At 57.2% G+C, this 57,671-nt stretch carries 52 protein-coding genes (1 of these 52 running past the window's edge); 28 read left to right on the top strand and 24 right to left on the bottom strand.

The window, feature by feature from the left end:
* From hrpA to GTU76_RS17455, 4 genes are all read left to right on the top strand, one after another.
* Nucleotides 1-3,691, top strand: the 3' portion of a protein-coding gene (hrpA, locus tag GTU76_RS17470; RefSeq protein WP_180699188.1) for an ATP-dependent RNA helicase HrpA. The gene continues 221 nt to the left of window position 1, outside the view; only the last 3,691 of its 3,912 coding nucleotides appear in the window; its start codon lies beyond the left edge, outside the window; its stop codon occupies nt 3,689-3,691.
* A gap of 328 nt (nt 3,692-4,019) precedes the next feature.
* The gene (locus GTU76_RS17465; protein WP_016986790.1) at nt 4,020-5,141 is read left to right on the top strand and encodes a beta-ketoacyl-ACP synthase III; all 1,122 of its coding nucleotides are present in this window, start codon (nt 4,020-4,022) and stop codon (nt 5,139-5,141) included.
* A 135-nt stretch (nt 5,142-5,276) separates the two neighbouring features.
* Nucleotides 5,277-5,888: an RNA polymerase sigma factor gene (locus GTU76_RS17460; RefSeq protein WP_016986789.1), complete on the top strand. Its 612-nt coding sequence runs from the start codon at nt 5,277-5,279 to the stop codon at nt 5,886-5,888.
* Nucleotides 5,882-6,121 carry an anti-sigma factor family protein gene (locus GTU76_RS17455; protein WP_175555068.1) on the top strand — a complete coding sequence of 80 codons (240 nt, stop codon included), beginning with the start codon at nt 5,882-5,884 and terminating at the stop codon, nt 6,119-6,121. Before GTU76_RS17460 ends, GTU76_RS17455 begins: the two co-directional genes overlap by 7 nt.
* A 153-nt stretch (nt 6,122-6,274) precedes the next feature.
* Here the strand turns inward: GTU76_RS17455 and GTU76_RS17450 are convergent, their stop codons facing one another.
* On the bottom strand, nt 6,275-7,597 hold the full coding sequence (locus GTU76_RS17450; RefSeq protein WP_180699187.1) for a putative porin: 1,323 nt from the start codon (nt 7,595-7,597) through the stop codon (nt 6,275-6,277).
* Between the two features lie 280 nt (nt 7,598-7,877).
* On the opposite strand from GTU76_RS17450, the gene GTU76_RS17445 reads away from it, so the two are divergent.
* On the top strand, nt 7,878-9,002 hold the full coding sequence (locus GTU76_RS17445; RefSeq protein WP_180699186.1) for a GNAT family N-acetyltransferase: 1,125 nt from the start codon (nt 7,878-7,880) through the stop codon (nt 9,000-9,002).
* Between the two features lie 117 nt (nt 9,003-9,119).
* Here GTU76_RS17445 and aqpZ read toward each other — a convergent pair whose 3' ends face one another.
* The 5 genes from aqpZ to GTU76_RS17420 form a co-directional block, all read right to left on the bottom strand.
* Nucleotides 9,120-9,812: an aquaporin Z gene (aqpZ, locus tag GTU76_RS17440; RefSeq protein WP_016985960.1), complete on the bottom strand. Its 693-nt coding sequence runs from the start codon at nt 9,810-9,812 to the stop codon at nt 9,120-9,122.
* Nucleotides 9,813-10,107: 295 nt separating this feature from the next.
* Entirely contained in the window at nt 10,108-11,940 is a 1,833-nt protein-coding gene (locus GTU76_RS17435; RefSeq protein WP_180699185.1) for an ABC transporter ATP-binding protein, read from the bottom strand.
* 88 nt (nt 11,941-12,028) lie between these two features.
* Nucleotides 12,029-12,592 carry a peptidylprolyl isomerase A gene (locus tag GTU76_RS17430; protein WP_016985958.1) on the bottom strand — a complete coding sequence of 188 codons (564 nt, stop codon included), beginning with the start codon at nt 12,590-12,592 and terminating at the stop codon, nt 12,029-12,031.
* Nucleotides 12,593-12,595: 3 nt separating this feature from the next.
* Nucleotides 12,596-13,399, bottom strand: coding sequence for an alpha/beta fold hydrolase (locus GTU76_RS17425; protein ID WP_180699184.1), 804 nt, complete (start codon nt 13,397-13,399; stop codon nt 12,596-12,598).
* 14 nt (nt 13,400-13,413) lie between these two features.
* Nucleotides 13,414-14,337 carry a PA3225 family LysR-type transcriptional regulator gene (locus GTU76_RS17420; RefSeq protein ID WP_007914443.1) on the bottom strand — a complete coding sequence of 308 codons (924 nt, stop codon included), beginning with the start codon at nt 14,335-14,337 and terminating at the stop codon, nt 13,414-13,416.
* 49 nt (nt 14,338-14,386) lie between these two features.
* Between GTU76_RS17420 and GTU76_RS17415 the strand changes: the two genes are divergently transcribed.
* The 11 genes from GTU76_RS17415 to GTU76_RS17365 all read left to right on the top strand — a co-directional run bounded on the left by GTU76_RS17415 (nt 14,387) and on the right by GTU76_RS17365 (nt 26,844).
* Nucleotides 14,387-14,701 (top strand): 3-phosphoglycerate kinase, encoded by a 315-nt coding sequence (locus GTU76_RS17415; RefSeq protein WP_180699183.1) that lies wholly within the window; start codon nt 14,387-14,389, stop codon nt 14,699-14,701.
* Between the two features lie 230 nt (nt 14,702-14,931).
* Entirely contained in the window at nt 14,932-15,531 is a 600-nt protein-coding gene (locus GTU76_RS17410) for an FMN-dependent NADH-azoreductase (protein WP_016985955.1), read from the top strand.
* Nucleotides 15,532-15,876: 345 nt separating this feature from the next.
* Nucleotides 15,877-16,743 (top strand): carboxylate/amino acid/amine transporter, encoded by an 867-nt coding sequence (locus GTU76_RS17405; RefSeq protein ID WP_016985954.1) that lies wholly within the window; start codon nt 15,877-15,879, stop codon nt 16,741-16,743.
* A gap of 108 nt (nt 16,744-16,851) precedes the next feature.
* Nucleotides 16,852-17,703 carry a GIN domain-containing protein gene (locus GTU76_RS17400; protein WP_175555064.1) on the top strand — a complete coding sequence of 284 codons (852 nt, stop codon included), beginning with the start codon at nt 16,852-16,854 and terminating at the stop codon, nt 17,701-17,703.
* 406 nt (nt 17,704-18,109) lie between these two features.
* Nucleotides 18,110-18,331 (top strand): hypothetical protein, encoded by a 222-nt coding sequence (locus GTU76_RS17395; protein WP_175555063.1) that lies wholly within the window; start codon nt 18,110-18,112, stop codon nt 18,329-18,331.
* Between the two features lie 65 nt (nt 18,332-18,396).
* On the top strand, nt 18,397-19,392 hold the full coding sequence (locus tag GTU76_RS17390; protein WP_180699182.1) for a radical SAM protein: 996 nt from the start codon (nt 18,397-18,399) through the stop codon (nt 19,390-19,392).
* Between the two features lie 37 nt (nt 19,393-19,429).
* Complete coding sequence (locus GTU76_RS17385) at nt 19,430-20,578, top strand: JmjC domain-containing protein (protein WP_175555062.1); 1,149 nt, start codon at nt 19,430-19,432, stop codon at nt 20,576-20,578.
* Between the two features lie 18 nt (nt 20,579-20,596).
* Nucleotides 20,597-21,847 carry an HlyD family secretion protein gene (locus GTU76_RS17380; RefSeq protein WP_180699181.1) on the top strand — a complete coding sequence of 417 codons (1,251 nt, stop codon included), beginning with the start codon at nt 20,597-20,599 and terminating at the stop codon, nt 21,845-21,847.
* Between the two features lie 12 nt (nt 21,848-21,859).
* Nucleotides 21,860-23,950 carry a peptidase domain-containing ABC transporter gene (locus GTU76_RS17375; RefSeq protein ID WP_180699180.1) on the top strand — a complete coding sequence of 697 codons (2,091 nt, stop codon included), beginning with the start codon at nt 21,860-21,862 and terminating at the stop codon, nt 23,948-23,950.
* Nucleotide 23,951: 1 nt separating this feature from the next.
* On the top strand, nt 23,952-25,352 hold the full coding sequence (locus tag GTU76_RS17370) for a TolC family protein (protein ID WP_180699179.1): 1,401 nt from the start codon (nt 23,952-23,954) through the stop codon (nt 25,350-25,352).
* A gap of 28 nt (nt 25,353-25,380) precedes the next feature.
* Nucleotides 25,381-26,844, top strand: coding sequence for a S41 family peptidase (locus GTU76_RS17365; protein WP_180699178.1), 1,464 nt, complete (start codon nt 25,381-25,383; stop codon nt 26,842-26,844).
* A 67-nt stretch (nt 26,845-26,911) separates the two neighbouring features.
* Here the strand turns inward: GTU76_RS17365 and GTU76_RS17360 are convergent, their stop codons facing one another.
* A complete protein-coding gene (locus GTU76_RS17360) occupies nt 26,912-28,210 on the bottom strand; it encodes a mechanosensitive ion channel family protein (protein WP_180699177.1) in 1,299 nt (432 codons plus the stop codon).
* A 191-nt stretch (nt 28,211-28,401) separates the two neighbouring features.
* Here GTU76_RS17360 and GTU76_RS17355 point away from each other — a divergent pair, with 191 nt between their 5' ends.
* Nucleotides 28,402-29,742 carry a DEAD/DEAH box helicase gene (locus tag GTU76_RS17355; protein WP_007914470.1) on the top strand — a complete coding sequence of 447 codons (1,341 nt, stop codon included), beginning with the start codon at nt 28,402-28,404 and terminating at the stop codon, nt 29,740-29,742.
* 51 nt (nt 29,743-29,793) lie between these two features.
* On the opposite strand, the gene GTU76_RS17350 is transcribed toward GTU76_RS17355, so the two are convergent.
* The 3 genes from GTU76_RS17350 to GTU76_RS17340 form a co-directional block, all read right to left on the bottom strand.
* Entirely contained in the window at nt 29,794-30,393 is a 600-nt protein-coding gene (locus GTU76_RS17350) for a hypothetical protein (protein ID WP_180699176.1), read from the bottom strand.
* A gap of 12 nt (nt 30,394-30,405) precedes the next feature.
* Nucleotides 30,406-30,990 (bottom strand): papain-like cysteine protease family protein, encoded by a 585-nt coding sequence (locus GTU76_RS17345; protein WP_180699175.1) that lies wholly within the window; start codon nt 30,988-30,990, stop codon nt 30,406-30,408.
* Between the two features lie 260 nt (nt 30,991-31,250).
* Complete coding sequence (locus tag GTU76_RS17340) at nt 31,251-31,526, bottom strand: hypothetical protein (RefSeq protein WP_016985949.1); 276 nt, start codon at nt 31,524-31,526, stop codon at nt 31,251-31,253.
* A 366-nt stretch (nt 31,527-31,892) separates the two neighbouring features.
* Here GTU76_RS17340 and GTU76_RS17335 point away from each other — a divergent pair, with 366 nt between their 5' ends.
* Nucleotides 31,893-32,231: a hypothetical protein gene (locus tag GTU76_RS17335; RefSeq protein WP_157786318.1), complete on the top strand. Its 339-nt coding sequence runs from the start codon at nt 31,893-31,895 to the stop codon at nt 32,229-32,231.
* Between the two features lie 13 nt (nt 32,232-32,244).
* Complete coding sequence (locus GTU76_RS17330) at nt 32,245-32,673, top strand: hypothetical protein (protein ID WP_016985947.1); 429 nt, start codon at nt 32,245-32,247, stop codon at nt 32,671-32,673.
* Nucleotides 32,674-32,758: 85 nt separating this feature from the next.
* On the opposite strand, the gene GTU76_RS17325 is transcribed toward GTU76_RS17330, so the two are convergent.
* Nucleotides 32,759-33,493, bottom strand: coding sequence for a DUF899 domain-containing protein (locus tag GTU76_RS17325; protein WP_180699174.1), 735 nt, complete (start codon nt 33,491-33,493; stop codon nt 32,759-32,761).
* A gap of 175 nt (nt 33,494-33,668) precedes the next feature.
* Here GTU76_RS17325 and GTU76_RS17320 point away from each other — a divergent pair, with 175 nt between their 5' ends.
* Nucleotides 33,669-34,061, top strand: coding sequence for a hypothetical protein (locus GTU76_RS17320; RefSeq protein WP_007914475.1), 393 nt, complete (start codon nt 33,669-33,671; stop codon nt 34,059-34,061).
* A gap of 122 nt (nt 34,062-34,183) precedes the next feature.
* On the opposite strand, the gene GTU76_RS17315 is transcribed toward GTU76_RS17320, so the two are convergent.
* From GTU76_RS17315 to GTU76_RS17305, 3 genes are all read right to left on the bottom strand, one after another.
* Nucleotides 34,184-35,053 (bottom strand): DUF6279 family lipoprotein, encoded by an 870-nt coding sequence (locus GTU76_RS17315; protein ID WP_180699173.1) that lies wholly within the window; start codon nt 35,051-35,053, stop codon nt 34,184-34,186.
* Between the two features lie 78 nt (nt 35,054-35,131).
* Nucleotides 35,132-35,848: a TorF family putative porin gene (locus GTU76_RS17310; protein ID WP_175555053.1), complete on the bottom strand. Its 717-nt coding sequence runs from the start codon at nt 35,846-35,848 to the stop codon at nt 35,132-35,134.
* A gap of 204 nt (nt 35,849-36,052) precedes the next feature.
* Nucleotides 36,053-36,241, bottom strand: a complete 189-nt coding sequence (locus tag GTU76_RS17305; protein WP_016985943.1) for a hypothetical protein — start codon at nt 36,239-36,241, stop codon at nt 36,053-36,055.
* 340 nt (nt 36,242-36,581) lie between these two features.
* Here GTU76_RS17305 and GTU76_RS17300 point away from each other — a divergent pair, with 340 nt between their 5' ends.
* The 3 genes from GTU76_RS17300 to GTU76_RS17290 all read left to right on the top strand — a co-directional run bounded on the left by GTU76_RS17300 (nt 36,582) and on the right by GTU76_RS17290 (nt 39,043).
* The gene (locus tag GTU76_RS17300) at nt 36,582-37,418 is read left to right on the top strand and encodes a CvfB family protein (RefSeq protein WP_016985942.1); all 837 of its coding nucleotides are present in this window, start codon (nt 36,582-36,584) and stop codon (nt 37,416-37,418) included.
* Between the two features lie 45 nt (nt 37,419-37,463).
* Nucleotides 37,464-37,862, top strand: coding sequence for a DUF2177 family protein (locus GTU76_RS17295; protein ID WP_180699172.1), 399 nt, complete (start codon nt 37,464-37,466; stop codon nt 37,860-37,862).
* A gap of 212 nt (nt 37,863-38,074) precedes the next feature.
* Complete coding sequence (locus GTU76_RS17290; protein WP_219342185.1) at nt 38,075-39,043, top strand: DMT family transporter; 969 nt, start codon at nt 38,075-38,077, stop codon at nt 39,041-39,043.
* On the opposite strand, the gene GTU76_RS17285 is transcribed toward GTU76_RS17290, so the two are convergent.
* Nucleotides 38,988-40,169, bottom strand: coding sequence for an MFS transporter (locus GTU76_RS17285; protein WP_180699171.1), 1,182 nt, complete (start codon nt 40,167-40,169; stop codon nt 38,988-38,990). The genes GTU76_RS17290 and GTU76_RS17285 overlap by 56 nt on opposite strands.
* Before the next feature lie 104 nt (nt 40,170-40,273).
* Here GTU76_RS17285 and ptrR point away from each other — a divergent pair, with 104 nt between their 5' ends.
* On the top strand, nt 40,274-41,167 hold the full coding sequence (ptrR, locus tag GTU76_RS17280; protein WP_016985938.1) for a putrescine utilization regulator PtrR: 894 nt from the start codon (nt 40,274-40,276) through the stop codon (nt 41,165-41,167).
* A gap of 142 nt (nt 41,168-41,309) precedes the next feature.
* Complete coding sequence (locus GTU76_RS30280) at nt 41,310-41,438, top strand: PA1414 family protein (RefSeq protein ID WP_007914492.1); 129 nt, start codon at nt 41,310-41,312, stop codon at nt 41,436-41,438.
* 105 nt (nt 41,439-41,543) lie between these two features.
* Here the strand turns inward: GTU76_RS30280 and GTU76_RS17275 are convergent, their stop codons facing one another.
* From GTU76_RS17275 to speB, 6 genes are all read right to left on the bottom strand, one after another.
* Complete coding sequence (locus GTU76_RS17275; protein WP_016985936.1) at nt 41,544-41,792, bottom strand: phosphopantetheine-containing protein; 249 nt, start codon at nt 41,790-41,792, stop codon at nt 41,544-41,546.
* A gap of 43 nt (nt 41,793-41,835) precedes the next feature.
* On the bottom strand, nt 41,836-42,561 hold the full coding sequence (locus GTU76_RS17270; RefSeq protein WP_180699170.1) for an MBL fold metallo-hydrolase: 726 nt from the start codon (nt 42,559-42,561) through the stop codon (nt 41,836-41,838).
* Between the two features lie 86 nt (nt 42,562-42,647).
* Complete coding sequence (locus tag GTU76_RS17265; RefSeq protein WP_180699169.1) at nt 42,648-44,027, bottom strand: sodium:solute symporter family protein; 1,380 nt, start codon at nt 44,025-44,027, stop codon at nt 42,648-42,650.
* A 151-nt stretch (nt 44,028-44,178) separates the two neighbouring features.
* Nucleotides 44,179-45,681: a purine-cytosine permease family protein gene (locus GTU76_RS17260; protein ID WP_180699168.1), complete on the bottom strand. Its 1,503-nt coding sequence runs from the start codon at nt 45,679-45,681 to the stop codon at nt 44,179-44,181.
* A gap of 55 nt (nt 45,682-45,736) precedes the next feature.
* Nucleotides 45,737-46,159, bottom strand: a complete 423-nt coding sequence (locus GTU76_RS17255; protein WP_180699167.1) for a YybH family protein — start codon at nt 46,157-46,159, stop codon at nt 45,737-45,739.
* Nucleotides 46,160-46,169: 10 nt separating this feature from the next.
* Nucleotides 46,170-47,120 (bottom strand): agmatinase, encoded by a 951-nt coding sequence (gene speB, locus GTU76_RS17250; RefSeq protein WP_175555046.1) that lies wholly within the window; start codon nt 47,118-47,120, stop codon nt 46,170-46,172.
* Nucleotides 47,121-47,516: 396 nt separating this feature from the next.
* On the opposite strand from speB, the gene GTU76_RS17245 reads away from it, so the two are divergent.
* Together GTU76_RS17245 and GTU76_RS17240 are read left to right on the top strand one after the other, a co-directional pair.
* The gene (locus GTU76_RS17245) at nt 47,517-48,410 is read left to right on the top strand and encodes a LysR family transcriptional regulator (RefSeq protein WP_007914510.1); all 894 of its coding nucleotides are present in this window, start codon (nt 47,517-47,519) and stop codon (nt 48,408-48,410) included.
* Nucleotides 48,411-48,415: 5 nt separating this feature from the next.
* Nucleotides 48,416-49,012 (top strand): tRNA-uridine aminocarboxypropyltransferase, encoded by a 597-nt coding sequence (locus GTU76_RS17240; protein ID WP_180699166.1) that lies wholly within the window; start codon nt 48,416-48,418, stop codon nt 49,010-49,012.
* Between the two features lie 121 nt (nt 49,013-49,133).
* Here GTU76_RS17240 and GTU76_RS17235 read toward each other — a convergent pair whose 3' ends face one another.
* The 3 genes from GTU76_RS17235 to GTU76_RS17225 form a co-directional block, all read right to left on the bottom strand.
* Complete coding sequence (locus tag GTU76_RS17235) at nt 49,134-50,495, bottom strand: HlyD family type I secretion periplasmic adaptor subunit (protein WP_016985930.1); 1,362 nt, start codon at nt 50,493-50,495, stop codon at nt 49,134-49,136.
* A gap of 10 nt (nt 50,496-50,505) precedes the next feature.
* Entirely contained in the window at nt 50,506-52,665 is a 2,160-nt protein-coding gene (locus tag GTU76_RS17230; RefSeq protein ID WP_175555044.1) for a type I secretion system permease/ATPase, read from the bottom strand.
* A gap of 85 nt (nt 52,666-52,750) precedes the next feature.
* Complete coding sequence (locus GTU76_RS17225; RefSeq protein ID WP_175555043.1) at nt 52,751-54,109, bottom strand: TolC family outer membrane protein; 1,359 nt, start codon at nt 54,107-54,109, stop codon at nt 52,751-52,753.
* 532 nt (nt 54,110-54,641) lie between these two features.
* Here GTU76_RS17225 and GTU76_RS17220 point away from each other — a divergent pair.
* Nucleotides 54,642-57,671 (top strand): retention module-containing protein (locus GTU76_RS17220; protein WP_180699165.1); only part of this gene is annotated, 3,030 nt, incomplete at its 3' end.

Below are 57,671 nucleotides of genomic sequence, written 5' to 3'. Positions count from 1 at the left end.
TGCCGCCAAGCGCGACGAAATCAAGAAGGCGCTGGAGCAGCATCAGGTGCTGATCATCGCCGGCGAAACCGGCTCGGGTAAAACCACCCAGTTGCCGAAAATCTGTCTGGAAATCGGTCGCGGCCAGCATGGTCTGATCGGCCACACCCAACCGCGTCGAATCGCTGCACGCAGCGTCGCCAGCCGGGTCGCCGAAGAGCTCGGCACGCCACTCGGTTCGCTGGTCGGCTATCAGGTGCGTTTCGAGGATCAAAGCGATTCCAACACCCTGATCAAACTGATGACCGACGGCATCCTGCTCGCGGAAACCCAGAACGATCGCTACCTCGAACGCTACGACACGATCATCGTCGACGAAGCCCACGAACGCAGTCTCAATATCGACTTCCTGCTCGGTTACCTGAAAACCCTGCTGCCGCGTCGCCCGGATCTGAAAGTCATCATCACCTCGGCGACCATCGATCTGGAGCGTTTCTCCAAGCACTTCGATGACGCGCCGATTGTTGAAGTCTCCGGTCGTACCTTCCCGGTGGACACCTGGTATCGCCCGCTGACGCTGGAGCAGGACGAAGAGGGCAACCGCGTTGAAGACGACCTGACGGTGGATCAGGCGATCCTCGCGACCCTCGACGAAATCGCTGCTTATGAACGCAGCGAACGCCGCAGTCCTGGCGATGTGCTGGTGTTTCTGCCCGGCGAGCGCGAGATTCGCGACGCCGCCGACATGTTGCGCAAGGCGCAAATCAAACACACTGAAATCCTGCCGTTGTACGCGCGCCTGTCGCCGGCCGAGCAGCAGCGGATTTTCCAGTCGCACCCGGGCCGTCGCGTGGTGCTGGCGACCAACGTCGCCGAGACCTCGCTGACCGTGCCGGGCATCCGTTATGTGATTGATAGCGGCACCGCGCGCATCAGCCGCTACAGCTATCGCGCCAAGGTGCAGCGCCTGCCGATCGAAGCGATTTCCCAGGCCAGCGCCAATCAGCGTAAAGGTCGCTGCGGCCGGGTCGAGCCGGGCATCTGCATTCGCTTGTACAGCGAAGAAGATTTCCTCGGTCGCCCGGAATTTACCGATCCGGAGATTCTGCGCACCAACCTCGCCGCGGTTATTTTGCAGATGCTGCATCTGCGTCTCGGCGAGATCACCGCGTTCCCGTTTATCGAGCCACCGGATGGCAAGGCGATCAGCGACGGTTTCAACCTGCTGCAAGAGCTCTCGGCGGTGGATCGCAACAGTCAGTTGACCCCGCTCGGTCGGCAATTGGCGCGCTTGCCGGTCGACCCGCGCATGGGCCGTATGCTGCTTGAAGCAGCCAAGCTCGGCAGTTTGCAGGAAGTGCTGATCGTCGCCAGTGCAATGTCGATTCAGGACCCGCGCGAGCGTCCGCCGGAGCGTCAGCAAGCTGCCGATCAGGCGCATGCACAATGGAAAGACGTTGATTCCGACTTCGCCGGGTTGGTTAATCTGTGGCGGGGTTTTGAAGAGCAGCGCCAAGCATTGACGGCCAGCCCGTTGCGCAACTGGTGCCGGAAGAATTTCCTCAACTATTTGCGTCTGCGCGAGTGGCGCGATTCCCATCGCCAGTTGAGCCTGATCTGCCGCGACATGCAGTTGAGCCTGAATAAAGAGCCTGCGGATTATCCGAAACTGCACAAAGCGGTGCTGGTCGGTTTGCTTAGCCAGATCGGTCAGAAAACCGAGGACGGCGATTACCTCGGCGCGCGTCAGCGGCGTTTCTGGATTCATCCGTCGTCGGGCATCGGCAAGAAGCGTCCGCAATGGCTGATGACCGCCGAACTGGTGGAAACCACCAAGCTCTACGCGCGCATGGTCGCCAAGATCGACGCCGACTGGATCGAGCCGCTGGCCGGGCACCTGATCAAGAAAAATCACTTCGAACCGCACTGGGAGAAGAAGCGCGGCCAAGTCGTGGCGTTTGAACAGATCACCCTGTTCGGGCTGATCGTGGTCGGCCGCCGCCCGGTGCATTACGGCCCGGTGGATCCGGTGGTTTCCCGAGAGCTGTTTATTCGCGAAGGTCTGGTGCGTGGCGAGATTCAATCCAGAGCCAAGTGCCTGACGGCCAACCAGCAACTGCTGGAACAGCTCGACGAACTGGAAGCCAAGGCTCGTCGCCGCGACATTCTCGCCGACGAAGAAACCTTGTACGCGTTCTACGATGCGCGGCTGCCGGCGGAGATTCACCAGACCGCAACCTTCGACAGTTGGTATCGCATCAACAGCCAGAAGAACCCGCAGCTGTTGATCATGCGCGAGGAAGACGTGTTGGCCCGCGAGGCCAGTGAAGTCACTGCGCGCGATTATCCGGACACGTTGCACATCGGCGATCTGGAGCTGGCGCTGACCTATCACTTCGAGCCCAATCACCCGCGCGACGGCGTGACCCTGCGCGTGCCGGCGCCGCTGCTGCCGATGTTGCCGCCGGAGCGTCTGGAATGGCTGGTGCCGGGCCTGATCGAGGCCAAGTGCATCGCCCTTGTGCGCAACCTGCCGAAAGCGCTGCGCAAGAATTTTGTGCCGGTGCCGGACTTCATCAAGGCTGCCTTGCAACGCATGACCTTTGCTGAAGGATCATTGCCGCAAGCACTGGGCCGTGAGCTGTTGCGCATGACCGGCGCGCGGGTTAGCGATGAGGCGTGGGCGGAGGCTGAGCAAGGGGTTGAAGGGCATCTGCGGATGAACCTGGAAATCGTCGACGGCCAGGGCAAGTTCCTCGGTGAGGGGCGCGATCTGGCCGAGCTGACCGCGCGGTTTGCCGAAGCCAGCCAGGCCGCGTTGGCCGTGCCGCAAACTGCGAAAAGCCAGCAGCCGGTCGAGGCGAAAGTCTTTGCGCCGGTGGCGGAAAAGACTCAACAGAAGATCGCCGGGCTGTCGATGACGGTGTATCCAGCGTTGGTCGAAGAAGGCGGTACGGTCAAGGAAGGGCGTTTCTCGACCCCGGCCGAGGCTGAATTCCAGCATCGTCGCGCCTTGCAGCGGTTGTTGATGCAGCAACTGGCCGAGCCGGCCAAATTCCTGCGCGGCAAGTTGCCGGGGCAGACTGAATTGGGCTTGCTTTATCGCGAGCTGGGCCGGGTCGATGCGCTGGTCGAAGACATTCTGCTGGCCAGCCTCGACAGCTGCATTCTTGAGGGTGAAGACCCGCTGCCGCGTGATGGCGCCGGGTTGGCGGCACTGGCCGAGCGCAAACGTGGCAGCTGGACTGAGCATGCCGAACGGGTGGCGCGGCTGACGCTGGAGATCCTCAAGGTCTGGCACGGTCTGCAAAAGCGCTTCAAGGGCAAGATTGATCTGGCCCAGGCTGTGGCGCTGAATGACATCAAGCAGCAGATCAACAATCTGGTTTACCCGGGTTTTGTCCGCGAGACGCCGATGCAGTGGCTCAAGGAACTGCCGCGTTACCTGAAAGCCATCGAGCAGCGTTTCGAGAAACTCGGCGCGCAAGTGCAGAAGGATCGCGTCTGGAGCGGCGAACTCGCCGGTCTCTGGGCGCAATACCAGACTCGCGCAGCGAAACATGCGCAGGAAGGCAAACGCGATCCGCAGCTTGAGTTGTACCGCTGGTGGCTCGAGGAATATCGGGTGTCGCTGTTCGCCCAGCAGTTGGGCACCAAGGTCCCGATCTCCGATAAACGTCTGAACAAACAGTGGACCCAGGTCGAACCCTGACCTTGAGCCATGCGCTATCCCCTGTGGGAGCGAGCTTGCTCGCGAAAGCAGAGTGTCAGTCAACTCAATAGCGACTGATACGACGCAATCGCGAGCAGGCTCGCTCCCACATTGGGATTTGGGTTGTGCTTGAGAAAGGCGCCAAAAGTCCACGTTTATGGCAAACTTCGCGACCATAAACGCCGGTTTCGCGACCCAGAGCCTTCGGCCGTGGTGCGAGACGGAATAAAGCGATGCCAGGTTTGCGTCCCCGGGACGGGAATAGACCCTTTGTGTGTTGGTACGACGGTTCCAGCACTTTCTGCCTGAACAGATTAGAGAAACGACCATGCATAATGTCGTCATCAGCGGCACCGGCCTGTACACCCCGGCCAACAGCATCTCCAACGAAGAGCTGGTGCAGTCTTTCAATACCTACGTCGCCCAGTTCAACGCCGACAACGCCGACGCGATCGCCAGCGGCGAAGTCCAGGCCCTGACCGAATCCAGCGCCGCGTTTATCGAAAAGGCTTCCGGCATCAAGAGCCGCTTTGTCATGGACAAGGACGGCATCCTCGATCCACAACGCATGGCTCCGCGCCTGCCAGAGCGTTCCAACGACGAATGGTCGGTGCTCTGCCAGATGGCCATCGGCGCCGCCGAACAGGCCCTGCAACGCGCTGGCAAAACCGCCGCTGACATCGACGGCGTGATCGTCGCCTGCTCCAACCTGCAGCGTGCCTACCCGGCCATCGCCATCGAAGTCCAGGAAGCTCTGGGCATTCAGGGTTTCGGTTTCGACATGAACGTGGCCTGTTCCTCGGCGACTTTCGGTATTCAAGCCGCAGCCAACAGCGTGCAGCTGGGCCAGGCCCGGGCGATCCTGATGGTCAACCCGGAAGTCTGCACCGGTCACCTGAACTTCCGTGACCGCGACAGCCACTTCATCTTCGGCGATGCCGCAACTGCGGTGATCATCGAGCGCGCTGACACCGCAACGTCCAAGCACCAGTTCGATGTAGTCAGCACCAAACTGCTGACCAAGTTCTCCAACAACATCCGCAATAACTTCGGCTTCCTCAACCGCGCAGCGGAAGAGGGTATCGGTACCCGCGACAAGCTGTTCGTGCAGGAAGGCCGCAAGGTTTTCAAGGATGTCTGCCCGATGGTTGCCGAGCTGATCGGCGAGCATCTGCAAGAGAACCAGCTCAACGTCGGCGACGTGAAACGCTTCTGGTTGCACCAGGCCAATCTGAGCATGAACCACCTGATAGTGCGCAAACTGCTCGGCCGCGAGGCTACCGAAGAAGAAGCGCCGGTGATTCTCGACACCTACGCCAACACCAGCTCCGCAGGTTCGGTGATTGCTTTCCACAAATATCAGGACGATCTGGCTGCCGGTTCGCTGGCGGTGTTGAGTTCGTTCGGTGCTGGCTATTCGATCGGCAGCGTGATTCTGCGCAAGCGTTGAAAAGGGTTTAATTTCCCCTTAATTGCGCCGACCTTTCCTACATCCGAATCGGCTCAAACGCTGTAATTTTCGGAAATGGCGGCAGGTGAAGACCTGCCGCTGTCATTTTCGGAATCGGGAACAGGAGATTGATGGATGGCGGCTGACGACACCCAACTGCTTGCGCGCCTGCTGGCCGGTGAGCAACAGGCTTTCAAGGAACTGGTGACGACGTATCAGAGCGCCATGCGCGCGGTGGCGTATGCGATTGTCGGGCAGCGCCATGTCGAAGAAGTGGTGCAGGACGCCTGGCTGTCAGTGGTACGTCACATCGGCAGCTTCGAAGGTCGCTCCAGTCTCAAGACCTGGCTTCTGACCATCACCGCCAACTCAGCGAAAAGCCGTTATAAACACAATCGCCGCGAAGTGTTGATGGATGATTTGCCATCGCCCCACGGCACCATTGATGACGACCGCTTTTCTCCCGGTGACGGCCATTGGCTGGTCGCCCCGTTCGCCTGGCACCAGGACACACCGGAAGCGCTGTTGACCGAGAGCGAATTGCGCGAATGTCTGGAGCACACCCTGCTGAACCTGTCGGAACTGCAAAGCAGCGTTTTGTTGTTGCGCGAACGCCAAGGGCTGGAGCTGGAGGAAATCTGTAATCTTCTGGAGATCTCGCTCTCCAATGTCCGCGTGCTGCTGCATCGGGCACGTTTGAAGGTCTTCGCGACCGTGGAGCATTTTGAGGAGACCGGGGAATGCTGACCTGCAAGGAACAAGTGGCGCGCTCCAGCGATTATCTCGATGGCCAATTGAGCTTTCGCGAAAAGCTGATGGTGCGTCATCACCTGATGTTTTGCCCGAACTGTCGGCGTTTCATTCGTCAGATGCGGTTGATGCAAGCCACCTTGAAGGCGATGCCGGAGAAACCGGAGGACGGGGTGGATGCGCTGGCTGAGCGTCTGGCCGAGCAACGACGAAAAGATAATCCCCTGTAGGAGCTGCCGAAGGCTGCGATCTTTTGATCTTTGAAAACAAGATCAAAAGATCGCAGCCTTCGGCAGCTCCTACATAGGAAATAGCCCAGCGCGGGTGAAACGAACGGATGATGGGGATCGTCCCGCCCGCACCGGGCTATAGGGTGAAGCGTTTTAGAACTTGGCTTCCGCGTCCAGCTGCAGGGTGTTGGCGTCAGCATCACGCTGAGTACGGCTGGCGAAATCGGCCTTGGTCAGGAAGTACGTAGCGCCGATGGCGAAGTTCTTGTCGATGTCGTAACCGACCTTGAACTTGTGGCCACGGGAACCGGTGGTGCCGTTGGCGAAGTCGGAGTCGGTGAAGGCGCCGACCACGGCGTTGCGCTGCACGTCACGATAGTTGTAATCGAGGTTCAGGCCGAAGACTTTCGACTTGGCACCCAACAGCCATGCAGTGTCCTGATCGGTCACGGCATCGTTGTTCTTCACGTACTGACCGTAGAACGACAGGGGCATCGGCAGACCGCCGATGTCGACCTGGCTGAACCCTTCATACAGACGGAATTCGTTGTTGGCCGAGTTGCCGTTGACCGCCAGCGCGCACGGCGTGGAAGTACCGGTGCAACGGCTGTCTTCGTCGTTCTGGTAGGCGTAGACACTGCCGCCCAAGGTGACTTTCAGGTTGTCGGTGATGTTGAAGCGGCTACCCAACTGGCCGGCGGTCAGACGCAAGTCGTGACGGAATTGCACGCCATCGCCGTCGACGTTGTCCTTGAGGTTGTAGTTACCCAGGCTGCCGAACAGTTCGGCGCTGCCGCCCAGAGGGTATTTGTAAGTAACGGCCAGACCTTCCGGGTTGATGTCGCTATCCCAGATCACGTCGCCCATGCTGACCCACGGCTGAAGCATCTTGCCGCCGATGATGTGCAGGTTCTTGATCTGATCGGGGTGGTAGTCGATGTAGCCGAGGTCAAGCCAGATCTGCTTCTTGTCGAAGTAGTTGTCCTGGTCCTGGTTGGTCGAACGGGCATCGTCGCCGCCGCCGGTGGCGATACGGATGCCGGTGTCGACTTGCGGGTTGATCTCGGTGTAGGCACCCAGACGGGCACGGATGCGCTGACGATCCTTGTCGCGGCCGCCGTTGTTCGGCTCGCCGTCGATCTTGATGGTTTCCTGACGGATACGTACGTCGCCCTTGAACTGGGTCTTGGCCGCCCAGGCCAGTTTCTGGTCGAAGATGCTTTGTTCGTTGGTTTTCTTCGCAACGGCGGCGACTTGTTCGTTGGTCTCTTGCTGCGCCTGCTGCGCGATTTGCTGAGCCTTCTGATCCTTGGCCAGTTCAGTTTGCAGTTCGATGTACTGCGCCTGGGAAATGGAACCGTTAGCCTTGAGCATGTCGAGCAGTTTGGCGTCGACTGCAGCACTGGCCGGAACACTCATGGCCAGCAACAAGCCACCGCACAGGGCCGCCGCAGTTTTCGTGGAAGCAAGACGCATAGCAATCTCCGAAGATGAGAGGGATGGCTGAACCATCCCGGGCACAACCGACGCATACGGTCGGAAAACAGTGTCCGGGTAGAACCCGGCGCTCTAAAAACAGGCGCCAGTATCGCGATGGTTTATGACAGAGCAGTGGCACAGTGATGGCAGGATGATGACGATATCGATTCGCCCTGAACTATTGATCTAGAGCGCTGTCGGCCGATTGCGGGTGTGCAATGTCGCGCAATCGGCGATACTCGCCGGGCGCTGAAGTCCTGTTGTGGAGAGCTTGTTGATGCCGTTGCAACGCCTGCAAAACCTGTCGCAAATCGCCTCGGCAAGCTGGGATGCACTGGTGCCTGAAAGCCAGCCATTTTTGCGCCATGCCTTCCTCAGTGCGCTGGAAGACAGTGGCAGCGTTGGCCCCCACAGTGGCTGGCAGCCGGAGCATTTGCTGCACATCGAAGATGACCGTCTGATCGCCGCGTTACCCAGTTACCGCAAGTGGCATTCCTACGGCGAGTACGTGTTCGATCATGGCTGGGCCGACGCTTGTGCCCGCGCCGGCATCGATTACTACCCCAAGCTGTTGAGCGCTGTGCCGTTCAGTCCGGTCAGCGGCCCACGCTTGCTCGCGGCCAATGTCGAAGACGGTTTTGAGCTGCTCAAGAGTCTGCCCGGCTATCTGGAAATCGAAGGGCTTTCCAGCGCCCACATCAATTTCACCGACGCTTTCACCGACGCGGCGATGGCCGAACAGCCGGGCTGGCTGCAACGCATTGGCTGTCAATATCACTGGCAGAATCGCGGTTATCGCGACTTTCAGGATTTCCTCGACGCGCTCAGTTCGCGCAAGCGCAAACAGATGCGCAAGGAACGCGAGCAAGTGGCGGGGCAGGGCTTTGAGTTTGAATGGCTGGAAGGGCGTGAGCTGGACGAGGCGCAGTGGGATTTTGTCTACGCCTGTTACGCCAATACCTATGCGGTGCGGCGTCAGACGCCATACCTGACGCGGGAATTTTTCAGTCTGCTGGCCGAGCGCATGCCCGAAGCGATCCGCGTGGTACTGGCCAAACAGGGCTCACGGCCGGTGGCAATGGCCTTCAGTCTGGTCGGTGGCGACAGTTTCTATGGGCGTTACTGGGGATGTCTGGCGGAGTTCGATCGGCTGCACTTCGAGACCTGTTTTTATCAGGGGATGGAGTATGCAATTGCCCAGGGCTATCAGCGTTTCGATGCCGGGGCTCAGGGCGAACACAAGTTGATTCGCGGATTCGAACCGGTGATCACCCATTCGTGGCATTACCTGCGGCATCCGGGGCTGAAAGCGGCGGTAAAAGATTTCCTGCAACAGGAGCGCGCCGGCATTCTGGCGTATGCCGAAGAAGCTAAAACAGCCTTGCCTTATCGCCAGACATAGATCTCCTTGTGGGAGCGAGCTTGCTCGCGAAAGCGGTGTTTCAGTGACATTGATATCAGCTGACACACCGCCTTCGCGAGCAAGCTCGCTCCCACATTTGATGTGTATATGCCTTGTCTAGTCTTCCTTGCCCAGCCATCGATAAATCCCGCCACCGACCACCGCACCCATCAACGGCGCGACCCAGAACATCCACAACTGCGCAATCGCCCAGCCGCCGACCATCAGCGCCGGCCCCGTGCTGCGGGCTGGATTCACCGAGGTGTTGGTCACCGGAATCGAGATCAGGTGAATCAGCGTCAGGCCCAGGCCGATGGCGATCGGTGCCAGTCCCGGCGGTGCGCGTTTATCGGTGGCGCCGAGGATGATGATCACAAACATTGCGGTCATCACGAGCTCAGTGACAAACCCCGCCGCCATTGAGTACTTGCCCGGTGAATGCTCACCATAACCGTTGGACGCCAGGCCAGCGGCGATGTCGAAACCTTCCTTGCCGCTGGCGATGTGGGCGATCAGCGCCGCCGCGAGAATCGCGCCGAGTACTTGGGCAATGATGTAAGCGGGTAGCTCTTTGGCCGGAAACCGGCCGCCGACGAACAGACCGACCGACACGGCCGGGTTGAGATGACAGCCGCTGATGTGGCCGATGGCAAACGCCATGGTCAGCACCGTCAGACCAAACGCCAGGGCCACCCCCAGCACGCCGATTCCCAGCGGTGAAGACGCGGCGATCACCGCGCTGCCGCATCCACCCAATACCAACCAGAACGTACCCAACAACTCAGTGACTGAACGTTTGAACAGAGACATGAGAGCGTCCTTGATAGCTTCGCTATCGAGACTGCATCGAGTTGTGCGTCCTTGCAGACTTACGACAGGCTCCATTCCGGAACCTTGGCTGAGTACAGCAGGGTTTTGGTGGATTTCCAGCAGCCACAAAAAAACCGCCAGCGCCCGTGGTTAAAGGGCTGTGGCGGTTTTTGGAGTTGTCGCATGTCCACTGTGGGAGCGAGCTTGCTCGCGAAAGCGGTGGATCAGCAACGCAATTATCGACTGACACGGCGCCTTCGCGAGCAAGCTCGCTCCCACAGGGAAATCCAGTGCATCAATCGATGCCGACAAATCCCCCGGTCTGATGCGCCCACAACCGCGCATACAACCCGCGATGGGCGAGCAGTTCAGCATGGGTACCGCTCTCGGCAATCTTGCCGTTCTCCAGCACCACCAGCCGATCCATCCGCGCAATGGTCGAGAGCCGGTGCGCAATGGCGATCACGGTTTTGCCCTGCATCAGGGTTTCCAGGCTTTCCTGAATCGCCGCTTCGACTTCCGAATCCAGTGCCGAGGTGGCTTCGTCCATGATCAGGATCGGCGCGTCCTTGAGCAGCACGCGTGCAATAGCGATGCGCTGGCGCTGGCCGCCGGAGAGCTTGACCCCGCGCTCACCGACATGCGCATCAAAGCCTGTGCGGCCCTCAGCGTCAGACAGCAGCGGAATGAACTCATCGGCACGCGCCTTGTGCACTGCATCCCACAACTCGGCGTCGGTCGCATCCGGTTTGCCGTACAACAAATTGTCGCGGATCGAACGGTGCAGTAGCGAGGTGTCCTGGGTGATCATGCCGATGCGCGCACGCAGGCTTTCCTGGCCGACTTCGGCGATGTTCTGGCCGTCGATCATAATCCGTCCGCCCTCGACGTCGTACAGGCGCAGCAACAGGTTGACCAGCGTCGATTTACCCGCGCCGGACGGCCCGATCAAGCCGATTTTCTCGCCCGGTTTGATGTTCAGATTGAGGTCGCCAATGATGCCGCGCTTCTTGCCGTAGTGAAAATCCACGTGCTCGAAACGCACTTCGCCACGAGCCACTTCCAGCGGTTTGGCCTGCTCGTGATCGGTGACGCTGACCGGTTGCGAGATGGTGCGCAGACCGTCCTGGACCATGCCGATGTTTTCGAAGATGCCGGTGACCACCCACATGATCCAGCCGGACATGTTGACGATGCGAATCACCAGGCCGGTAGCCAAGGCGATCGCACCGACGGTGATCAGCGACTGCGTCCACAACCACAGAGCCAACGCTGTGGTCCCGACGATCAACAAGCCGTTCATGGCGGTGATTACCACGTCCATGCTGGTGACGACGCGGCCGGCCATTTGTGCTTTGACGGTCTGTTCCTCGATGGCTTCCTTGGCGTAATGCTGTTCGAAGTTGGTATGGGCGAACAGCTTCAGCGTGGCGATATTGGTGTAACCGTCGACGATGCGCCCCATCAGCTTCGAGCGCGCGTCGGAGGCTTCCACGGAACGGTCTTTCACCCGCGGTACGAAGTAATACAGCGCACCGATGTAGGCGACGATCCACGTCAACAGCGGGATCATCAGGCGCCAGTCGGCCTCGGCGAACAACACCAGCGAGCTGATCGCATAGATCACCACGTGCCAAAGCGCATCCACCGCTTGCACTGCCGAGTCACGCAGAGAGTTGCCGGTCTGCATGATGCGCTGGGCGATGCGTCCGGCGAAGTCGTTCTGGAAGAAATTCAGGCTCTGCTTGAGCACGTAGCTGTGGTTCTGCCAGCGGATCATGCTGGTCATGCCGGGACTCAACGTCTGGTGCACCAGCAAGTCATGCAGGCCGAAGAAGATCGGTCGCAGCACGAGGGCAACCACCAGCATCCACGTCAGTTCGAGGGCGTGGTCGCTGAAGAAATTCGGGTTGGGTGTGCCTTGGGCCAGGTCGATGATGCGGCTCAGATAACTGAACAGCGCCACTTCGATCAGCGCGGCAAACAGGCCAACGACGAGCAGGGCGGCAAAACTCGGCCAGACCTGCTTGAGGTAATAGGTGTAGAAGGGGAGAACGCGGTCCGGCGGAGACGCCGTCGGGGCGTCACGGAATATGTCGATCAGTTGTTCGAAACGGCGATAGAGCATCAGATAACCGCCCGGAGTACGGGCTCTCCTTTTATCGGTGTGAGCGGCGTGAGGTTGAATTCACGCCGCTCGATACGCCCTGTGCAGCTTAGTCGATGACTTTGGCCGACTTGATGATCACAGGGTCGACAGGCACGTTTTGCATGCCGCTTTTGGTGGTGGTTTGCGAGTTGACGATGATGTCGACCACGTCCATGCCCTTGACCACTTTGGCGAACACCGCGTAACCGGCGTCACGGCCCGGATCAAGGAACGCGTTGTCAGCCACGTTGATGAAGAACTGGCTGGTGGCCGAATCCGGGTTGGAGGTGCGTGCCATCGACAAGGTGCCGCGAACGTTGTGCAGGCCGTTGCTGGCTTCGTTCTTGATCGGTGCCTTGGTGTCTTTCTGTTGCATCTGCTGGGTGAAACCGCCGCCCTGAGCCATGAAGCCCGGGATCACACGGTGGAAAATGGTGTTGGTGTAGAAGCCGCTGTTGACGTAATCCAGAAAATTCTTGGTACTGATTGGCGCCTTGACCGGATCCAGTTCGATTTCGATCTGGCCGTTGGTGGTGTCCAGCAGCACGTGCGGTGCTTTGGCCGGCGTGGCAGCCATCAGGTTGGCGGCAAACAGCACAGTACCAGCGGCGAGGGCGATTTTTTTCAACATGGGTCAGTGATCCTGAGATTGAATATCGGCTGCGGCGAGGAACTCCAGCAGCGTTTGATTGAAGCGTTCTGGTTGATCGAGCGGGGTGGCGTGGCGCGAATCGTCGATCACCACCAGCCGCGCATTGGGCAGCAGTTTTACATAGGTTTCTTTCAGCGCGACAGGTGTGTAGTCACGGTCGGCGCTGACGATGAGGGTTGGACAGGTCACCCGGGAAAGTCGTTCCTGAACCCCCCAGCCCACAATCGCATCGAAGCTGGCGAGATAAGCACGTTTGTCGTTTTTTGCCCAGCGTTCGGCCATTTTCAGCCGCAGATCGGCTTGTTCCGGTTTAGGGAAAAGCTTGCCGCCCAGGGCTTTGCCGATGGTGGCGAGGCTGAGCACGCGCATCAGACTCCAGCGCTTGAACCACTGCCAGTAGTCATCGCGGCTACGCAGTTTGACTTCGGGCGCGCTGTTGACGATGGTCAGGCTCTTGAGCATTTGCGGATGATCGACGCCGAACTGGAAGCCGATCATCCCGCCCATCGACAGCCCGACGTAATGCACCGGGCCGAGGTTCAAGTGCTCGATCAGCGCAACCATGTCGGCGCTGAAACCGGCGATGCTGTAGCGCTCACGGGGTTTGTCCGAGCGCCCGTGGCCGCGTACGTCAGGGACGATCACCCGGTAATGCTCGGCCAGCGCCGGGATCTGCATTTCCCAGTCCAGTGTGCTCGAGCCGAGCCCGTGAACCAGCAGCAACGGCGTGCCGTGGCCATATTCCTCGTAGTACAGGTTGCAACCTTCGTGCTCGAACCAGGCCATCGGTCAACTCCGTGTCAGGCTTGTTCAGGGGCGGCGAACGGGGCGTCCAGCGGCAAAGTGTCGAAGGTGCGCAGCAGTTCGATGAGGATTTGCGTGGCCGGGCCCAAGGGTTTGTCCTTGTTCGAATACAGATAGAAGCTGGAGTTGCGGTTGCCGCCCCTGTCCAACGGTAGCAGCTTGAGCGAGCCATCCTTGAGTTCTCGTTCAATCATGTGCCGAGGCAACCAGGCAAAACCCAGTCCGCTGCTGACAAATGTCGCGGCGGTGGCGAGGCTGCCGACCGTCCAGCGCTGTTCAGCGCCGAGCCAGCCGACATCCCGTGGCTGCTGGCGGCCGGAGTCGCGGATGACCACTTGCATCTGGGTTTCCAGATCCTGAAAACTCAGTTCGCGATTGAGCCGATGCAGCGGGTGATCGGGATGGGCGACGGCGACGAACTCGACGTCGCTCAATTCCGCGCCGAGATAACCGGGAATGCTCAGGCCAGTGATGGCCAGATCGGCCACGCCTTCAAGCAGCACTTCTTCGACACCCGACAATACTTCCTCACGCAGACGCACGCGGCAGCCGCGACTCTGTGGCATGAACGCGGTCAACGCGCGGACGATGCGCGCACTTGGATAGGCGGCGTCGACCACCAGCCGCACTTCGGCTTCCCAGCCTTGCTCCATGTGATGGGCAAGATCTTCCAGTTGACTGGCCTGTTTCACCAATTGCCGCGAACGGCGCAGCAATACGCCACCGGCTTCGGTGAGCACGGCTTTACGCCCATCGATGCGCAGCAACGGCACGCCGAGCTGGTCCTGCATGCGGGCGACGGTGTAACTCACCGACGATTGCGAACGGTGCAAGGCCTCGGCGGCCTGAGCGAATCCGCCGTGGTCGACCACGGCCTGCAATGTTCGCCATTGATCAAGGGTCACGCGGGGCGCTTTCATCAATAGCTCCTCTTGTCCTAAGCTGGCCGTCCCTCATGGAGACTGCCGAATGAAAAAAATCTGTTGTGTGCTGCTGGCGCTGCTTCCGTTGACTGCTTTCGCGTACCCGATTGATGTGCAGAAAGACCTCAACGGCATGAAGATCGACTACGAGACCTTCGACACCGATAACGACATCGGCTCGATTCGGGTGGCCAACTACGGTGATGTCGACGCAGTGTGCAAGGCCGTCTTCACCAATGGCCCCGAGGCGCCGCGCACCCGCAACATCGAAGTGGCAGCCGGCAAACATAAAAACGCCACGGCCAAGTTCACCCGCGAGATCATCAAACTGCGCATCAAACTGACCTGCACCCCGAAATAACAGTCGCCTCCTGTAGGAGTGAGCCTGCTCGCGATAGCGGTGTCCCAGATAAATCAATATCGCCTGACACACCGCTATCGCGAGCAGGCTCACTCCTACAAGAGCATGGTTCAGCATGTAAACGAATTATTCGATACTTTGCAGCAATTATTTGCGCTTTTTCATCGATTCAACTCTGTTTAACCTTCACTCCATCGACTTACAACATTCTCGGATGGAGGCTACACACCATGTCCCGCGTTCTGATCATCGAAAGCAGCGCCCGCCAGCAAGACTCGGTATCCCGTCAACTGACCCAGACCTTCATCAGTCAGTGGAAAGCGGCGCATCCCAACGATCAGATCACCGTACGTGACCTCGCCGCGAACCCGGTACCACACCTGGACAGCAACCTGCTGGGTGGCTGGATGAAACCCGCCGAGCAGCGCAACGCCAACGAGCAATCGTCGCTTGATCGTTCCAACGAATTGACCGATGAGTTGCTCGCCGTCGACGTACTGGTGATGGCGGCGCCGATGTACAACTTCGCCATCCCGAGCACCCTCAAGGCCTGGCTCGACCACGTGCTGCGTGCCGGTGTGACCTTCAAATACACCGAAACCGGCCCGCAAGGTCTGCTCAGCGGCAAGCGTGCCTACGTACTCACCGCTCGCGGCGGTATCTACGCCGGCGGCCCGGCGGATCATCAGGAACCGTACCTGCGTCAGGTCATGGGCTTCATCGGCATCAACGACGTGACGTTCATTCACGCCGAGGGCATGAATCTCGGTGGCGACTTCCAGGAGAAAGGTCTGAATCAGGCCAACGCCAAGCTGTCCCAGGTCGCTTGATATGTTAATCGCCAGATAATCGCCGATTGTTTAAGTGACCTGGCGCAACCCCTTCAAGGCTCTACGCGCATCGAACCTCCCTTTGCACTTGTTGCTCCTGAGTGCTGTAGCCCGATTGAACGCATTAGCGAGATCGGGCTTTTTTTTGCCTGCGATTCGTTGAATGTCATCAGATCCCTGTGGGAGCGAGCTTGCTCGCGAAAGCGATATTTCATTCAGCAACGATGTTTACTGACACGGCCTCTTCGCGAGCAAGCTCGCTCCCACAGGAATCGGCGTTGTTCGAGGGTTCGCGGTCTTGCGCAAAAACCGCTATCGTCGCCGCCATTCGATTTCGAGGCGAGCATGGGCTATCTACTTTTTGTCACGCTGATTCAGGCGTTTTCCTTCAGCCTGATCGGCGAATACCTCGCCGGTCACGTCGACAGTTATTTCGCGGTGCTGGTGCGCGTCGTGCTGGCGGGGCTCGTGTTTATCCCGCTGACCCGCTGGCGTTCGGTGGAACCTTCGTTCATGCGCGGCATGCTGGTGATCGGCGCGTTGCAGTTCGGTGTGACTTACGTTTGCCTCTATCTGAGCTTCCGTGTGCTGACGGTGCCCGAGGTGTTGCTGTTCACCATCCTCACACCGCTGCACGTGACACTGATCGAAGATGCGCTGAACCGACGCTTCAACCCGTGGGCGCTGATCGCTGCGCTGGTGGCGGTGAGCGGGGCGGCGGTGATTCGTTTCGACAGCGTCAGTCCGGACTTCTTCATGGGCTTCCTGCTGCTGCAACTGGCCAACTTCACCTACGCCGCCGGGCAGGTGATGTACAAGCATCTGGTGGCGAAACACCCGAGCGACCTGCCGCATTACCGCCGTTTCGGCTTCTTCTACCTCGGCGCGCTGGCGGTGGTGCTACCGGCATTCCTGATGTTCGGCAAAGCCAACTTCCTCCCGGAAGCGCCGCTGCAATGGGGCGTGTTGCTGTTCCTCGGCCTGGTCTCGACCGCGCTGGGCATGTACTGGTGGAACAAGGGCGCGTGCATGGTCAACGGCGGCACGCTGGCGGTGATGAACAACCTGCATGTGCCGGTGGGCTTGCTGCTGAACTTGCTGATCTGGAATCAGCATGAGGAATTGGGGCGGTTGTTTCTCGGCGGCAGCGTGATACTGGCAGCCGTGTGGATCAGCCGGTTGGGGAACAGGCACGTTCCTCAATCAAGGTAGGCATCGTCGTTGGCGCAGGATTTGATTTTGATGGACCAAGGAACACCACAACCGGTGGTTACGAACCTTGCGGGCATTCATGGACAACCGGACTAAAGGATTGACTGCGTGAGATCTGCGTACTGCAAAGTGATTTTGGCTGCTTCCCTCGTGGGCAGCCTGACGGGGTTTGGCTATATAGGAGTGATCCATCAAGGCAATAAGGCAAGTTCGGCAGAGTTTGAGGAGGGGCAATCGGCGGCCGGAAATGCAATAACGCCAGAAACCCCGCGAATCCGGTCAATGGCGATCCCCTCCAGGATCATGGATGCCCGTTTATTGCAGACGGTAAGGTCGTTAACCGTAGCAACCATTGTTGATGTCGAAGTTTTCCAATCCGAGAGTGCTGTTTTCGAGGTCGTGGGCGAAAGTCAGGAGCTCATTGACTCGATAAAAGCGGACTACGCAGAAGGTAACCTGATACTCAGCCATAAGCGGGGCAATTCCCGATTGCTCTCGTGCGGGAACGCCTCTGCATCGACGGATCTGACAGGCGGGGTTGTGGTTATCAATACACAAGGGGAAAGCAAGACAGCTCCGTGCCCGCTGGTGAGGATCGGTGTCAGGAAAATCCCTGAAATCAAAGTCGAGAGCAGTGGCGATGTAAAAGTCATGAACGTGAGTCAGGAGCAACTCGTTCTCAGCATCCACGGTTCTGGAAACATTTCGGCCGATGGGAGGGTTAAGTCGTTGATGATCCAGATTCATGGCTCGGGTGATCTAAACACGACGAAGATGCCGGCGGACAGGGTTTCGATCCTTTCTCAGGGATCGGGTGACGTCACTGTCGCGGTCAAGGAGCAACTGCAGTCGACGCTACAAGGTTCGGGCGACATTACAGTCTTGGGAAACCCGGTGAGCTTGCAAAGTTCGAAGAACGGATCGGGGAACTATCGATTCGTCAGTAAAAGTGTAAAGTAAATTGTAAGTTTTTGAGGTTTTAAACGAATACGCTTGCTAAAGGTCAGTCGGCTTTGCTAGGCGTTGTAGGAGTGGAAGGTGAGCGATCACTAGTTCTTGAAAAAATTAGCAATAATTACTATCGGGCGGTATTGCCTTCGACTTGTAACGCAATTATGATCCCGCGCCTCGGACCAGTCGTCTTGAACGACACCTCTATTAGCTAAGGATTGGCTATGACTCCCTCTCAGTATATCTAACTACCACACATATTCCGACTCCAGGCACATGCTATGAGTCGGTTTGCCTGTGTTCAGAAATCAACCTCTATATAAAAGTTTTTCGTGGAACTGTTTTCACGAAATAAATGGGCGTGTTTTAGCCAAGCTTAAGCGTGCCCGCAACATTAAGACAGCAAGGAATAGCCGTGGAAAATAAAGCCAGTGGTACTGAGCTCGTTGAGTTTGACGAGTATGGATCGTATGAAATTAAAGACTTGGAAGTACTGGATGCTGTAGCCGGCGGATGGGAAGTCAACATTGGTTGTAACGGCGGCTCGGTCAATGCCAAGTGTGGCGACACTCCCGTGAACGGCGGTTGCGGTTCGCCGCCTGTCAACTCGAGTTGTGGTGATGACCAGGATGGTTGATTGATGTGATGAACGTGGAGTACCAGTCTGGTACTCCACTCACATAAATAGAATGAGTAAGTTAGATGGATCTAGATAAAAATATTCTGGCAACACTCAATCCGAAGAGTCTCGAGCTCATTCTTTATCCCACTGAGCAGTGCAACTTCAGGTGTACCTACTGTTATGAAGATTTTCTGATAGGGCGAATGGATGAAAAAACCCAGGAGGGCATAAGGAATCTCATCGCCAGGCGATTGCCGAAACTGGATAACCTTCACCTCCAGTGGTTTGGTGGCGAGCCACTTGCAGCGAAAGATCTAGTTCTTGAGTTGAGCGAGTTCGCAAAAAAAGCTTGCGATCAGGCCGGTGTTAACTTCAGTGGATCCCTGACTACCAATGGGTATCTCCTGACACTTGATCTGGCAGAAAAGCTTTGTGACCTGAATCAGCGAAACTATCAAATCTCGCTGGACGGGTTTGAGAGCGGTCATGACAAAACCAGAAAACTTGCTTCAGGTGCTGGCACGTTTAACAGAATATGGTCAAATCTCCTGGCTTTGAAGGGGTCAAACCTGGATTTCAACGTCACCCTGCGGCTTCATCTCACCAAGGAAAACGTCTCGTCCGTAAAGCGACTGGCTGAAGAAATAAAGAAAACGTTCTTGTCTGATCGAAGATTCAAGGTGTTCCTGAAGACAATTGAAAACCTGGGCGGGCCGAACGACACGTCAGGCGTTTTGCTTTCAAAAAACGAAAGACTCGCAACGCTTGCAGAGTTGAATGAGTTGTTGAACGAGAAAACGGTCAGCAAATCCGATAATGGCCTTTACGTTTGCTATGCATCGCGCCCTAACTCCCTTGCGATACGAGCGGATGGAACGATACAGAAGTGTACCGTGATGCTTTCAGATGACAGGAATTCCGTCGGCAAAATAAACGAGAACGGAACCGTCAAGCTTGATTCGGAGCGGATGAGCTTGTGGATGAGGGGGTACTCTGACGACAAGAAAACTCTAAGTTGTCCAGCTGTCGGTTTACCAAAAATACCGAACCTGATTCCAGTCGTAAATGCCAGCTAACCAATAATTGTCATCTTGTTGCAGTTGAGAGATTTGAATGCTTATTGATCTTGGAGTGTCGAATGAGTATTTCTTGAATACAATTCAGGAAAAAAACTTTTACCTTCGTCGCGGAGCGGTCAAAACCGATGCCTTCACGCTCGCCGATATAGATAATATTCTGGGTACGATCGAACCTGAAGCCCCCAGTGTCAATCTCCATAATGGAACATTCATCCCGGAAAGTGAGTATGTCTTTACCTATAACGAAGTAGGAAAGCCGCGAAAGACGATCATCAAGCCAAAGTTCTACAAACTAATGCAGGAAGGGGCAACGCTGATTCTAAACAGGGTGCAGAAAAGCTCTCTATATATTGACAGCCTCTGTAAGGAAATTGCCGGTGTGGTGAGTCAAGAGACACTGGGAAACGGCTATCTGGCATTCAATCCGCAGGCTGCCTTCGGAAACCACTGGGATTGTCATGATGTTTTTGCCATTCAGTTGGTGGGAAGGAAAAGGTGGAGGATATACCCGCCCACCTTCGAACTTCCAATGCCGGGGCAGACCAGTAAGGAATTCAAGAGTGAGTGTTCGGAAACTCCCGTCCTGGATACGGTGCTGGAGGCTGGTGATCTTTTATATGTGCCGCGCGGATGGTGGCACAGTGCGATAGCCGTGGGCGAGCCAACGTTCCATGTTGCGGTGGGGGTGCATACGACACATATAAGTACCTATGTTGAATGGGTGTGTAACAAGTTCCTTGAAAAACATCTTGAATGCCGTAAAAGAATTGGCTTTTCGGAAACTGATTTACATGATATCGAGTCGGCCTTTGAAAGGGTCAGGCAGGAAGTCATGAGCGAGGAAAATTTCAGTCTGTTCAAACAGACAATCGTTTCCTCAGGCCGGACCAGCACGAAGTTTGATGTAGCGGCGAATGTGTTCGGGCGTGGTGATGGTCTGTGCGGTAGTGAGAAGTTGAGTTTGAGTAGTCATTATGCAGCCGTTATTGATGAAACTTGTGTTGTCAACGGAATAAAAATACCGGCAGATAGCCTTGAGTGGAAAGTAGTAAAGCTGCTTTCGCAGCAGAGTGGTCTATCGATCGATGAACTGTCGGTAAAACTCCGAGTTCCGCCTGCGTCAATGAGAAAAATCGTAAGCTCATTGATGTTTCATGATGTTCTGTATCGCGCCAGTGCGTAAGTCGCCACGAGTAATATTATGTTCAGGAAAGAGGCTCTGATTGCCAAGGCGAGCAAAAATGAAGTTTACGGCGAAATTATCCTCGCCAGTCCGATCAATCATACGCTGATATCTGTTTTTGCCGTTGTGTGTACATTGGTAACAGCTGCGTTCCTGTTCGGTGGGTATTACACAAAACGAGTGACAGCGCATGGGGAGTTGATTCCGGAGAGCGGGGTTACCCAGGTCTATGCAATCCAAAGCGGATTGATCAAGAGCCGATCTGTCAGCGAAGGACAGAAAGTCAAAGCCGGTGACACATTATTTGTTTTGTCCAGTGATCGAAAAAGCCAAAAAAAGCAGGCCATACAAGAAACCATAAATGCGGCTCTTCAGGACAAGCGAAGTAGCTTGGCGTCTGCAATCAAGACAACAGAGCATATTCACGCACTTGAGATGGAGGCATTACGTAACAATGCCTCTACGTTGACGCGTGAAAGAGATAATCTTGATCAGCAGATATCGCTTGCTGTCAAGAAGATGGCGTTGTCGGAAGGCTCGGTAAAACGTTACAAAGGTTTGATGGAGCAAGGCTACATTGCTCCAGAGCAACTTGATCAGAAACAAGAAGAGTTGCTTGAACAAAAAATACGCCTGAAGGACCTGGAGCGCAGTCGTGCAGATGTTGATTACAAATATGCGACAGTCGTTCAAAACATCTCAAGCACACCGCTTACGCAATCGAATATCAGGGAAGAACTTACCCGAAGCTTACAGGTTGTCGATCAGGAAATGGTCGAAAATGAAGCTAAATATGAAACGGTCATATCTGCCCCAGGCGACGGTATCGTTACAGCGATAAGAGGAAACGTTGGCCAGACGGCAAAGGTTGATGAGGCATTGGCTGCCATTGTTCCCGGTGATTCAAGGTTTCAGGCTCATTTATATGTTTCTAGTCGTGCAGTAGGCTTTATCCGTAAAGGTGCAGTAGTAGGCGTTAGATACCAGTCCTTTCCTTATCAGAAGTTTGGTCAGGCCAAAGGAACAGTTCTGGAAATATCCGAGGCTCCACTTCTTCCTGTAGAAATACCGCCAATAGCGAATCCTGAGTCCAGTAAAGAACCAATGTATAGAGTGACGGTTGAGCTTGAACGTCAATATGTAAGAGCATACGGCGATGTCATTCCTTTGCGAGCAGGAATGCTGCTGGACGCAGATGTGATGCTCGAGAAGCGAAAGTTATATGAGTGGATTGTAGAACCAATCTATTCGATAACAGGCAAGATATAACTGGAAGTGACAATGAAAGAGTTGCTTGGAAAAATAAATTTTCATTCCGGAAACAGTACGCCTGTCATTCATCAGTCCGAGCGTTCAGAGTGCGGGTTGGTGTGCGTCGCGATGATAGCGAGCCATTTTGGATGTCACACCGATCTAAGAGAAATCCGTCAGCGGTTTTCGGTTTCCCAGCAAGGGTTGACTTTGCGTGGGCTCGTAAAGATTTCAAATGCGATGAATTTGAATAGCCGGCCTGTAAAGCTGGAAATGGCCGGTTTGAATAGTCTCAAATTGCCGTGTGTTCTTCATTGGAATTTTGACCATTTCGTGGTTTTGGTTGAAATAAAAAAAACGGGTTTTGTCATACATGATCCTGCGCTCGGAAAGCGTACAGTTACCTACGAAGAAGTCTCAAAGTTCTTCACTGGCATAGCCCTTGAACTGTGGCCAAATCCAGGCTTTGAACTAAAGGAAAAGCCGCCGCGTGTCGGCATAAGCTCGGTCATCGGCAATGTTCGTGGCGCCTATCGATCGGCGGCAAAAGTGCTGGCGGTCGCGTCAGCCTTAGAGCTTATGTCACTCATGTCGCCGTTGTTTTTACAGCTCACTCTGGACAATGTCCTGCCGGCGTTTGATGTCGATCTACTCGTCATGCTGGCGCTTGGTTTTGGGGGGCTGATGTTGGCCCAGGAGTTTATGAAACTTATAAGAGCTCGAATGCTTTTATATTTTGGTACACACCTGAATATACAGCTTAAGGCCAATATATTTAAGCATCTTATAAGTTTGCCAATCGAATATTTTGAGAAGCGAAGTCTGGGTGATATAACGTCGAGGTTCTCTTCCATCGACCAAGTTCAGAGGACGCTGACTACCTCGCTGTTGGAGGCTCTGCTTGATGGTGTAATGTCGGTAGCCATTGTCTGTATGATGTTCTACTACAGTGTCTTCCTCGCATCGATCTCCGTTGCTGCGCTTGCACTATACCTGGCCATACGCTTTTTATGGTTTGTGCCTTTGAAGAAGGCGACAGAAGAGCAGATAATACATTCTGCCCGGCAAGAAACTCACTTTCTGGAAACGGCTAGGGGTATACGTGCGATAAAGTTATTTCAACGTCAGGAAGACAGAAGGGCGTCTTGGCTATCTATGCTTGTCAGTCAGGTGAATCTGGACTTGAAGACCCAGCAGATTCACATTTTATATCATGGTGCGATAGGCGTAATTACCGGTATAGAAAACATATTGATCATTTACTACGGTGTCAGCATGGTAATAGATGGAAAGTTTTCTATCGGCTTCCTGATGGCGTTCATTGCCTATAAGTCAGTTTTCAACTTGCGGCTCACTGCGTTGATCAATAAAGGCTTCGAAGTGAAGATGCTACAGGTTCAAGGGGAGCGTCTTGCTGATATAGTGCTGACGAAACCCGAGCACATGATGGAAGAAGCCGGGGGCTATAGTGAAACTATTGAACCCAGTATTGAGGTGTCCGGACTGAGTTACAAGTATGGAGACCATGAAAGGGAAGTACTGTCCGATATCAGTTTCAAGGTCAGCCCGCGCGAATTTGTAGCCATCACCGGGCCATCTGGATGTGGTAAAACAACATTGCTGCATCTGTTGCTTGGTATTTTCAAGGCGACTTCTGGAGAAGTTCTGGTTGGCGGTGTAGATATTAACAAAGTTGGAGTCGAGAATTTACGGGGATTGATCGGTACTGTACTTCAGGATGATGATCTATTCTCTGGCTCCATTGCCGATAATATTTGTTTTTTCGACCATCAACCTGATCAGGAATGGATTGAGACGTGCGCGAGGATGGCGGCAATCGATGATGACATCAAATCTATGTCGATGGGATACAACACGTCTATTGGTGATATGGGAAGTGTTCTGTCCGGTGGTCAGAAGCAAAGGATCCTTTTGGCCCGTGCCTTGTACAAGCGTCCGAAGATTCTTTTGCTCGATGAAGCGACGAGCCATCTCGATCTGGAGAAGGAAAAAGAAGTAAACAATGCTGTGGCTAATTTGAAAATGACGCGAATTATCGTTGCTCATCGGCCTGATACCATTGCAGCGGCTGATCGTGTGATTCAGATGAGGCGGTCTTGATATGTACAAGTATTTGTCGCCATTATTGGCAGTACTTGTTCTGCTGCCTTTGTTTTGTCGTGCGGAACAGGTTTCCGATTTCTCAAGATCTGGAGAGGTGGGCTATCTGGATGGTTCAACAAAGCGAAGCGGTATCCCTGAAAAGAAAAAAGAAAACTTTTCTTTTGGATGTAAGTGGGATGAATCCTTAAGTATTGACGAAGCACTGGAGCTCGCGCTTTGTGCGAATCCAAAGTTGTCAGAGGCGAGGGCAAACGTACAAATCCAGAAGCATAAGCTGGCTGCGGCCAAGTCTGCTTATTTGCCGACACTGTATTTGAACAGTGAAGGACTCAAGGATGTGGTTGCTTCAAATGAAAAATCCTCATGGGACTCTTCGTTGAATATTTCATGGCTTCTTCTGGATTTTGGTGGAAGGCACGGTAGTGTTGAGGAGAATAGAAGTTTATTACTGTCGGCAGTTTTGGCTCAGGATGCAGATTCGTTGTCTCTGGTGTCAGATGTTTCCAGAGACTATTTTTCCGTTGCGGCGGCCAAAGGTGTAATCGACTCGAGCCTGAACAACGAATCAGCGGCAAAAGAAAGTTTTCTGGCTGCTCAGGCTAAATATGTTGCGGGTGTAGGCGCGCGTGCAGATTTGCTGCAGGCTCAAACAGCTCATTCTGAAGCCATCCTGGATCGCGTGAGAGCACAAGGGAACTACCAAAAGGCCGTGGCGCAATTAGCTTATACACTAGGGGTGGATCCGGGGGCTGAGATAACAATTGACACCCTCGATGAGTCTGTTTTTTCTGATGACTTGAATAAGTCACTGGAGTTGCTGATTCGCGAGGCGACTGCTCTGCACCCATCCGTTCGCTCTGCCAGAGCTCAATTGGAGGCAAGCAAGTTTCACCTGCAAACCGTCATCTCCGAGGGGAAACCCAGTCTGTCTTTTGTAAGTTCCTATTCCGAGAAGCGCTATATCCAGGAGAACGCCAAGGACTTTAACTCAATGGAAGTCGGACTGAAATTGTCATTTCCTTTGTTTGAAGGCTTCCGTAATAACTCCAGAATCTCCGAGGCGTATGAAAACATACAGCTTCAGGAGGCACTGTTGAGACAGGCTGAGCTGAATGTTACCAATTCTATATGGGTCAACTATTCGGAACTCAAGACAGAAAACGAGAGCATCAACATCGCGAAAAGTCTGGTGCGTTCGGCCGAGGAATCTTCTGGAGTAGCCAAAGGGCGGTACAGAGCGGGAGTAGGCTCAATTATCGAGTTGTTGAACGCTCAAACAGCGCTCGCCAACGCAAACCAACAGTATGTACAGTCGCTGGCTCGATGGAGAGCTGCCAGGATTCGATTGGCTGCGAGTGTTGGTGTCCTTGTTCGCAATGACCAGAGGATTTCCATGTGATCATATTGCTTCGGTTAGGTGCATTTGCATGATTGATGTATGGAATAGAGTTCTGGCGGTTGTCCTGATGGGGGGCGGTGTTATGGGTTCTGTAGTTGCTGATGAGGCGAGCACGAATAGATTTGCAGAGTCGGCAATCAGAGACCTTTCTGCCGTTCACCAACTTATAGTCACCTCTCATCCGGGTGCCATAGATAAAGAAAATACAAATTTTGCTGGCTGGGTTGAATACGGGTATTTGCAAGCAAAGAAACTCAGCCTGCTTGTCAGCTCAAGAAGGGATGCTCAAGCTGTTCTGGGTTTTTATATTTCAGGCTTCAAGGATGGCCATGTAGGTATTTATCATTCTGAAAAAGGCAGATCTTCGTGGGCCGGTTTTATCCTGGACAAGAGAGGGGAGGACTTCGTTGTCAGTCATGTTGCAAAGGGCTGGCCAGCCTCCTTGCCTCCAATCGGTTCCAGCGTCCTCTCATGTGACGGGAAAGAGCTCCATGAAATATTGGCCGATGAGATATCACCCTATGTCGATCGCAGACTGGATCTGAAATCTACCTGGAATCACTTGGCCAAGCATTTGACTGTAGATGATGCGGACTATCCTGTGCTGGCCAGAAAACCGGCGAGCAACTGCCAAGTTGTTCTGCCGAGCGGACTAAAGCAAAACTTTGATCTGCTGTGGCGGGAGGATAGCGGGCAATTGGCGGATTTTCTGCTTCAGCCTCAACCGCCTCAGACTGTCCAGAACCTCGGGGGGGGACGGTATTGGGTGCATGCGTCGAATTTCGCACCTTCGGCGGTCGAGAATGCGTCCCTCGAAAAAATGCTTGAGGCTCTCGAAAGAATCGATGATGCCGAGTTGGTTGTACTTGATACGCGCGGTAATCGTGGTGGCAACAGCCTGGTCGGGATCAGGATTCTCTCGGCTTTGTTGGGTGACCAATATGTCAAAAGTCTGGATCGATCCTCCCGTTCGTATGCAATGTGGCGAGTTTCGCCTCTTGCACTTTCAACGCTCAATAATGCCTTGGCCAGTACGGAACGCGATTACGGAAAGAGCAGCGATGCATACACGTTTGTTGCAGGCTTGCGTGAATCGATGAACGTTGCGCTGGTTGAGAAGAGAGAGTGGTTGCAACAGCCCGATACGTCTTCGCTCGAGCATGACCGTTCGAAAGATTCAAACCACAAGAATTTCAGGGGACGACTTGTGCTGGTGACGGATTCGTTCTGTGCGAGTGCTTGTCTGGATTTTGCAGATACCGTTCTAGCTGTTCCTGGAGCGATCCACTTTGGGTTACCGACGAGTGCTGACACGGTGTACATCGATATCGGTGCTGAGGTTCTACCGAGCGGGGCCCAGTTCTGGTTGCCGTTGAAAGTCTGGAGAGGTCGAGTGCGGGGAAATAATCAAAGCTATGAGCCGCGATATGTTTTCGATGGCGACATAAATGACACGGCGGCTGTTCAAAAATGGGTTCTTGGTCATTTTTGAACAGACGGTTCCTTGCCTCCGGTAACTCGCAACAGTTCGGCAGACGTTACCGGAGGAGATTGTGGCATTACATGATGTGCTTCTCGGTCTCGGGAATATGGCTTGCACCAAGGACTGCCGGTAGCAACCCGGAACGCAAATCCCCGCCACTCGGCTGCTGATAAAGGCTCAACCCGAACTCCGGCAGCACCGCCAGCAGATAATCGAAAATATCCCCCTGAATCCGCTCGTAATCGGCCCACACCGTGGTGCGGGTGAAGCAGTAGATCTCCAGTGGAATGCCCTGCGCCGTGGTCTGCATCTGCCGGACCATGCAGGTCATGTTCGGCTGAATCTCCGGATGGCTCTTCAGATACGCCAGCGCATAGGCGCGAAAGGTGCCGATGTTGGTCATACGCCGGCGGTTGGCCGACATCGCCGCGACATTGCCCTGTGCCTCGTTCCACGCCTTGAGTTCGGCTTTCTTGCGGCTCATGTAGTCGGTGAGCAGGTGCACCTGGGTGAGCTTTTCTTCCTCGTCATCACGGATGAAACGCACACCGCTGGCATCGATGAACAGGCTGCGCTTGATCCGCCGTCCGCCGGATTGCTGCATGCCGCGCCAGTTCTTGAACGACTCGGACATCAGGCGCCAGGTCGGGATCGAGACGATGGTTTTATCAAAATTCTGCACCTTGACCGTGTGCAGGGTGATGTCGACCACGTCGCCATCGGCGCCTACCTGCGGCATTTCGATCCAGTCGCCGACGCGCAGCATGTCGTTGCTGGTCAGTTGCACGCTGGCGACGAACGACAGCAGCGTGTCCTTGTAGACCAACAGAATCACTGCCGACATCGCACCCAGACCGGACAGCAGTAACAGCGGTGAGCGGTCGATCAGTGTGGCAACGATGATGATCGCGCCGAACACGTACAAGACCATTTTCGCCAGTTGCACGTAGCCTTTGATCGAGCGCGTGCGGGCGTGCTCGGTGCGTGCATAGATGTCGAGCAGGGCATTGAGCAGGGCGCTGACCGACAGCAGCAGGAACAGAATGGTGAACGACAACGCCACATTGCCGAGGAAGGTCATCGCGGTTTTACTCAGTTCCGGCACCAGATGCAGGCCGAACTGGATCACCAGCGATGGCGTCATCTGCGCCAGGCGCTGAAACACCTTGTTGTGTCGAAAGTCATTGATCCAGTGCAGCGCCGGCTGGCGGCCGAGCATGCGGCTGGCGTGCAGGATCAGGTATCGCGCCACTCGTCCGAGCACCAGCGCGATCACCAGCAGCAGCGTCAGGGCGAGGCCGGCCTGCAAAAGCGGATGTTGTTCGAGGGTGCCCCAGAGGTCCTGGGCGTTGAGCCAGAGCTGTTTGAAATCCATGTGAGCAACGATTCTTCTGTAAGACGCGATGGGTGATTAGAGCATTTAAGCCGCTGTGTATTACCGTTGGAGACAAATCGAGCAACAAAAAAGCCACTGATTGCATCCGTTTGTATAAAGAAACTCGGCCTGAGCGCTCGAAACCGGTAACCTATGCAGCTGTTTTTTTGCATATCTTCGAGGTAGCACCCGTGTTTTCCCAATTCGCCCTGCACGAACGCCTGCTTAAAGCTGTGGCCGAGCTGAAATTTGTCGAGCCAACGCCTGTGCAAGCCGCGGCCATTCCGCTGGCGCTCCAAGGGCGTGATCTGCGGGTGACGGCGCAAACCGGTAGCGGCAAAACCGCCGCTTTCGTTCTGCCAATCCTCAATCGCCTGATCGGCCCGGCCAAGGTCCGCGTCAGCATCAAGACGCTGATCCTGCTGCCGACCCGCGAGCTGGCCCAGCAGACGTTGAAGGAAGTTGAACGCTTTTCGCAGTTCACTTTCATCAAGTCCGGCCTGATCACCGGTGGTGAAGACTTCAAGGTCCAGGCGGCGATGCTGCGCAAAGTGCCGGACATCCTCATCGGCACCCCGGGCCGGATGATCGAGCAACTCAACGCCGGCAACCTCGACTTGAAGGAAGTTGAAGTACTGGTACTCGACGAAGCCGACCGCATGCTCGACATGGGTTTCGCCGAAGACGTGCAGCGTCTGGTCGACGAATGCCCGAACCGTCAGCAGACCATGCTGTTCTCGGCCACCACCGGTGGTTCCGGCCTGCGCGACATGATCGGCAAGGTGCTGAACAACCCTGAGCACTTGCAGCTCAACGCGGTCAGCCAACTGAACTCGACCACCCGTCAGCAAATCATCACCGCCGACCACAATCAGCACAAAGAGCAGATTGTGAACTGGCTGCTGGCCAACGAGACCTATCAGAAGGCTATCGTCTTCACCAACACCCGCGCCATGGCCGACCGCATCTACGGTCGCCTCGTGGCTCAGGAATACAAAGCGTTCGTGCTGCACGGCGAGAAAGACCAGAAGGATCGCAAACTGGCGATCGACCGTCTGAAGCAGGGCGGCGTGAAGATTCTCGTGGCCACCGACGTCGCGGCCCGTGGTCTGGACGTTGATGGTCTGGATCTGGTGATCAACTTCGACATGCCACGCAGCGGCGACGAATATGTGCACCGCATCGGCCGTACTGGCCGCGCCGGTAACGACGGTCTGGCGATCTCGCTGATCTGCCACGGCGACTGGAACCTGATGTCGAGCATTGAGCGCTACCTGAAGCAAAGCTTCGAGCGCCGCACCATCAAGGAAGTCAAAGGCACCTACGGCGGGCCGAAAAAGGTCAAGGCCTCGGGCAAAGCCGTTGGCGTGAAGAAGAAAAAGACTGACGCCAAGGGCGACAAGAAGAAAACCGCTGCCAAGACGCCGACCAAGCGCAAGAGCGCCAACCGTCCGAAGCCGGACTCGTTGGTAAGCAGCGACGGCATGGCCCCGTTGAAGCGCCGCAAGCCAGCAGAACCTGCGGCTGAGTAAGCTTCAGACGCGCATAAAAAAACCGGACAATGTCCGGTTTTTTTTTAGCCATCAGTTGCCGAGTTGGCCACTGGTGTCGGCGTCAAAGCGCCGCTTGGCTTGATCCGCCGCCGGTTTCAATGCGGCGAGCAAGGCCGATTCGCTGTACAGCCGCGTGACCGCCAGATCCTTCGGCGTTGGCTCAATCGGGATCAAGACGTCCTCACCGTCGGCATGCAGCCAGATCGCCACGACGTGCAGCGCCGAGACAAACAGCACGCGCAACTCAACGGTCTTGCCTCGAAGTTGCGGCGCTTGTTCCGCCAGTTTCAGCGCGCCCACCGTAGCGGCGGCGTGATCGCCGTGGTTCAACGAGGCGAACTCGACATGCCCGCGTACCTCGGCCAATTGCGCATCGGCAATCGTCACGCCGTCGGCAAACACCAGGTAATGCCAGTCGCCAATCCGTGCGTCTTGCAGACCTTTGCCTTGGCTCAGGTCATCCAGACTCAGCGAATAGCCACGATAAGCCTCGCTGAGGCTGATCTTCGCAGGTGCTGCGCTGGCGAACTGGCGATTGGCGCCGAAGCCCTGGGTTTGCAGCGCAGCTTGTAGCGCTGGGCGTAAGGTCTGTACGCCGTTGGAAGGCGCCTTTGGATAAGTCAGTTGCATGATGTCGCCCTCCTAGTTTTTGACTGTGAAGTAAGTGTGGGTCCAGTTGCCGCCGCCGTTGTAGGCGCGGGGGAACGCGTTCAGTGCACGGGTCGAATAGCCGTAGATCGAATCCGCCACCAACAGGTAATCGCCGTTGGTGCCGTAAATCGTCAGGAAATGCGCACCGCCGCCGTACCAGGCGCAGCGCAAACCGACCGGGCGGCCCATGCTGATCTGGTTCCGAATGGCCGACATCTGCAGCGAACCCTGATTCATGCCGTTATAGCTGCGGGTGGTTTGCAGGGCGGAATCCAGATAGCCGTAGACGTTGCACGGCCCCGGCTGATTGCAGCAATTGCGGTCGAGTTGCGTGCTGGCCACGCCGCACTGCGTCCAGTTGCCGGTGCCGTAATAGTTGCCGACCGAGGCGGAAACGGCGGCCCAGCACCAGTTGGTCTGGGTCTGTTTCTGCATATTGAAGTTGAGGCTGCCGGCGGCGCGGGCGCTGATTTGTTCAGCGGCTTCGACTTCGGTGAGTTGCGGGTCGAGCAGGTGACTGGCCAGGCACCTTGGCAGTGATTCGCCGGTGAGTTGTGTTGCTGCTGTGGTTAACATTTTTCAATCCTCCATGAGTGAAAACAAGCGTCCAGCTTGTGTGGGTGTTGCGGTGTTGCTGAGCGATCGGTGCTTAACGGTTGCCATCTTCTGTGGCCGGTTCCGATCTCCTTGCTCGATGTAACCCTAGTCAGTGATATGCGTTAATGCAAATAAATAAATGCACTAATGCATTTTCGGTGACAAAAGATCGCAGCCTGCGGCAGCTCTAGGGTTTTGTGCAGGAGCTGCCGCAGGCTGCGATCTTTTGATCTTGCTGGTTAGCCCTCGGTCTTCTTCTCGGCAGAATTCAGTTCTTTCAAGCGCTGATCAATCAACTGGCACTTGTCCGGCAGATCCTTGCTGGCCGTGCCCAGATCCATCTTCTGCAATTCGGCATTGATCTCCTTGGCCTTGGCCGGATTCTGCTCGGTCAGCTTCGAGACTTCCTTGGCCAATTGTTCGCGTTTGGCGGTGGCTTCTTCCGGCGTGCAGGCCCAGACGGGCAGGGCACAGGCGAGCGTGGCGGCGAGGGTGAGCTTTATCAGGGTTTTCATCGGGGCAGGCCTCAGTTCCGGTTAAGGCGGGTTAACCGGTTGAGGGTTTGAAGCAGCCAAAAGTTCAGTATCGAGTGCCCGAAGTGGCATCACTTTATGCGATCAGCAGGTAGCGTTTTTCGGCGAAACGTCAGCATTGAGATGCAAAAGTCCACTTTAGAGCGGTTGTGGAAAAAGCTGCGGTATGACTTATTGACGCTAGAATAATGGCAATCTACCATCGCGCATTCACATCGATATAGAGGGATCGAACAGACTTCTCGCAGGCTACCCTGTGGGCGTTTTCGCATCGCTTTGGACGTTCTGGCCGAAGCGCGCATTTATCCCCTCTGAAACAAAATCATAATTCTGAGGTTATGTATGGGGATGTACATAGCGATCGCAGATGGTCTCGGGTTGGCGTTAACCAGAGGGTTGTTTGACTGCATCGTCGAGAGTACCCGGGCTTGTTGTTCAGCGAAGGATAGCGATTGCCTGCTGAAAGTTTATGAAACGCTGGATGAACAGGGTCAGAGTTTTATCTCACTACGAGACGTTGATGCGCTTTGTTTTAACGTTTTCTATGTTGCTTGTAAAAAAGCGATGAATGTCTTTTCTGAAAGCGAAGTGGGGCGGAGTGTTGCTTTTGACCATCTAGAGGGGATTCTCTGGAATTGGCGCGAAGTGTTAGCTTTGATGCGTACAGATTTCAGGTTCAGAGGATAAGGGTGACAGGCCCATGTCTGACAGCGATGTTGTCACCTGCTTCATCGGAAATGGAGGGAAGCACGAGAGCAACCTTTGGCTGCTCAGGGCGAACAGGATGAGCGAAGACGAGATTTATCGCCGTATTGGCCAGATACTGATTGACACTGCACCTGATTCAGCGACTGCAGTTATCGTTGAGGCTGAACTTTCTGCCGAGGACGATCATTGTAAATTGCTGTTTGATTATATTGATGGGGCGGGAGAGAAGGATTGGTTTAGTCCGGGAAGTCCTGAAGTGGATGTCGGTATCCATAAAAGTCTGATTGCCCTCAGAAAACTGTATAAAGCGCAAAACATGATAGCTGCGCTACCGGTCTGGAATGCGTGCGAGGTTACGTTGGATGTTGTGCTAGGCAAGTTGAAAATTGACTTGAAGTATATTGAGCCTCAAGACGATTGAAGTTTTTGATAGCGCTAAAGGGATTTACTCAAGGCAAATCCCTTGTGATGCACGCCAATGGAAAATCAGGATCTGACTGACCGTCTCATTGATCGTGGCAGCAGGCAGATTTTGCCGTACCTTCATACCGATCATGATGCCGCACCCAGTCCATGATCTCGTCTTCATTCCTGCCCTTGGGCGTGAGGTCGAGGTAGTTGTAGGCGCCGACCAGCATGTCGAGACCGCGAGCGTAGGTCGAGTAGGTGTGGAAAATCTCCCCGGCCTCATCGCGATAAAACACACTCAATCCCGGCATTTCCTCCTCGGCACTCTCAGTCTTTTCGTAGTTGTACGTAGCCTTGCCAGCAGCGACCTTTTCAGCCCGGGCGCAAACCCCGAAGTCATAGTTGAAGTCGCAACCCTCTGACGACACCCAGTCAAACTTCCAGCCCATCCGCCGTTTAAAGTCCTGGAACTCGTTGAACGGCGCATGCGAAACCGCAACCACGGCGATATCGTGATGCGCGAGATGCAGGTTGGCGCCATCGATGTGGTCACTGAGGAACGAGCACCCCTGGCAACCTTCCTCCCAGTCTTTGGCAAACATGAAGTGGTAAACCACCAGTTGGCTGTGTATGCCAAACAGGTCAGCCAGTTTCAGTTCGCCGTTCGGCCCCTGGAAATGGTAGTCCTTGTCTACCTTCACCCACGGCAGCGCGCGACGTTCAGCGCTGAGGCGGTCGCGTTCCTTGGTGAAGGCTTTTTCGTGGGCCAGATGTTTCTTACGGGCGGCGAGCCATTCTTCGCGCGATACCACCGGGTGATTCTCAACTTTCATGATGATTTCTCCTGCGGGGTTGAAACCGTCTGTTTCAGACTAGTCGTTTAACCCTGCGGGAAATCGACAGACCGCCGGTCGGTCGCCTCGGGAAATGCGGCTGAACGGCTGGGAACCGCTCAGGTCACAACCTATGAACGCGCCATAAATCACGCGCACCGGAGGTTGAATCAGGATGACGACTTACAACTGGGATTTGATTGAACGCTTGCTGCATGAAGTGCAGAACAGCGCCGGCCATAGCTTTGCCCCTCGCGCCTACGCCGAAGACTATGCGGCGGCGAAAGCCAGCGCCGGCGAGCCGATCGAGAACCTTGATCACCTGAAAACGCTGGCCTGCGACTATGAAAGGTTGTTGCTCTTGCGTGGCTACATCGCACCGCGTCCGGATGAGGAGGGCAGCACCGGAAACAATTTTGTCCTGACGCCTCGCGGCTCAAGCCTGTTGAGCCTGATCGACAGCAGCATTCCCGGCAATGATCACCCGCGTCAGGTGCTGGATGAGCAGGAGGATGCGCTGGCTGAGGCGACGTTTGATGAAGTGGCTTCCAAAGCCCAGATCGCCTGAGTTCACGCAGATCCCCCTGTAGGAGTGAGCCTGCTCGCGATAGCGGACTTCCAGTCAGCATTGATGTCGCTGGAAGTCCGCTATCGCGAGCAGGCTCACTCCTACATTGGATTCGGGTATGTTCAGGTTTTTTGCGCGGCCTTGAAGCACTTAAGGTCGTTGAAGTCTTTACGCACCCCCTCGATCTTCTTCAACAAACGCTGCCGCTGTTGCGGCGTACTTTCGGCCATCAAGTCCACTGCCAGAGAGCGTCCCTGCGCTTCGGTATCGGCGTAGGCCTTGCGGTAATCCGCTGTCCATAAACTCTCGCGATTGACCAGAAGCGTCTCGATTCTCTGTGGGAATTCGGGACTTTTGCGTTGTGCGACAGCTGCACTGAACTGCGTCTGCCAATGGGCGCGGTTGGCAATCCATTGCGTGTACTGATCGCCCAACGCGGTCGACCACGCCATGACCCGCTGCTCTTGCATGGCGCTCAAGGGGCCGAGCCAGTCGTTCAGACGTTTGACCATTCGCGCCCCGCGCTCGGCAATTTGCTGATCAAGCGGTGGTTTAAGGTATTCCTGCTGACGCTTGCGCAGATCTTTGGCAAACGCGTCATTCATCTCGGCCACTTGCTTGTCATCCAGCCCTTGCAGCAACTCGATCGCCGACGGGGTGATCTCTCGAGCGGTTTCGGCAATCGCCTGCTTGGCTTCCGCAGTGCGCGCCTGTAACGCGGCATCGGTGACCTGATTGGTTTCGACCATGGTTTGCAGGCGATCAAGCCAGTCCAGATAGCCCGGCAATTGCGTGGTGCAATGCCAGCTCAGGTGGTCCTTGAGGCGTTCGTTGAACCAGTCTTTCTGCTCGCCGTTCATGTCCAGATAGTCGCTGAGCGTCCATGGAATAATGACGTCGAGGTTGCGATAGGCCAGGCCGACGCGACTGCAAGCGCCGAGGGCGAGGGTGAAAATCAGTAGCGCGGCGATGTGTTTGAACCAGCGAGACATGGGCGAATCCTTGCGTGAGCCTGGCTTCGAGGGACTGATTCCTATGTGAACGCAGAATGAACCCGGCAGTTCAGCCGATCAATAGAACGCGCGCGCAGCCTTGAGCGTGACGAGCCCGTCGCACTGGCTGTTGTGCCCGGAATAAGCCGAGCAATCGCTGCCGCTGAGGCTGGAGTTGCTGTAGATCAGGTCGAGATCGACACCCATGAACGGCCGGGACAGTTTCACCGACCAATCGGTAAAGCTGCTGACATAACCGCCGTCCACGGCCACTGGCGTGTTCAGTTGGTGAGTGGTGTATTTCATGCTGACGCCGATGCCGAACGGTTGATTGCCGCCAAGGTCGGCAAACAACGTGTTGTTCTGTTTGTCCGGATCGTTGCTGAAGGCCACACCGAAACGGCTGCCGAGCAAGGTCAGACCACCGAACAGCTCTTGGCTGTCGAGGGTATCTACCTTGGGATAGCTGTAGTGGATCATGCCGACTTCATAGCCGAGGGTTTGATCGAAAGGTTGTTTGAAGCCGACGTAGGAATCGATTTCGAGATTCTTGCCAGGTGTGATGCCCATGCTCGGCGCGTATTGGCCAACGTAGAGGCCACTGTCGTGGCTAAGGTCGAGGCCGCCGTGGAAGGAACCGACGGCAGCCGGTTTGACCAGACCCTGGGCCATGCTGCGTGAAGGCGTGGTGCCGAGTTTGAGATCGAAATCGCCCAGTTCACGCTGGAAAATCTGCGCGTGCGCGGTCGCGCAAGCCAGCAGGCCTACAAGTGATAAACAGGATGATTTGCGCATGCGTCACTCCATGAACAGCGAGCACAGGCGGCGGGCCTGCTGAAACGCTTGATCTAGACGCGTGCAAGGATACCGGCGAATGATCGGCATTGAAGGCCGTTCGTCGATTTACAAGGATTTTTGTTTAAAAGGAGGAGTGTTGCGCGGTGCCAGTCCAGACGCTTCGAAGCTCAAAGCGCCTCTGGACGGGTGTAAAACCGGGTGTTACTTCTTGCCCAGGCTGATCTGCTTGGACGGGCCGAATGTCTGGCCACTGACGCCTTTGGCAATTTGCTGAATCTCGCCGCCGGACTTGAGGAACGCTGCGATCTGATCGTTGATCGATTCGCTGGTTTCAACGGCTGGAGCTGGCTTTGCTTTGCTGGTGGATGCTTTTACACGCATGGCGGCCATTAACCTGTAGAAAAGTAACTCGGCCAGGCATCGTACAGGAATAACTTGACAATTGCTTGGTAAATATCCCCCGGAATAACCCAGCGCTGTGCTGCATTATTCTCGATTCAATATTCGAAATATCCGCCTAACCTGCTGTTTTAAATAAAAACATTTAGCTGCTGGCGCACCGGGATGCTCAACGGTAAGCGGTTCTGCCAGCCTGACGAGCGGCACCTCAGCTCTCCCGCGAACGAGGAAAATCAAGGCGTTGAGCGGGTTTCAACAGCGCGCAGATCTGCCGCCCGACGGCCACGCCAAAAACGGGTAGAATGCCGCCCACGCAATGAGGGTTCTGGAAATGGCTTTAGTCGGGCGTTACAACAGTTTGCAAGTGGTTAAACACACTAACTTCGGTTTATATCTGGATGGCGGTGCCGACGGCGAGATTCTTTTGCCCAACCGTTATATCCCGAAAGATATTCCGACCGAAGATGAAGATTGGCTCAACGTATTTGTTTATCTGGACAGCGAAGACAAACTTCTCGCTACCACGGAAAAACCCAAAGTTCAGGTCGGCGAATTTGCCAGTCTGAAAGTTGTTGAAGTCAACAGCATCGGTGTGTTCCTCGATTGGGGGCTGCCGAAGGATCTGTTGCTGCCGTATTCCGAAGAAAAGCGCCAGATGACCGCCGGCGAATACTGCGTGGTGCACGTCTACCTCGACAAGCACACCCGCCGCATCACCGCCACTGCGCGTCTGGATCGCTACCTCGACAAGACCCCCGCCAACTACAGCCAGGGTCAGGAAGTTGATTTGCTGGTTGCCGAAGCCACTGACATGGGCTTCAAGGCGATCATCAACAACAAACACTGGGGTTTGATCCACAAGAATGAAATCTTCAAGTTCATGCGCGCCGGCATGAGCGAGAAGGGCTACATCAAGGAAGTCCGCGCCGACGGCAAGATTGCCTTGAGCCTGCAACCGGTTGGTCAGGAAGCGGCCAGCAGCCTGAACTCGAAGATCCTCGCCAGGTTGCGCGACAACAGCGGCACACTGCCGGTCAGCGACAAGAGCGATCCAGCGTTGATCAGCAGCCTGTTCGGCGTCAGCAAAGGCAACTTCAAGAAGGCTATCGGCGCGCTGTACAAGGAAGGCAAGATCGTCATTCATGCTGATCGCATTGAACTAACCTGAGCCATGGGTGGCCCATCCTGCATGGGCACACACGAGGTCGGGTCGATGAAAAAAGCGCTGATTGGCTATGTTGCAACGCTGTTGACGTTCCTGCTGCTCGACGGCGTCTGGCTCGGCCTGTTGATGGCGCCGACCTATCGCGAACTGCTCGGTTCGCTGATGCTGGAAAAACCGCTGCTGGTTCCCGCAGCGGTTTTTTATTGCCTGTATGTTTTCGGGTGTGTGGTGTTTGTGGTGCTGTCGGCCGTGACATGGCAATGGGCGGCGAAGCGGGGCGCATTGTTAGGACTGGTAGCTTACGGCACGTATGACCTGACCAATTGGGCGACGTTGCGTGGCTGGTCGGTGCAGGTGACGTTGATGGATTGGGCATGGGGAACGTTTGCCACGGCTGTGGCTTGTGCTGTTGGTTTTTTGTTGGCGAGGCGGTTTGCCACGGTCTGATCCGAAATGCGGGTTGGCGGTGCGGACCTCTTCGCGAGCAAGCTCGCTCCCACAGGGAAATGCGTTCAATTGTGGGAGCGAGCTTGCTCGCGAATGGCGGCGCAGCCGACAGCCATTCACCCCTGCCGCCACTGAAGAACTAAATGTCTTTTCCAGACGGCTTTTTCCGTCCGACTGATTGATAATCCCCAGCATTGTTTTCTGACCATTGGATGGCCTGCCATGTTGTGTGTGTTCGAGGTGTTGCGGTGATTGGCGAGCGGCGGAACGCCGACAGTTTTGCCCTGCAAGTGATGGTCGGCCTCTGCCTGATCTGGGGCGTGCAGCAAGTGATGATCAAATGGGCGGCGCCGGACATTGCGCCGGTGATGCAAGCGGCGGCGCGCTCCGGAATTTCTGCGTTGCTGGTCGGTTTGCTGATCTGCTGGAAGGGCGGCTGGGATCAGGTTGGCGTGACCTGGCGTGGCGGGCTGCTGGCCGGTGCGCTGTTCGGTCTGGAGTTCTTCTTCATCGCCGAAGGTTTGCAGCTGACCACCGCCGCACACATGTCGGTTTTCCTCTACACCGCACCGATTTTCACCGCGTTGGGTGTGCATTTCCTGTTGGCCAGTGAGCGCCTGCGACCGCTGCAATGGCTGGGCATTCTGCTCGCGTTTATCGGCATCGCGATTGCCTTCGCCGGCGGTGTGTCGTGGGACAACCTTGACCGGCGCATGCTGCTCGGCGATGCCTTTGGCGTGCTGGCTGGCGCCTGTTGGGGCGCAACCACAGTGGTAGTGCGCGCCTCGCGGCTGTCGGAAGCACCGGTGACGCTGACCTTGTTCTATCAGTTGATCGTCGGCTTCCTCGGCCTGCTGCTGATCGCGCTGTTCAGCGGGCAGATCACCCACGTCAGCCTGACCCCTGTGGCGGTGGCCAGCGTATTGTTTCAGGGGCTGGTGGTGTCGTTCTTCAGCTACCTGATCTGGTTCTGGTTGCTGCGCCGGTATCTGGCAGCCAACCTCGCGGTATTTTCGTTCATGACGCCACTGTTCGGCGTCACCTTTGGCGTGTTGCTGCTCGGCGAACAGTTGACTGTTAACTTCGTGGTCGGCGCCGTGCTGGTGCTGCTCGGTATTACCTTTGTCAGCGCCGAGCAGTGGCTGCGTCGGCGTTTGCGCAAAGCGCTGGGCCAGCGCTAGCCGACTGCATCGCCAGGCCGCCGGCAATCAGCAAGCCGCTGCCGGCGATGATCAGCGCCGGCTGCAAGCCACCGCTGAAATGGCTGCTCAGCGCCGCCAGCAACGGGCCGCTGAGTTGGCCGACGGCGAAGCACGCGGTGAGCATGCCGGCATTGCGCTGGGTGGCGTGCGGCGCCAGTTCCCGCGAGCGCTGCATGACCAGTTGCATGCAGGCGAGGAATGGCGTGCCGCAGAGGATCACCCCCAGTGCGAGGCCGATGCCGCTGCCCAGCAGACAGGCGAACACGCCTGCCGCTTGCAGCCACAACGTCGCCATCAACCAGTGCCGGGTGGTTGCGGGATCGTGACGCCGCAGGCTCACCAGCAACACACCAAGCGCCGCAGCCAGACCAAAGCAAGGCCAGAACAGATCCGCCTGCCATTGTCCGTGAAACTGCGCATTAGCCATTTGCGACAGGAAGGTCGCCGGAATGATGTAGCCGACGCCGTAAAGTGCATAGATCAAGGCCAGCCGTCCAATGCCCCGATTCGATGGACTGACTGGCGCTGCAACCACCGTTGCCGTTGCGACAGGCGTTGGCAGCAGTCGCCATACGCCCAACATCATCACCAACGCAGCCGCTGCATAAATCAGCCACAACGTTGCGGACGTCTGATTCAGTAGATGTGAGACCAGCGCCAACAACCCCGTCAGAAAAATCCCCAAACCCGGTCCGGCAAATACCAGAGCGCCCAAACGTGGACGACCCGCTGCGGCTGCCAAGGGTTGGCTTAAAGACGTGATCATCACCAGAACCCAGGCACTTGCCACTCCGGTGCCAAAACGCAGCGCCAGGTGCGACCAGAAACCATCGGCCCAAAACGACGCCAGGGTCAGCAGCACGCACAACCACAAGCCGCCGTGCAGGCGCCGCTGAACCTGCTGCGGGCGATGCGCGAACATCGCGTCGACCGCGCCGAGCAAGTAGCCGAGGTAGTTGGCCGCCGCAATCAGACCGGCGGCCGTCAGGTCGATCTGGCCTTCGCTGAGCAGGTGTGGCATTTGCGGGGTGAGGGCGAAACGCCCGATACCCATGGCCATCATCAGGGCCACGAAGCAGGCGGATAAGCGAATCAGGGGCGACATGGTCGGGATTCCTTTGAAGGATCAATGACCGTCAGGCTAGGACTGATTGACTTTCTTTAAAATTGAATAATAGTGAGTAACTTGTTCTGTTATGGAGAAAGGTTGTGGAGTTCAGCCAACTGCGGATCTTTCAGGCCGTGGCCGAGGAGGGATCAATCACCCGCGCCGCCGAACGCCTGCACCGGGTGCCGTCGAACCTGTCGACCCGGCTCAAACAGCTCGAAGAACAACTCGGTGTCGAGCTTTTCGTCCGTGAGCGTCAGCGTTTGCAGCTGTCGCCTGCGGGAAAAGTCCTGCTGGACTACACCGGCAAACTGTTCGCCTTGCGCGATCAGGCCAGTGCGGCGGTGATGGGCGGCAAACCGGCCGGCGATTTTGCGTTGGGCACCATGTACAGCACGGCGGCGATTCATCTGCCGGCGCTGCTGGCGCGTTATCACAAACAGTATCCAGCGGTGAATCTACAGGTGCAGTCAGCGCCCAGTGGGGAGTTGCTGGAGGGCTTGCTCACCGGCCGTCTTGATGCCGCGTTGGTCGACGGCCCGCTGGAACTGGCCGGGCTCGACGGCGTGCCGTTGTGCGAGGAGCGGCTGGTGCTGATCACTGAAATCGATCATCCGCCGGTGCGCAGCGCGCGGGATGTTGAAGGGCGTTCGGTGTTCACCTTTCGTCGCGGCTGTTCCTACCGCATGCGCCTGGAGGCGTGGTTTTCGCACTATCACGCGACTATGGGCCGGGCGATGGAGATCGAGTCGTATCAGGGCATGCTCGCCTGCGTGATTGCCGGCAGTGGCGTGGCGTTGATGTCGGAGTCGATGCTGGCCAGTCTGCCGGGGCGCGATAGCGTCGCGGTGCATCCGTTGGCCGAGCCATTTGTGGCTGCGACAACATGGCTCATGTGGCGCAAGGGCATGGTCGGCGCCAACCTCAATGCCTGGATCGAGGTGCAGCAGGCTGTCTATCCTGCGGCTCAGATCGAAACCCGGGAAACAGCCTGAACCAATGGCGGCATATTCTGTTCAATTCAGTAACAGATCATTGCGGATTTGGCCGAGCATTGCGTAGGACTTCGGACTATTATCAGTGCGAAGCGACCTCAGAATTCCGGCCGCTCAGCACCACCCTGAAGGGGGCATGACGATGAAAGAGAAAATTCAAAACTGGCTGCACGATTTGGGTGTTGCCCTCGGTTTGATCGAACCGCCTCTACAACCTGTACCGATCCGCACCGATGACGAGCAGCGTCGCCGTCAACAACGGCGCCGGTAACGCCCCCGATCCGAGATCAAGGATTCAAGATCAATAGATCGCAGCTTTCGGCAACTCCTGCATAAGTCGGTGTAGGAGCTGCCGCAGGCTGCGATCTTTTGCTTTTCAGTGCCGCCCGATTTCCAGCAAAAACCGGCTCAAGTCATTCGCGGTCTTCGCGGTCTTGAGCATGCGGTCTTCCTCGGCGGTGAACGCCGTCAGTCCGAATTCATCTTCCAGATGGAAGATCAGATCTTCTATATCGGCTTTCTCCAGGCCCAATTGCACCAGACTGGTGTTGTCGGTGAATTCGCGGGTTTCCAGCAGACGCCGGATATATCGATGCACGGCGGCACGCACGGCAGCTCTTCTCATGGCAGATTTTTCTGATGGTTGTTGTGCTTGAGTGAAGCAGGCCTCAGGCGTGGCCGCGTAACCACTGGTCAATCATCGAGCGCAAATGCTCCCCGGAAAAGCTGCCGAAATGCCCGCCATGCACGGTGCGTATTGGCAATTTCTGCAAACGCCGCAGACTGGTGGCGTAGTCCTGCAGATCGGAGTGGTAGGCGTCTTCGATCAGCGGGCCGTCGTAGATGATGTCGCCGCTGAACAGGGTTTGCGTCGCCGCCTCATACAGGCTGATCCCGCCCGGCGAATGCCCCGGTGTGTGCAGCACCTGCAGCGTGCGATTGCCCAGATCGAGCACATCGCCGTCCTCGACAAACCCGGTGGCCGGCGCGGCTTTGACCCGGTATTCGGCGTAGCACAACGGGCAATCCGGGTGCGCCTCGAACATGTCATCGCCGACGAAGGCGCGGCTCAAGTCGTTTTCGCCATCCGGCGCGGCAAGAATGTCCGCCTCGGCGCGATGCACCAGCCGTTCAGCGAACTCATGATGCCCGGCGATGTGGTCGAAATGGCAATGACTGGCCACCGCCACCAATGGGCGCTCGGTAATCCATGGCAACTGCTCGCGCAGGCTGACCAGCCCCGATCCGCTATCGAGCAGCAAGTCTTTGTCGCGACCCTGAACGTGCCACAGATTGCAGCGGTAGAACGGTCGAATATACGGCTCATGAATCAGCCGAACGCCATCGCTCAGATGCTGCACCTCAAACCACTGATCGCGAGAAACGATCTTCATCAGTACTTTTCTCCCGGCGTAAAAAAACGAGTGTGGCAACCGACGCCACACTCGTCGAAGAAAGCATCAAGTCGTTATGTTTCAGCTTAGATCGCGCGAGCCACCGAGACAGGACGGCGCGAGGCGAGGCTCACCACCACAAAACTCACCAGACCCACAGCCAGGCTGTAGTAGATCGGCGTGTTGGCGTCCAGACCGTCCTTGAACATGAACAGCAGCGCGGTGGCAAAACCCAGGCCCATGCTGGCGATGGCGCCGGCGGTGGTCGCGCGTTTCCAGAAGATCGCACCGATCAGCGGGATCAGCATGCCGCCCACCAAGAGGTTGTAAGCGAGGGTCAGGGCGCTGATGACATCGTTCACTACCAACGCGATACCCAGTACGACAACACCGGTCAGCAGGGTGAACAGGCGGTTGATGCCCAGGCTCGACTGTTTGCCGCCACGCAGTTTCGGCAGCAGGTCTTCCGTTACGGTGGTGGCAGCGGCGAGCAGGCCGGCGCTGGCGGTGGACATCATCGCAGCGAGTGCCGCAGCGATCACCAGACCCCGAATGCCGTCCGGCAGCGACAGTTTGACGATGGCGGCGAAAGCGTTGTTGACGTTGTCCAGATCCGGGATCAGCACATGCGCAGCCATGCCGATCAGCGCGCAGGCCAGGCCGTAGACGATGCAGTAGATGCCGGCGATGCTGCCGGCATATTGCGCGACTTTCGCGGTCCTGACGGTGAACACCCGTTGCCAGATGTCCTGACCGATCAGGATGCCGAAGAAGTAGATCATGAAGTAGGTGATGATCGTGTCCCAGCCGATCGTGGTGAAGCTGAAGGCAGTGGCCGGCAGTTTCAGCACCAGTTCGTCCCAGCCGCCGACGCGGTACAGGCAGATCGGCAACAGGATGAACATCAGGCCCACGGTCTTGATGATGAACTGGACGATGTCGGTCAGGGTCAGCGACCACATGCCACCAATCGCCGAGTAGATCACCACGACGCCACCACCGACGAGTACCGAAACCCAGAATGGCAGGTCAAACAGCACTTGCAACACGGTGCCGATCGCCAGGATCGAGGTCACGCCGATCATCAGTGCGTAGGCCAGCATGATCGCCGCGCTCGCTGAGCGGGCCATCGGGTTGTAGCGTTTTTCCAGGACCTGGGTAACGGTGTAGATCTTCAGTTTCAGCAACGGTTTGGCGAGGAACAGGTTCAACGCGACGATGCCGCAACCCAGAGCCGCGCACAGCCAGAAACCGGAGATGCCATGCACGTAGCCCAGGCGCACGGTGCCGACGGTGGACGCACCACCGAGCACGGTCGCAGCCATGGTGCCCATGTACAGGCTTGGGCCGAGGTTACGACCGGCAACGAGAAAGTCCTCGTTGGTCTTGGCCTTGCGCATGCCGAAGTAGCCGAGCAAGAGCATGCCGGCGGCGTAGATGAGGACGACGAATAAATCCAAAGCCATGATGGCGTGTCTCCGATTGTCTTTTTTATGTGAGGCTGAATTCAGTCTCCTGTGGGAGCGAGCTTGCTCGCGAAGGCGGTCTGTCAGTCACTTCAATGTTGAATGTGCTGAAGTCTTCGCGAGCAAGCTCGCTCCCACAGGGGGATCTGCGTCAGGCGGCCTGACGCAGTTGAGGTTTTACTGCGGCTTCACGCCGGGCATCCGTCGGGCCGAACACTTCGCGCGGTTCCGGGAACAGGCTCAGCAGCGTCAGGTACACCACCGAGGCCAGGCCCAGGGTCACTGGCAAACTGATGTCGATGCCGCCGGCCATTTCACCCAGCGGGCCGACGAACTGCCCCGGCAAATTGACGAAGCACAGGCCAACCGCCGCGCTCGGGATCCATGCGCCCAGACCGCGCCAGTTCCAGCCGTGGCTGAACCAGTAGCGTCCGCCTTGCTCGCCACGGGTGAACACTTGCAGGTCATCCGGGCAATAGAAGCCGCGACGCACCAACAGACCGATGATCATGATCACCATCCACGGCGTGGTGCAGGTGATGATCAGCACGGCGAAGGTCGACACGCTCTGCACCAGGTTCGCCGCAAAACGGCCGATGAAAATGAAGGCAATCGACAGCACGCCGATCAGCAGCGTCGCTTTCACCCGCGACAGCACACGCGGGAACACGCTGGACATGTCCAGCCCGGTGCCATACAGCGAAGTGGTGCCGGTGGACATGCCGCCGATCACCGCAATCAGGCACACCGGCAGGAAGAACCAGCTCGGCGACACCGCCAGCAAACCGCCCACGTAGTTGTTCGCCGCGATGTAGTCCGGCGCCTTGATCGCGACGATGGTCGCGGTGCTCAGGCCGAACAGGAACGGGATGAACGTGGCGATCTGCGACAGCACCACCGCCGCCATGATGCGTTGCTTGGAGGTGTCACGCGGGATGTAGCGCGACCAGTCGCCGAGGAACGCGCCGAAGGAAATCGGGTTGCTCATCGCTACCAGCGCGGCGCCGATGAACGCGGCCCAGAAGCCTGGCTGACCGAGGTTCACCGTACCGGCGTAGTTCACATCAAAAGGACCGGCGAAGGCGAAGATGCCCAGCAGGAACAACAGGCTGGCGCTCCACACCGCGATCTTGTTCACCCACAGCAGAAAGCGGAAGCCGTAGATGCACACGGTCAGCACCAGAATCGCGAACAGACCGTAGGCCAGGCCCAGGGTCAAGTCGGTTTCCGGCAGACCGATCAGGCGTTTCGCACCTCCGATCAGCGCATCCCCCGAACTCCATACCGAGAGCGAGAAAAACGCGATAGCGGTCAACAGCGACAGGAACGAACCGACGATCCGCCCGTGCACACCGAAATGCGCACCGGACGACACGGCATTGTTGGTGCCGTTGAGCGGGCCGAACAGGCCCATCGGTGCGAGGATCAGCGAGCCGAGCAGCACGCCCAGCACAATCGCCCAGACGCCGGCCTGAAAAGACAGACCGAACAGCACCGGGAAACTGCCGAGCACGGCGGTGGCAAAGGTATTCGAACCACCGAAGATCATCCGGAACAAGTCCGTCGGGCCTGCGCTGCGTTCGTGGTCCGGGATCTGTTCGACCCCGTGGGTTTCAATCTGCGTAAGGCTTTGGTCGTTGTTGTTGTTATTCATGATCTGCTCCGATCATAAAGGCGCGCTCATCGTGCGTGAGCGTCACCTGTCTTGGCTAAGGGGATGGCAGCCCTTCCGGCATTGCGGACAAATGTTCGTGACAGGCCAGCCAATGGCCTTGTTGTTCTAGGCTCGACGTTTGTTTCTTGAAAACAATCGTCTCGCGCTCCTGGCTGAAGTGTTGCTCCCCTTGCATGCGCAGCTCGGTGGCCACGTCATGGATGAAAATCGCCACGTCACCTTGCAGGCTGACGAAGGCGTTGCTTGAGGTGCACGCCAGCACCTCGAAGCCATCCTCGGCGCGCCAGCTGTCCCACAAGGCCTGATAGGCATCGCGCGACAGCAGCGGCTGTTCGAGGGTGTAGAAAACGAAACTCGCATCGGTGCTGAACGCGCCGAAGTAAGCCTCGCGATCGTTACGGGCGAAGGCGGCCACCAGCTCGGCGGCCGCTTGCAAAACCTGATCACGTGCGTTCATGACCCGACCCTCAGCGATGGACCACGCCAGGCAGTACGCAGAGCATTTCGTACAGCAGGTTGGCGGCCAGCAGCGAGGTGTTGCCGGTGGTGTCATAAGCGGGCGAGACTTCTACCAGATCGCAGCCGATCAGGTCGAGGCCTTGGCAGCCACGGATGATTTCAATCGCCTGAATGGTCGTCAGACCACCGATTTCCGGGGTGCCGGTGCCAGGGGCCCAGGCCGGATCGATGCCGTCGATGTCGAAGCTCAGGTACACCGGGCCGCCGCCGACTTTCTCGCGCACTTCAGCCATCAGCGGTGCCAGCGACTTGTGCCAGCACTCTTCGGCCTGAACCACGCGGAAGCCCTGATCGCGGCTCCAGTTGAAGTCTTCAGCGGTGTAACCCTGGGCGCGCAGACCGATCTGCACCACGCGATCGCAATCGAGCAGACCTTCTTCGACAGCGCGACGGAAGGTCGTACCGTGGGCGATTTTCTCGCCGAACATGTGATCGTTGACGTCCGCGTGGGCATCGATGTGCACCAGACCGACCTTGCCGTGTTTTTTATGGATCGCACGCAGGATCGGCAGGGTGATGGTGTGGTCGCCACCCAGGGTCATCGGGATCACGTTGTGCTCGAGGATATTGTCGTAGGCTTCTTCGATGATGCGCACGGCGTCGAGCAGGTTGAAGGTGTTGATCGCCACGTCACCGATGTCGGCGACCGACAGCGAGTCGAACGGCGCAGCGCCGGTGGCCATGTTGTACGGGCGGATCATCACCGATTCGGTGCGGATGTCGCGTGGCCCGAAGCGGGTGCCGGGGCGCAGGGAAGTACCGATGTCCAGTGGCACGCCAACGAAGGCAGCGTCCAAACCGGCAGCGGTCGGTACATGGGGGAGTCGGAGCATGGTGGCGATGCCGCCGAAGCGCGGCATTTCGTTGCCGCCCAGTGGTTGGTGAAGAATCTTGTCCACGGGTAAGGCCTCATCGTCTTTGTTTTATTTATGTCGGCGCGCCGTGGAGCACAGGTTCGGACGCCGCTGTGGGGCCGATGATGCGAAATGTAGTGCGGGGAAAGAATCGCTACGGGCAAAAACTTAGTTCAGATTTTTCTAAACTAATGAAGACTCTGGGATTAGACTTTGGCGGGTTCAAGATAGTGATCGGCTGGATATCGCTGCCCTCACCCCAGCCCTCTCCCGAAGGGAGAGGGGGCTGATCTCCATGGCTTTCAAATCCTGAGATCGACTCGATATCGCAGGTCGGCGTAAATCCTCATAACAACCCGGTCGGCTCCCTCTCCCTCCGGGAGAGGGCTGGGATGAGGGAAGGTTCTATCAGGCAACACATCTCTAAAGCCCGGAGCAGACATGGCCAACGCTTTACCCGACCTGAAACTGTTGCGCATCTTCGTCAGCGTCGTCCGTCATCAGGGTTTTGCCAACGCCCAACAGGAACTCAACCTGTCGACCTCGGCGATCAGCACCTACATGAGCCAGCTCGAAGCCGCGCTCGGCCTGGTGCTGTGCCATCGCGGGCGCGGCGGCTTCAGCCTGACCAGCAAGGGTGAGCTGTTCCATCAGGAAACCCTGCGCCTGCTCGCCGAACTCGAAGGCTTCGAGCAATACGCCGCCGCGCTCAAGGGCGAACTGCGTGGCACGCTCAACCTCGGCGTGATCGACTCCACCGTCAGCGACAAGGCCTTGCCGTTCGCCGAAGCCATCGGCGCCTACAGCCAGGAACACCCGGCGGTGCATTTGCATCTGTCGGTGATGAGCCCGTACGAACTGCAACTCGGCGTGCAGGACAACCGCCTCGATCTCGCCATCGGTGCGTTTTCCACGCGCATGAGCGGTCTGATCTACATGCCTCTGTATCGCGAGCAGCACTGGCTGTATTGCAGCAGCCGGCACCCGTTGTTCAACGAACGGCGGATTCCCGAACAAGTCATCACCCAGCAACGCATGGTCGGGCGCGGTTACTGGAGTCAGGCGGAACTGGCGCGGCACGGTTTCAAACACAGCGCCGCCACCGTGGAAAGTATGGAGGCACAGCTGATTCTGGTGCTGTCCGGTGCCTACATCGGTTATTTGCCGGAGCACTACGCTCAGGCCTGGGCCGACAAGGGTGACCTGCGCGTGTTGCTGCCGGCGACCTTCGGTTACCAAGCGCCGTTTTCGATGATCATGCGCCGGGGCCGCAGCCGTGAGCCGCTGATCCAGACCTTCCGTGATTTGCTCAAAGCACAGCTCAATCAGGCTTAAGACAGATGTCCAGAATTCAATGCCCGCGCTGCCTGCGCCCCCAAACCCATTGTCTGTGCCCGCTGATCCCGAGCCTCGACAGCCGCACGCGGGTGTTGCTGTTGCAGCATCCGAGCGAGGTCAGTCATGCGTTGAATACCGCGCGGTTAGCGGCGCTGGGGTTGAGCAATGCCGAGCTGATTGTTGGCGAGGTGTTCGAGGATTTGCCGACGCTGCTGAACCGTCCGGGCTATCGGGCGCGGTTGTTGTTTCCCGCTGATGATGCGCAGCCGATGCAGGCTTACGGCGAGTCCGATGAACCACTGTTGCTGGTCGTTCCGGATGGCACTTGGCGCAAGGCGCGCAAAATGTTGCACCTCAATCCTCTGTTGGCGGCGTTGCCGCGGGTGACGCTGGCCGAGGGTGGGGTGTCGCGCTATCGCTTGCGCAAGGCACCGGGGCCGGGGGCGTTGTCGACGATTGAGGCGATTGTGCAGGCGTTGCATACGCTGGAGCCGTCGGCGTCATTCGAGCCGTTGCTCAAGCCGTTCGAGGCGTTGATCGAGGGGCAGATTGCGGCGATGGGGGAGGAGACCTTCCAACGTAACCATGGCGATAGATAGGCGTTGATTGTGCCGGCCTCTTCGCGAGCAAGCTCGCTCCCACAGGGGAACGCGTTCCAATATGTGGGAGCGAGCTTGCTCGCGAAGGCGCCAGATCAATCACCGCAAATCTCAACAATGACTAGCGCTCACGCATCGCCTCGGTCCGCGCTTTCAGCACCGGTTTCAACAGATAATCCAGGACACTTTTCTCCCCGGTAATAATGTCCACCGTCGCCACCATCCCCGGAATAATCAGCAACGGCTTCACATCCCCGCCCAAATGGTTTTTATCGGTACGCACCTGAATCAGATAAAAACTGTTGCCCTTGTCATCGGTAATCGTGTCCGCACCGATCAGTTCCAGTTTGGCGCTCAGCCCACCATAAATCGTGTAGTCATAAGCACTGAACTTGACCATCGCCTTCTGCCCCGGATGCAGGAACGCGACGTCCTGCGGCCGCACTTTAGCCTCGATCAACAGGTTGTCTTCCAGCGGCACGATTTCGACCATGTCGCTGCCCGGTTGGACCACGCCGCCGATGGTGTTGACCTTCAATTGCTTGATCACCCCATGCACCGGTGAGGTCACGGTGGTGCGGGTCACGCGGTCGTCGATGGCGATGCTGGTCGCGGTGATTTTCGACAGGTCGGTGCGTTTCTCATTCAGCTCTTTCGCGGCCTCGGAACGGAAGGTCTGTTCCGACTCGTCGATCTTGCTGCGTATCTCGGCAATCGCCGATTCGGCGCGGGGAATCGCCAGAGTGGTGGCGTTCAGCGAGCCACGGATTTCCACCGCGCTGCGTTTGAGGCGGAGGATTTCCACGGGTGACACCGCGCCGGTTTTCACCAGCGGTTCGGACATGTTCATCTCTTGCTGCAGCAGCGCCAGACTCGAGCTGAACTGACCTTGCTTGGAGCGAAACTCGGCAAGTTCCTGAGTCTTCTGCCGCAGTTGTTCGCTCAACGTGCGCTGCTCACTGGCCAACCGGCGCTGGCGTTGTTCGTACAGTGAGCGTTCGTCCTCGGCGACTTGCGGCGCCTTGGCGATGACCTCATCGGAGAGCTTGAACGGCCGGCCCTCGGCCTCCGCCGACAGCCGTTCGACCTGCGCCGTCAACGCATAACGATCCGCCTCACTCTCACCCTTGTTCGAGCGGAAACGCGTGTCATCCAGGCGCAGCAAGGTGTCACCCTTGTTAACCATTTGCCCTTCACGCACAAAGATCTCGGTGACGATGCCGCCTTCAAGGTTCTGGATCACCTGAACCTTGCTCGACGGAATCGCCTTGCCTTCGCCCATGGTCACTTCTTCGAGCACGGCGAATTTGGCCCAGACCACCGCGCTGATCAGCAGCGCCGCCGCCAGCCACACGGTGATCCGCGACCAGCGCGGTGAATCCTGCAATGAAGCGCCAGCGGTTTCCGGCATGAATTCGGCTTCGGCGCTTTTGCCGAAACTGTCGAAGTAGCCGCGATCTTTGCTATCGGAGGAAGCAGACATGGGGCAACTCCTAAACCGCCGCCGAGCCGACACGGCCCTTGCGCAGTGCATCGATGACCGCTTCTTTCGGACCGTCGGCGACGACCCGGCCGTTGTCCAGCACCAGCAACCGGTCCACCAGACTCAGCATCGAAGTGCGGTGGGTGACCAGCAGCAACGTTTTGCCTTGCACCCAGCCGTGCAGCTTCTGCCGCAGTTGGTCTTCGCTGCTGTTGTCCATGGCACTGGTCGGTTCGTCGAGCAGCATGATCGGCGGGTCGAGCAGCAGCGATCGCGCCAGCAAAACGGCCTGGCGTTGGCCGCCGGAGAGCAATTGTCCGCGCTCGCCCACCGGCCGATCGAAGCCTTGCGGATGCTGGCGAGCGAGTTCGGTAACGCCGGTCAGTTCGGCGACTTCGAGCATGCGTGAATCGCTGATGTAGCGCGCGCCGAGGGTGAGGTTGTCGCGCAAACTGCCGGCCAGCAGCGGCAGATCGTGGGCGACATAACCGATCTGCTGGCGCAGGTCAGCGACATCGAGTTGGCGCAGGTCGAGGCCGTCGAGCAGTAGCTGGCCTTCCTCAGGTTCGTAAAAGCCCATGACCAATCGCGCCAGGGTACTTTTGCCCGAACCGCTGCGGCCGATGATGCCGACCCGCTCACCGGGTTTCAGGCTGAAGCTGACATTGCTCAGCGCCGGCGCATTCTGGCCGTTGTAATGAAAGGTCACGCCGCTGACGTCCAGCGCACCTTGCAGTTGCGTACGTTCCAGCGGCCGCTGTTTGCCGTCGCGTTCCTGCGGCAGAGCCATCAGCGCATCGGTGCTTTTCATGGTCAGTTGTGCTTGCTGATAGCGGGTGATCAGCCCGGCAATCTGCCCCAGCGGTGCGAGCACGCGGCTGCCGAGCATGTAGCTGGCGACCAGTGCACCGACGCTGAGGTTGCCGGCGATGATGCTGTAGACTCCGGCGACAATCGTCGCCATCCCCGAGAATTGCTGAATGAACAGCGTGCCATTGGTGGCCAGTGCCGAGAGATTGCGCGCATGGCTGTCGAGGCGGGTGAGGGCGCCGTGGGTGCTTTCCCATTTGTGCTGGCGCTCGCTTTCGGCGCTGCAGGCCTTGAGGGTTTCCAGGCCACCGAGGGTTTCGATGAGTACCGCTTGGCGTTCGGCGCCGAGGCTCAGGCTCTTTTGCACGGTGTCACGCAGGCGCACCTGAATGATCATTGCGAAGAGGATAGTGATCGGAAACGCCAGCAGGGGAATCACCACCAGCCAGCCGCCGAGCAGGCCGATCACTACCAGCATCAACACCACGAAAGGCAGGTCGATCAGACTGGTCAACGTCACCGCCGTGAGAAATTCACGCAGGCCCTGAAAGTCATGAATGCTCTGGGCGAAACCGCCGATGGTCGCCGGCCGTGCCTTCATCGACATGCCGGTGATGCGCTCGAACAATGTGGCGGAAAGGATCACATCGGTTTTCTTGCCGGCAGTGTCGAGCAAGTGCGCACGCACCACCCGCAACACCAGTTCAAACCCGGTGCCGATCAACAACCCGATCGACAGCACCCACAAGGTCGAGGTGGCCTGATTCGGCACCACGCGGTCATAGGTCTGCATGACGAACAGCGGCACCATCAGGCCTAGCAAGTTGATCAGGAAACTGGCGAGGATCGCATCGCTGTAGAGCCATTTCGACAGCTTCAGGGTGTCGCGAAACCACGCATGCACTCGTGGCACCAGCGGTGAACGGAGGTCTTCGAGTTCGTGGCGCGGCCGAGCGAACAAGGCCTGACCGCTGTAGTGCTCAGCGAGTTCTTCACGGTTGATCCATTGCTCGCCGCCATCGGCTTCGCTGGGCAGGATCAGTGCTTTGCCGTCGTCGCCGAAGCGCCGTAAAACAGCAGTGCGACCGTCGTTGAGCAGCAGCAGAATTGGCAGATTAAGTGGCGAGATGTCTTTCAGCTCGCGGCGCAGAATACGCGCCTGCAACCCGGCCCGGGCGGCTGCGCGGGGCAGCAGATCCAGACTCAGGCGCTGTTTGTTGAGGGGAAGCCCCGCACTCAGGCTGGCGCGACTGACTGTCGCGCCATGCAGTTTGCAGAGGATCAACAGACCGTCGAGTAACGGATCATCGAAGCTCAGCCGCGGATCGACCCCGGTGTGGCCGGGTTCCATGCTGGTCATATTGATCGCTCCCCTGTTACCGCTTCATTGATCGTACCCACGCTCTGCGTGGGAACGATCGGGGCAAAGCTAGCTCCTGCGCCGTTTATTTCAGTTCGGGCAGGCGCGCTTCGTTTTTCACTTCGGTCGCAGCGATCGCATCGGCCGGCAGCACCACCCTTTGTTTGCTCAGCAACTGGCCCATGTTCGCCAGCACGCGGTACATCGAATACTCCTCGGTGTAGCGGATTTCGGTGTAGCGACGGTTGGCGTTGTAGAGCTCGTTTTCACTGTCGAGCAAGTCGAGCAAAGTCCGTTGGCCGAGGCCGAACTGATCCTGATAGGCCGCGCGTACGCGTTTGGTGGTTTCCGCGTATTCGCGGGCGGTCGGGGTCTGTTTCTTCGCGTTAAGCATGGCGTTCCACGCCAGGTGAATGTTCTCGTTCAACTGACGCAGGGCGTTGTTGCGGATATCCATCGCCTGGTTGATCTGATGCGCATCGGAGGCCAGACGTGCCTTGTCACTGCCGCCACGGAACAGGTTGTAGTTCATCACCACACCTACACGCCATTCGTTGTCGTGGCCTTCATCGCCCTGCACGTTGTTGTTCGCACCGACTGCGGCTTCAGCATCGAAACGTGGATAGAACGGCGACTTGGCGACTTCGTACTGGCTCTCGGCCGATTGCACATCAGCCTGCGCCGATTTCAGATACGGGTTGTTTTCGACCATGCTCTGCTGCGCTTCCGGCAGGCTGGTCGGCAATTCGCCACGGGTCGAAGCCGGGGTTTCCAGTTCATCGGGCATGCGCCCGACCACGCTGTAGAAGTTCGATTCGGCGTCCGCCAGATCGACTTCGGCGGTGTCGAGGTTGTTTTGCGCCAGCGCTTTACGAGCGACCGATTGATCGGAATCAGCGGTGCTGCCGACGCCGCGCTCGGTGCGCAGGCCGATCTGGTCGTTGACCCGCAAATGCGCCTGCAGGTTGTTCCTGGCCAGGGTCACCAGTTCGCGACGCTTGAGCACTTCGAGGTAAACCTCGATGGTACGCAGGGCCAGATCCTGGGCGGTGCCTTGCGCGTAATACGCGCGCGAATTCGACACGCCTTTGGTGCGCTCGACTTCGTTGGCAGTGTTGAAACCGTCGAACAGCATCTGCCGCAGGCGCAACTCGGACTGGGTGTAATTGAGGATTTCGGTGTGGTGATTACCGAAGGCCCGGGTGTTGGTGTTATCGCTGTAGCCACGGCCATACGCAGCGTTCAAATCGACCGACGGATAGAAGCCGCCCTTGGCCACTTTGATTTGTTCATCAGCCGACAGGCGGGCGTCCACGCGCGAGGCCAGTTCCGGGTGAGTGGCGATGGTGCTTTGTATTGCTTCGGTGAGGTTCATGGCCTGGGCTTGAGAAGTGCAAGCCATGGCCAGCAAAACCGCGCTGCAGAGGGGGGTTAGAACGCGCATGGGTGCATCTCCCTGAGTCCTGATGGTGTGTTACTGTCGCCAAATATTTGACGATATTTATAGGTCTAAGCGTTTCACTCTTGTAACAACAGAGCTAAGAACATCCTAGAGCGTAGCTAAGAAAAATTTTTCATAAGCCTTATGCCGAAAAAAACTTATGCGCTTTGTAAAAAACGGCACATTGTTCAGCATGAAAGCCTTTGTTTTATGCGCTTTAGGGAGCGCAAAAAGGCTTGAGGAAAGTTCCACTCACTTTGCGACATACGGCGAAGTACTGCTGAAGGGGAGGGACGCGTAACGGTTGATGAGCGACAGATTTTTGTCACTCGGGTGATTCACCACCGTTACGTAGCGTTAGTAGGCGTATGGCTTTGATCAGGATGCGGAAGTGCTTGATAGCACTGATGTTTCCGAAAGAAGCCACCTGCGAAACGAACTGTCGAAGGTGCGAGCGTCGCCTGCGACAACCCGATTGAGCCATGGGCTGCTTCGCTTACCAGTGCCGACGGTGGTCGGCAGCGGAGGATTTCACATGGCAACGCTCATCGGGATAGTCACTAAAGTCATTGGCCAGGTTTTCGCCCAGTCAGCCGACGGTATTAAACGCGCACTGGTTGAGGGGGATCGCCTGTATGCCGGCGATCAACTGATCACCGGCGCGGAGGGCGCCGTCGCCGTTCATCTGCAAAACGGCCAGGAACTGACCCTCGGACGCGGCAGCAGCATGACCATGACCGGTGAACTGCTGGCGGGTCAGGCGGCGCATGTCAATGCTGCGGAGGCTGTGACCCCGAGCGACGCGCAATTGACTGACGTCGAGCAGATCCAGAAAGCCATCGCCGCCGGTGACGACCCGAGCAAAACCGCTGAAGCCACTGCGGCCGGTCCGAATGCCCCGGGCGGCGCACCGGGCGAGGCGGGCGGCGGCCACAGTTTTGTCCTGCTGACGGAAGTCGGTGGACGCGTCGACCCGATCATCGGTTTCCCCACCGCCGGGTTCGGCGGTATTCCTGAGTTCCCTGAAGAACGCCACAACGCGGTGATCGACAACGGCGATGACACCCCGGCTGTCGTAGTGCCGCCACCGGTCAACAATCCGGTGACCCTCACGGGCCTGAACGTGGCGGGTGGCGAACTCAATCTCAATGAAGCCAATCTGCCTGACGGTTCGTCGGCCAACCCGGGTGCACTCACGCAAAGCGGCAGCTTTACCGTGTCGGCGCCGGACGGTCTGACCAGCCTGAGCATTGGTGGCATCAATGTCATCGTTGGTGGCGTGCCGATCGGCTTTCCGCAATCGATCACCTCGCAACTGGGCAACACCCTGACCATCACCGGTTACAACCCGGCGACTGGCGTTGTCAGCTACAGCTACACCCTCAACGGCAACGAAAGCCACGTGGCCGGTGACGGCGCGAACAATCTCAGCGAACAGTTCACCGTGATTGCCGGCGACAGCAATGGCGACACCGCGACCGGCACGCTCGACGTCAACATCACCGACGATGTGCCAAAAGCCTTTGATGACAACAATGGCACGGCGTCTGAAACGCAGCTGACACTGACCGGCAACGTGCTGACCAATGATGTGCAAGGTGCTGACCGTGTGCCCACCGGGCCCGTCACTCCAGGCACTTTCACCGGCACTTACGGCACCTTGGTACTGAATGCCAACGGCACTTACACCTACACGCTCAACACCAACGATGCCGACTTCAAAAACCTGCACGGTGGCGGTAACGGCACGGAAACCTTCGCCTACACCATCACCGATTCGGACGGTGATACCAGCACCGCCAATCTGGTCCTGCAGATTCATAACAACGACGACCCGGTGGTCATCAATGGCCTGAACGTCGAGGGCGGCGAGCTGACGGTCTACGAGAAAAACCTCAGCGACGGCAGCGCTCCCGACTCCACCGCGCTGACCCAAAGCGGCACGTTCACCATCACTGCACTCGATGGCGTAACCACGCTGACCGTCGGCGGCATCGCCGTCGTGACCAACGGTGTGGCCGCAGGTTTCCCACAATCGATCACCACACCGCTGGGCAGCACACTGACCATCACGGGTTTCAACGCCACCACCGGCGTGGTCAGCTACAGCTACACCCTGGTCGACAACGAAGCGCATCCAACCGCCAACGGCGCGAACAATCTGCCTGAGCAGTTCGCGGTCACCGTGGTCGATGACAACGGCACCACCGCCAATGCCACCCTCGACGTAAACATCGTCGACGACCTGCCCAAAGCCGTAGATGACAGCAACACCGGCACCGCATCGGAAACCTTGCTGACCCTGACTGGCAATGTCCTGACCAACGATGTGCAAGGCGCCGACCGTGTAGCGACCGGCCCGGTCACTGCCGGTACTTTTACCGGGACTTACGGCACCTTGGTGCTGAATGCCAACGGCACCTACACCTACACGCTGAACACCAACGATGCCGACTTCAAAAACCTCCACGGCGGCGGCAACGGCACTGAAACTTTCGCCTACACCATCACCGATTCGGACGGTGATACCAGCACCGCCAATCTCGTGCTGCAGATCCACAACAACGACGATCCGGTGATCATCAACGGCCTCGACGTCAATGGCGGTGAACTCACCGTCTACGAGAAAAACCTCAGCGACGGCAGCGCTCCCGACTCCACCGCGCTGACCCAAAGCGGCACGTTCACCATCACTGCACTCGATGGCGTCACCACGCTGACCGTCGGCGGCATCGCCGTCGTCACCAACGGCGTCGCCGCAGGCTTTCCGCAATCCGTGACCACTCCGTTGGGCAGCACACTGACCATCACCGGTTTCAACGCCACCACCGGCGTGGTCAGCTACAGCTACACCCTGGTCGACAACGAAGCGCATCCAACCGCCAATGGCGCGAACAACCTGCCTGAGCAATTCGCCGTCACCGTGGTCGATGACAACGGCACCACCGCCAATGCCACCCTCGACGTGAACATCGTCGACGATTTGCCAAAAGCCGTGGATGACAGCAACACCGGCACCGCATCGGAAACCCTGCTGACCCTGACCGGCAACGTCCTGACCAACGATGTACAAGGTGCCGACCGCGTACCGACCGGTCCGGTAACCCCAGGCACTTTCACCGGCACTTACGGCACCTTGGTCCTCAACGCCAACGGCACCTACACCTACACGCTGAACACCAACGATGCCGACTTCAAAAACCTGCACGGTGGCGGTAACGGCACGGAAACCTTCGCCTACACGATCACCGATTCGGACGGTGATACCAGCACCGCCAATCTCGTGCTGCAGATCCACAACAACGACGATCCGGTGATCATCAACGGCCTCGACGTGAATGGCGGCGAACTCACCGTTTACGAGAAAAACCTCACGGACGGCAGCGCGCCCGACTCCACCGCGCTGACTCAGAACGGCACGTTCACCATCACTGCGCTGGACGGCGTCACCACCCTGACCGTCGGCGGCATCGCCGTCGTCACCAACGGCGTCGCCGCAGGCTTTCCGCAATCCGTGACCACTCCGTTGGGCAGCACACTGACCATCACCGGTTTCAACGCCACC

The sequence above is a fragment of the Pseudomonas crudilactis genome, from assembly GCF_013433315.1.
GTDB classification, from domain to species: Bacteria; Pseudomonadota; Gammaproteobacteria; order Pseudomonadales; family Pseudomonadaceae; genus Aquipseudomonas; species Aquipseudomonas crudilactis.
This window is presented reverse-complemented; position numbering and strand designations above follow the sequence as displayed.

Bases quoted from the DNA above. Each gene is read 5' to 3' on its own strand.
- GTU76_RS17295 (WP_180699172.1), top strand. From the start codon at position 37,464: ATGAAAAAAGCGCTGATTGGCTATGTTGCAACGCTGTTGACGTTCCTG.
- GTU76_RS17365 (WP_180699178.1), top strand. From the start codon at position 25,381: ATGATTGATGTATGGAATAGAGTTCTGGCGGTTGTCCTGATGGGGGGC.
- GTU76_RS17410 (WP_016985955.1), top strand. From the start codon at position 14,932: ATGTCCCGCGTTCTGATCATCGAAAGCAGCGCCCGCCAGCAAGACTCG.
- GTU76_RS17360 (WP_180699177.1), bottom strand. From the start codon at position 28,210: ATGGATTTCAAACAGCTCTGGCTCAACGCCCAGGACCTCTGGGGCACC.
- GTU76_RS17345 (WP_180699175.1), bottom strand. From the start codon at position 30,990: ATGTTAACCACAGCAGCAACACAACTCACCGGCGAATCACTGCCAAGG.
- GTU76_RS17275 (WP_016985936.1), bottom strand. From the start codon at position 41,792: ATGAGAAGAGCTGCCGTGCGTGCCGCCGTGCATCGATATATCCGGCGT.
- GTU76_RS30280 (WP_007914492.1), top strand. From the start codon at position 41,310: ATGAAAGAGAAAATTCAAAACTGGCTGCACGATTTGGGTGTTGCCCTC.
- GTU76_RS17435 (WP_180699185.1), bottom strand. From the start codon at position 11,940: ATGCTCTATCGCCGTTTCGAACAACTGATCGACATATTCCGTGACGCC.
- GTU76_RS17465 (WP_016986790.1), top strand. From the start codon at position 4,020: ATGCATAATGTCGTCATCAGCGGCACCGGCCTGTACACCCCGGCCAAC.
- GTU76_RS17380 (WP_180699181.1), top strand. From the start codon at position 20,597: ATGTTCAGGAAAGAGGCTCTGATTGCCAAGGCGAGCAAAAATGAAGTT.
- GTU76_RS17330 (WP_016985947.1), top strand. From the start codon at position 32,245: ATGTCTGACAGCGATGTTGTCACCTGCTTCATCGGAAATGGAGGGAAG.
- GTU76_RS17455 (WP_175555068.1), top strand. From the start codon at position 5,882: ATGCTGACCTGCAAGGAACAAGTGGCGCGCTCCAGCGATTATCTCGAT.
- GTU76_RS17305 (WP_016985943.1), bottom strand. From the start codon at position 36,241: ATGGCCGCCATGCGTGTAAAAGCATCCACCAGCAAAGCAAAGCCAGCT.
- GTU76_RS17310 (WP_175555053.1), bottom strand. From the start codon at position 35,848: ATGCGCAAATCATCCTGTTTATCACTTGTAGGCCTGCTGGCTTGCGCG.
- GTU76_RS17285 (WP_180699171.1), bottom strand. From the start codon at position 40,169: ATGTCGCCCCTGATTCGCTTATCCGCCTGCTTCGTGGCCCTGATGATG.
- GTU76_RS17260 (WP_180699168.1), bottom strand. From the start codon at position 45,681: ATGAATAACAACAACAACGACCAAAGCCTTACGCAGATTGAAACCCAC.
- GTU76_RS17445 (WP_180699186.1), top strand. From the start codon at position 7,878: ATGCCGTTGCAACGCCTGCAAAACCTGTCGCAAATCGCCTCGGCAAGC.
- GTU76_RS17290 (WP_219342185.1), top strand. From the start codon at position 38,075: ATGGCCTGCCATGTTGTGTGTGTTCGAGGTGTTGCGGTGATTGGCGAG.
- GTU76_RS17300 (WP_016985942.1), top strand. From the start codon at position 36,582: ATGGCTTTAGTCGGGCGTTACAACAGTTTGCAAGTGGTTAAACACACT.
- GTU76_RS17340 (WP_016985949.1), bottom strand. From the start codon at position 31,526: ATGAAAACCCTGATAAAGCTCACCCTCGCCGCCACGCTCGCCTGTGCC.
- GTU76_RS17375 (WP_180699180.1), top strand. From the start codon at position 21,860: ATGAAAGAGTTGCTTGGAAAAATAAATTTTCATTCCGGAAACAGTACG.
- GTU76_RS17225 (WP_175555043.1), bottom strand. From the start codon at position 54,109: ATGCGCGTTCTAACCCCCCTCTGCAGCGCGGTTTTGCTGGCCATGGCT.
- GTU76_RS17335 (WP_157786318.1), top strand. From the start codon at position 31,893: ATGTACATAGCGATCGCAGATGGTCTCGGGTTGGCGTTAACCAGAGGG.
- GTU76_RS17235 (WP_016985930.1), bottom strand. From the start codon at position 50,495: ATGTCTGCTTCCTCCGATAGCAAAGATCGCGGCTACTTCGACAGTTTC.
- GTU76_RS17420 (WP_007914443.1), bottom strand. From the start codon at position 14,337: ATGAAAGCGCCCCGCGTGACCCTTGATCAATGGCGAACATTGCAGGCC.
- GTU76_RS17370 (WP_180699179.1), top strand. From the start codon at position 23,952: ATGTACAAGTATTTGTCGCCATTATTGGCAGTACTTGTTCTGCTGCCT.
- GTU76_RS17230 (WP_175555044.1), bottom strand. From the start codon at position 52,665: ATGACCAGCATGGAACCCGGCCACACCGGGGTCGATCCGCGGCTGAGC.
- GTU76_RS17350 (WP_180699176.1), bottom strand. From the start codon at position 30,393: ATGCAACTGACTTATCCAAAGGCGCCTTCCAACGGCGTACAGACCTTA.
- GTU76_RS17450 (WP_180699187.1), bottom strand. From the start codon at position 7,597: ATGCGTCTTGCTTCCACGAAAACTGCGGCGGCCCTGTGCGGTGGCTTG.
- GTU76_RS17255 (WP_180699167.1), bottom strand. From the start codon at position 46,159: ATGAACGCACGTGATCAGGTTTTGCAAGCGGCCGCCGAGCTGGTGGCC.
- GTU76_RS17320 (WP_007914475.1), top strand. From the start codon at position 33,669: ATGACGACTTACAACTGGGATTTGATTGAACGCTTGCTGCATGAAGTG.
- GTU76_RS17270 (WP_180699170.1), bottom strand. From the start codon at position 42,561: ATGAAGATCGTTTCTCGCGATCAGTGGTTTGAGGTGCAGCATCTGAGC.
- GTU76_RS17265 (WP_180699169.1), bottom strand. From the start codon at position 44,027: ATGGCTTTGGATTTATTCGTCGTCCTCATCTACGCCGCCGGCATGCTC.
- GTU76_RS17325 (WP_180699174.1), bottom strand. From the start codon at position 33,493: ATGAAAGTTGAGAATCACCCGGTGGTATCGCGCGAAGAATGGCTCGCC.
- GTU76_RS17240 (WP_180699166.1), top strand. From the start codon at position 48,416: ATGTCCAGAATTCAATGCCCGCGCTGCCTGCGCCCCCAAACCCATTGT.
- GTU76_RS17415 (WP_180699183.1), top strand. From the start codon at position 14,387: ATGAAAAAAATCTGTTGTGTGCTGCTGGCGCTGCTTCCGTTGACTGCT.
- GTU76_RS17430 (WP_016985958.1), bottom strand. From the start codon at position 12,592: ATGTTGAAAAAAATCGCCCTCGCCGCTGGTACTGTGCTGTTTGCCGCC.
- GTU76_RS17245 (WP_007914510.1), top strand. From the start codon at position 47,517: ATGGCCAACGCTTTACCCGACCTGAAACTGTTGCGCATCTTCGTCAGC.
- aqpZ (WP_016985960.1), bottom strand. From the start codon at position 9,812: ATGTCTCTGTTCAAACGTTCAGTCACTGAGTTGTTGGGTACGTTCTGG.
- GTU76_RS17390 (WP_180699182.1), top strand. From the start codon at position 18,397: ATGGATCTAGATAAAAATATTCTGGCAACACTCAATCCGAAGAGTCTC.
- GTU76_RS17315 (WP_180699173.1), bottom strand. From the start codon at position 35,053: ATGTCTCGCTGGTTCAAACACATCGCCGCGCTACTGATTTTCACCCTC.
- GTU76_RS17405 (WP_016985954.1), top strand. From the start codon at position 15,877: ATGGGCTATCTACTTTTTGTCACGCTGATTCAGGCGTTTTCCTTCAGC.
- GTU76_RS17425 (WP_180699184.1), bottom strand. From the start codon at position 13,399: ATGGCCTGGTTCGAGCACGAAGGTTGCAACCTGTACTACGAGGAATAT.
- GTU76_RS17385 (WP_175555062.1), top strand. From the start codon at position 19,430: ATGCTTATTGATCTTGGAGTGTCGAATGAGTATTTCTTGAATACAATT.
- GTU76_RS17460 (WP_016986789.1), top strand. From the start codon at position 5,277: ATGGCGGCTGACGACACCCAACTGCTTGCGCGCCTGCTGGCCGGTGAG.